41 protein-coding genes are annotated in these 53,557 nt (G+C 69.8%); 17 read left to right on the top strand and 24 right to left on the bottom strand.

The annotated features are described in order from the left end of the window. Positions 1–1,649, top strand: a 1,649-nt coding sequence (locus G5C60_RS18920) for a coiled-coil domain-containing protein (RefSeq protein ID WP_478503333.1), incomplete at its 5' end; no start/stop codon positions are given. Between the two features lie 9 nt (positions 1,650–1,658). On the opposite strand, the gene G5C60_RS18915 is transcribed toward G5C60_RS18920, so the two are convergent. The 11 genes from G5C60_RS18915 to G5C60_RS18865 all read right to left on the bottom strand — a co-directional run bounded on the left by G5C60_RS18915 (position 1,659) and on the right by G5C60_RS18865 (position 16,789). Continuing rightward, complete coding sequence (locus G5C60_RS18915) at positions 1,659–3,128, bottom strand: aldehyde dehydrogenase family protein (protein WP_165260751.1); 1,470 nt, start codon at positions 3,126–3,128, stop codon at positions 1,659–1,661. Between the two features lie 134 nt (positions 3,129–3,262). Next, entirely contained in the window at positions 3,263–4,219 is a 957-nt protein-coding gene (locus G5C60_RS18910) for an ABC transporter substrate-binding protein (protein ID WP_338145863.1), read from the bottom strand. Further along, entirely contained in the window at positions 4,216–6,243 is a 2,028-nt protein-coding gene (locus G5C60_RS18905; protein WP_165260749.1) for an ABC transporter permease, read from the bottom strand. Before G5C60_RS18905 ends, G5C60_RS18910 begins: the two co-directional genes overlap by 4 nt. Next, positions 6,243–7,352: a quaternary amine ABC transporter ATP-binding protein gene (locus G5C60_RS18900; protein ID WP_165260747.1), complete on the bottom strand. Its 1,110-nt coding sequence runs from the start codon at positions 7,350–7,352 to the stop codon at positions 6,243–6,245. The genes G5C60_RS18905 and G5C60_RS18900 overlap by 1 nt, the downstream gene beginning before the upstream one ends. After that, positions 7,352–8,899 (bottom strand): GMC family oxidoreductase, encoded by a 1,548-nt coding sequence (locus tag G5C60_RS18895; RefSeq protein ID WP_165260745.1) that lies wholly within the window; start codon positions 8,897–8,899, stop codon positions 7,352–7,354. Before G5C60_RS18895 ends, G5C60_RS18900 begins: the two co-directional genes overlap by 1 nt. A 137-nt stretch (positions 8,900–9,036) precedes the next feature. Next, positions 9,037–10,245, bottom strand: a complete 1,209-nt coding sequence (locus G5C60_RS18890) for an SRPBCC family protein (RefSeq protein ID WP_165260743.1) — start codon at positions 10,243–10,245, stop codon at positions 9,037–9,039. Between the two features lie 11 nt (positions 10,246–10,256). Beyond that, the gene (solA, locus tag G5C60_RS18885; protein WP_165260741.1) at positions 10,257–11,411 is read right to left on the bottom strand and encodes an N-methyl-L-tryptophan oxidase; all 1,155 of its coding nucleotides are present in this window, start codon (positions 11,409–11,411) and stop codon (positions 10,257–10,259) included. 37 nt (positions 11,412–11,448) lie between these two features. Continuing rightward, positions 11,449–13,896 (bottom strand): GcvT family protein, encoded by a 2,448-nt coding sequence (locus G5C60_RS18880; protein WP_165260739.1) that lies wholly within the window; start codon positions 13,894–13,896, stop codon positions 11,449–11,451. A gap of 140 nt (positions 13,897–14,036) precedes the next feature. Then, positions 14,037–14,663 (bottom strand): MBL fold metallo-hydrolase, encoded by a 627-nt coding sequence (locus tag G5C60_RS18875; RefSeq protein ID WP_165260737.1) that lies wholly within the window; start codon positions 14,661–14,663, stop codon positions 14,037–14,039. Beyond that, the gene (locus tag G5C60_RS18870) at positions 14,660–15,745 is read right to left on the bottom strand and encodes an S-(hydroxymethyl)mycothiol dehydrogenase (protein ID WP_165260735.1); all 1,086 of its coding nucleotides are present in this window, start codon (positions 15,743–15,745) and stop codon (positions 14,660–14,662) included. Before G5C60_RS18870 ends, G5C60_RS18875 begins: the two co-directional genes overlap by 4 nt. 225 nt (positions 15,746–15,970) lie before the next feature. Then, entirely contained in the window at positions 15,971–16,789 is an 819-nt protein-coding gene (locus G5C60_RS18865) for an IclR family transcriptional regulator (RefSeq protein ID WP_165260733.1), read from the bottom strand. A 215-nt stretch (positions 16,790–17,004) separates the two neighbouring features. Between G5C60_RS18865 and G5C60_RS18860 the strand changes: the two genes are divergently transcribed. From G5C60_RS18860 to G5C60_RS18850, 3 genes are all read left to right on the top strand, one after another. Beyond that, a complete protein-coding gene (locus tag G5C60_RS18860) occupies positions 17,005–17,325 on the top strand; it encodes a bifunctional 3-phenylpropionate/cinnamic acid dioxygenase ferredoxin subunit (protein ID WP_165260731.1) in 321 nt (106 codons plus the stop codon). Next, the gene (locus tag G5C60_RS18855) at positions 17,322–18,506 is read left to right on the top strand and encodes an NAD(P)/FAD-dependent oxidoreductase (RefSeq protein WP_206439696.1); all 1,185 of its coding nucleotides are present in this window, start codon (positions 17,322–17,324) and stop codon (positions 18,504–18,506) included. The genes G5C60_RS18860 and G5C60_RS18855 overlap by 4 nt, the downstream gene beginning before the upstream one ends. 123 nt (positions 18,507–18,629) lie before the next feature. Further along, on the top strand, positions 18,630–19,028 hold the full coding sequence (locus G5C60_RS18850; RefSeq protein ID WP_165260729.1) for a hypothetical protein: 399 nt from the start codon (positions 18,630–18,632) through the stop codon (positions 19,026–19,028). Positions 19,029–19,116: 88 nt separating this feature from the next. Here G5C60_RS18850 and G5C60_RS18845 read toward each other — a convergent pair whose 3' ends face one another. Continuing rightward, positions 19,117–19,644, bottom strand: a complete 528-nt coding sequence (locus G5C60_RS18845) for a hypothetical protein (protein WP_165260727.1) — start codon at positions 19,642–19,644, stop codon at positions 19,117–19,119. A gap of 430 nt (positions 19,645–20,074) precedes the next feature. Here G5C60_RS18845 and G5C60_RS18840 point away from each other — a divergent pair, with 430 nt between their 5' ends. The 3 genes from G5C60_RS18840 to G5C60_RS18830 are packed head-to-tail and all read left to right on the top strand — an operon-like array spanning position 20,075 to position 24,033. Next, positions 20,075–23,191: a sensor histidine kinase gene (locus G5C60_RS18840; protein ID WP_165260725.1), complete on the top strand. Its 3,117-nt coding sequence runs from the start codon at positions 20,075–20,077 to the stop codon at positions 23,189–23,191. Beyond that, on the top strand, positions 23,188–23,628 hold the full coding sequence (locus G5C60_RS18835) for a roadblock/LC7 domain-containing protein (RefSeq protein ID WP_165260723.1): 441 nt from the start codon (positions 23,188–23,190) through the stop codon (positions 23,626–23,628). The genes G5C60_RS18840 and G5C60_RS18835 overlap by 4 nt, the downstream gene beginning before the upstream one ends. 9 nt (positions 23,629–23,637) lie before the next feature. Then, on the top strand, positions 23,638–24,033 hold the full coding sequence (locus G5C60_RS18830) for a DUF742 domain-containing protein (protein WP_165260721.1): 396 nt from the start codon (positions 23,638–23,640) through the stop codon (positions 24,031–24,033). Positions 24,034–24,043: 10 nt separating this feature from the next. Here the strand turns inward: G5C60_RS18830 and G5C60_RS18825 are convergent, their stop codons facing one another. The 4 genes from G5C60_RS18825 to G5C60_RS18810 form a co-directional block, all read right to left on the bottom strand. Then, positions 24,044–24,529 carry a thioesterase family protein gene (locus G5C60_RS18825; RefSeq protein WP_241266905.1) on the bottom strand — a complete coding sequence of 162 codons (486 nt, stop codon included), beginning with the start codon at positions 24,527–24,529 and terminating at the stop codon, positions 24,044–24,046. 50 nt (positions 24,530–24,579) lie between these two features. Then, positions 24,580–25,563 (bottom strand): 3-hydroxyacyl-CoA dehydrogenase NAD-binding domain-containing protein, encoded by a 984-nt coding sequence (locus G5C60_RS18820; RefSeq protein ID WP_338145862.1) that lies wholly within the window; start codon positions 25,561–25,563, stop codon positions 24,580–24,582. A gap of 170 nt (positions 25,564–25,733) precedes the next feature. Continuing rightward, the gene (locus G5C60_RS18815; RefSeq protein WP_206439695.1) at positions 25,734–26,627 is read right to left on the bottom strand and encodes a beta-keto acid cleavage family enzyme; all 894 of its coding nucleotides are present in this window, start codon (positions 26,625–26,627) and stop codon (positions 25,734–25,736) included. A gap of 179 nt (positions 26,628–26,806) precedes the next feature. Continuing rightward, a complete protein-coding gene (locus G5C60_RS18810; RefSeq protein WP_241266904.1) occupies positions 26,807–27,661 on the bottom strand; it encodes an IclR family transcriptional regulator in 855 nt (284 codons plus the stop codon). 235 nt (positions 27,662–27,896) lie between these two features. Between G5C60_RS18810 and G5C60_RS18805 the strand changes: the two genes are divergently transcribed. The 6 genes from G5C60_RS18805 (at position 27,897) to G5C60_RS18780 (ending at position 37,144) form a co-directional block, all read left to right on the top strand. Continuing rightward, entirely contained in the window at positions 27,897–28,448 is a 552-nt protein-coding gene (locus G5C60_RS18805; RefSeq protein ID WP_165260717.1) for a thioesterase family protein, read from the top strand. A gap of 60 nt (positions 28,449–28,508) precedes the next feature. Continuing rightward, positions 28,509–29,669 carry an acyl-CoA dehydrogenase family protein gene (locus G5C60_RS18800; protein ID WP_165260715.1) on the top strand — a complete coding sequence of 387 codons (1,161 nt, stop codon included), beginning with the start codon at positions 28,509–28,511 and terminating at the stop codon, positions 29,667–29,669. 14 nt (positions 29,670–29,683) lie between these two features. Continuing rightward, complete coding sequence (locus tag G5C60_RS18795; RefSeq protein ID WP_165260713.1) at positions 29,684–31,978, top strand: acetate--CoA ligase family protein; 2,295 nt, start codon at positions 29,684–29,686, stop codon at positions 31,976–31,978. Beyond that, complete coding sequence (locus G5C60_RS18790) at positions 31,971–32,813, top strand: enoyl-CoA hydratase-related protein (RefSeq protein WP_165260711.1); 843 nt, start codon at positions 31,971–31,973, stop codon at positions 32,811–32,813. Before G5C60_RS18795 ends, G5C60_RS18790 begins: the two co-directional genes overlap by 8 nt. Positions 32,814–32,898: 85 nt before the next feature. After that, positions 32,899–36,558: a hydantoinase B/oxoprolinase family protein gene (locus tag G5C60_RS18785; protein ID WP_165260709.1), complete on the top strand. Its 3,660-nt coding sequence runs from the start codon at positions 32,899–32,901 to the stop codon at positions 36,556–36,558. Then, positions 36,539–37,144 carry a GTP-binding protein gene (locus G5C60_RS18780; protein WP_165260707.1) on the top strand — a complete coding sequence of 202 codons (606 nt, stop codon included), beginning with the start codon at positions 36,539–36,541 and terminating at the stop codon, positions 37,142–37,144. Before G5C60_RS18785 ends, G5C60_RS18780 begins: the two co-directional genes overlap by 20 nt. Before the next feature lie 136 nt (positions 37,145–37,280). Here G5C60_RS18780 and glpK read toward each other — a convergent pair whose 3' ends face one another. From glpK to G5C60_RS18755, 5 genes are all read right to left on the bottom strand, one after another. Continuing rightward, complete coding sequence (glpK, locus tag G5C60_RS18775; RefSeq protein ID WP_165260705.1) at positions 37,281–38,792, bottom strand: glycerol kinase GlpK; 1,512 nt, start codon at positions 38,790–38,792, stop codon at positions 37,281–37,283. Positions 38,793–38,814: 22 nt separating this feature from the next. Then, positions 38,815–39,540, bottom strand: a complete 726-nt coding sequence (locus G5C60_RS18770; protein WP_165260703.1) for an MIP/aquaporin family protein — start codon at positions 39,538–39,540, stop codon at positions 38,815–38,817. 391 nt (positions 39,541–39,931) lie between these two features. Beyond that, positions 39,932–41,584, bottom strand: a complete 1,653-nt coding sequence (locus tag G5C60_RS18765; RefSeq protein ID WP_165260701.1) for an EAL domain-containing protein — start codon at positions 41,582–41,584, stop codon at positions 39,932–39,934. A 125-nt stretch (positions 41,585–41,709) separates the two neighbouring features. Then, the gene (locus G5C60_RS18760; RefSeq protein WP_165260699.1) at positions 41,710–42,900 is read right to left on the bottom strand and encodes a lipid-transfer protein; all 1,191 of its coding nucleotides are present in this window, start codon (positions 42,898–42,900) and stop codon (positions 41,710–41,712) included. Beyond that, a complete protein-coding gene (locus tag G5C60_RS18755) occupies positions 42,897–43,322 on the bottom strand; it encodes a zinc ribbon domain-containing protein (protein ID WP_165260753.1) in 426 nt (141 codons plus the stop codon). Before G5C60_RS18755 ends, G5C60_RS18760 begins: the two co-directional genes overlap by 4 nt. A gap of 330 nt (positions 43,323–43,652) precedes the next feature. Between G5C60_RS18755 and G5C60_RS18750 the strand changes: the two genes are divergently transcribed. Beyond that, positions 43,653–44,462 carry a M15 family metallopeptidase gene (locus G5C60_RS18750; protein WP_165260697.1) on the top strand — a complete coding sequence of 270 codons (810 nt, stop codon included), beginning with the start codon at positions 43,653–43,655 and terminating at the stop codon, positions 44,460–44,462. A 47-nt stretch (positions 44,463–44,509) separates the two neighbouring features. Then, a complete protein-coding gene (locus G5C60_RS18745) occupies positions 44,510–45,046 on the top strand; it encodes an NUDIX domain-containing protein (RefSeq protein ID WP_165260695.1) in 537 nt (178 codons plus the stop codon). A 40-nt stretch (positions 45,047–45,086) separates the two neighbouring features. On the opposite strand, the gene G5C60_RS18740 is transcribed toward G5C60_RS18745, so the two are convergent. Then, positions 45,087–47,453 carry a glycoside hydrolase family 31 protein gene (locus G5C60_RS18740; protein WP_165260693.1) on the bottom strand — a complete coding sequence of 789 codons (2,367 nt, stop codon included), beginning with the start codon at positions 47,451–47,453 and terminating at the stop codon, positions 45,087–45,089. A 238-nt stretch (positions 47,454–47,691) separates the two neighbouring features. On the opposite strand from G5C60_RS18740, the gene G5C60_RS18735 reads away from it, so the two are divergent. Then, positions 47,692–49,668 carry an acetoacetate--CoA ligase gene (locus G5C60_RS18735; protein ID WP_165260691.1) on the top strand — a complete coding sequence of 659 codons (1,977 nt, stop codon included), beginning with the start codon at positions 47,692–47,694 and terminating at the stop codon, positions 49,666–49,668. A gap of 129 nt (positions 49,669–49,797) precedes the next feature. After that, positions 49,798–50,691: a hypothetical protein gene (locus G5C60_RS18730; RefSeq protein ID WP_165260689.1), complete on the top strand. Its 894-nt coding sequence runs from the start codon at positions 49,798–49,800 to the stop codon at positions 50,689–50,691. Positions 50,692–50,760: 69 nt separating this feature from the next. Here G5C60_RS18730 and ptsP read toward each other — a convergent pair whose 3' ends face one another. Together ptsP and G5C60_RS18720 are read right to left on the bottom strand one after the other, a co-directional pair. Continuing rightward, positions 50,761–52,431: a phosphoenolpyruvate--protein phosphotransferase gene (gene ptsP, locus G5C60_RS18725; RefSeq protein WP_165260687.1), complete on the bottom strand. Its 1,671-nt coding sequence runs from the start codon at positions 52,429–52,431 to the stop codon at positions 50,761–50,763. Between the two features lie 77 nt (positions 52,432–52,508). Continuing rightward, a complete protein-coding gene (locus G5C60_RS18720; RefSeq protein ID WP_165260685.1) occupies positions 52,509–52,958 on the bottom strand; it encodes a PTS sugar transporter subunit IIA in 450 nt (149 codons plus the stop codon). Between the last annotated feature and the right edge of the window lie 599 nt (positions 52,959–53,557).

The raw sequence follows: 53,557 nt of genomic DNA, 5'->3' as shown, positions 1-53,557 counted from the left end.
CGTCGGAACCGTCCGTGGACTCCAGAAGCTGCGCCGCGTCACAGCTCTACGAGAAGGTCGGCGTCGGTGCCGATCTGCGTGCCGAGCAGGCGCGGGCCGAGAGCGACGAGAGTGCCGCGCTCGCAGAGCTGGACCGGCTCAGCAACAAGGTGCGTACGCGCGCGGCGCAGCTTCTGGAGTCCACGGACGGTTCCGACGGGCCGTCCCGGCAGGCCGCGGCCGCCCGCGCCGAGGAACTCGTCCAGCTGCTGGAGACGCGTATGTCGACCGCGAGCGAGCAGCTCGGCCGGCTGCGTGGTGAGGCCGAGCGGCACGCGCCCGAGGACGGCGAGGCCCACACCGCACTGCCCGAGGAACTCGTCCCGCGCGACGCCGAACACGCACAGCGCCTGCTGCGCACCGCCACGGCCGAACTCACCTCCCGTACCGAGGCGTTGAGCCAGGCGCGCGAGGCCCACGCCGAGCTGCTCGACGCCCACCGCGCCGCCGAGGACGCGGTCGGCGGCTTCGACGAGACGGCCGCCCTCCTGAGGGACCTCCTGCGCGAGCACACGACGGACGAGGAGCAGGAGGAGCCCGAGCCCTACCCCGGCACCCTCGAAGAGGCCCGGCAGTCCGCCGCCGAGACCCGCCGCTCCCTGCGCGGCTGCGCCGCCGACCTCTCCGCCGCCGAGGCCGCCGTACGCGAGGCGAGCGACGTCCTCGTACGGCATGCCAACTCGACGCGCTACGAGCAGGTACGCACCCCGGCCCGGCAGCAGATCCGTGAGCTGCCCGCCTCCGCGCTGCCCGAGCACGCCCAGAAGTGGGCGGACGCGTTCGCGCCCCGGCTCAGGGTCCTCACCGACGAGTTGGAGCAGCTGGAGCGCAACCGCGACTCGATCGTGGACCGGCTGCGCGGGCTCGTGGAGTCGGCGCTCGCCACGCTACGGTCCGCCCAACGCCTTTCCCGTCTCCCCGAGGGACTCGGTGAGTGGTCCGGGCAGGAGTTCCTGCGCATCCGCTTCGAGGAGCCCGACCAGGCCACGCTCACCGAGCGGCTCGGCGAGGTCATCGACGAGGCGACCCGTGCGGCCGTCAAGAAGAACTCCGACCTGCGCCGCGACGGGATGTCGTTGCTCCTGCGCGGCGTCGGCGCGGCCCTCCAGCCGAAGGGCGTCGCCGTCGAGATCCTCAAGCCGGACGCGGTGCTGCGCGCCGAGCGCGTCCCCGTCGGGCAGATGGGCGACGTGTTCTCCGGCGGCCAACTGCTCACCGCGGCCATCGCGCTGTACTGCACGATGGCCGCGCTGCGCTCGAACGACCGGGGCCGCGACAAACACCGCCATGCGGGCACGCTGTTCCTCGACAACCCGATCGGGCGCGCCAACGCGACGTATCTGCTGGAGCTGCAGCGGGCGGTCTCGGACGCGCTGGGCGTGCAGCTCCTCTACACCACCGGCCTGTTCGACACGACCGCGCTCGCCGAGTTCCCGCTGGTCATCCGGCTCCGCAACGACGCCGACCTGCGCGCCGGCCTCAAGTACATCAGCGTGGAGGAACACCTCCGGCCGGGACTGCCGCAGCAGCCTCCGGCCGGGGAGGACGAGACGGTGCACAGTGAGATCACGGCGACTCGAATGTTCAAACGCCCCGCACCAGCGACCTGACCTCAGGGGTCAGGAGAACCACCCCTGAGGCGTCGGGTTGGTGTTGCGCCAGATGTGCTTGGGCTCCTGGTACTCCGCCAGGCCCGCCGGACCGAGTTCGCGGCCGAAGCCGGACTGCTTGAAGCCGCCCCACTCCGCCTGCGGAACGTACGGGTGGTAGTCGTTGATCCAGACGGTGCCGATGCGCAGCCGCGACACCACGCGCTGCGCCCGTGCCTCGTCGGAGGTCCACACGGCCCCGGCGAGACCGTAGATGGTGTCGTTCGCGAGACGGACCGCTTCGGCCTCGTCGGTGAACCGCTCCACCGTGAGCACCGGGCCGAACGACTCCTCCTGGACGACGGACATACCGGCGTGGCACTCGTCGAGGACGGTGGGAAGGTAGAAGTGGCCGTTCGCCAGGGCCGGGTCACCGGTGGGGCGGGCTCCGCCGCAGCGCAGCACCGCTCCTTCCGCGAGTCCGGCCGCGACATACGCCTCGACCTTGGCGAGATGCTGTGCGGAGATCAGCGGGCCGGTCCGGGCGTGCTCGTCGAACGGGCCGCCCAGGCGGATCAGTTGGGCACGGCGTACCACCTCGTCGACGAAGCGGTCGTGCAGCGAGTCCTCGACCAGCAGCCGGGCGCCCGCCGAGCAGACCTGCCCGGAGTGCAGGAAGACGGCGGTGAGGGCCATGTCGACGGCGGTCTCGAAGTCGGCGTCGGCGAAGACGATGTTCGGGTTCTTGCCGCCGAGTTCGAGGGCGACCTTCTTGACCGTGGCCGCGGCCGTGGCCATCAGACGGCGGCCGGTCTGCAGGCCGCCGGTGAAGGAGACCAGGTCGACGTCGGGGTGGTCGGCCAGCGGGGCGCCCGCCTCGGGGCCCGCGCCCAGAATCAGGTTGGCGGCGCCCGCCGGGAGCCCGGCCTCCGCGAGCAGCCGCATCAGATGGATCGCGGAGTGCGGGGTGAGCTCACTGGGTTTGAGGACGAAGGTGTTTCCGGCGGCCAAGGCCGGAGCTACCTTCCAGGCTGTCTGGAGAAGGGGATAGTTCCAGGGGGTGATCAGGGCGCAGACGCCCACCGGTTCGTACACCACCCGGCTGTCGGCGTCCGGGTTGCCGGTGTCGACGACCCGGCCGCTGTCCGCTGCCGCGAGACGGCCGAAGTAGCGGAAGCAGTTGGCGATGTCGTCCATGTCGTACTCGCTCTCGACCAGCCGCTTGCCGGTGTCGAGGGACTCGGCGCGAGCGAGCAGCGCCTTGTCGCGTACGAGGAGATCGGCGACGCGCAGCAGCAGGTCGCCGCGCTCGGCGGCCGGGGTGCCAGGCCACGGGCCCTCGTCGAAGGCGCGCCGGGCGGCGGCGATCGCCTCGGCGGTGTCCTTGCCTCCCGCCTCGTCGACGACCGCGACCAGACTGCCGTCGGCGGGACAGCGGATCTCACGGGTCCGCTCGTCGCGAGCGGCGGTCCAGGCACCGCCGATGAACAGGTCCGGCATCTCTCCTACTTCCCTCAGTGCGTGCTTCGAGGCGGGACGGGGCGGTGCGGCGCGCCCATCGGGCCTGCCCGGCGGCCGTGGCGCGGGAGGGACGTTCCCGCACCACGGCCGCCGTACGGTGTCGGCGTGGCCGGTTACTTCGGCAGCCAGCCGTCAACCTTGTCCTTGTTGGCCTCCACCCACTTCTTGGCGGCGTCCTCCGGGGACATCTGGTCCTTCGTGATCATCTTGGCGACCGCATTCTGGTCTTCGGTGGTCCACTTGAAGTTCTTCAGGAACTCCGCGGCGTCCCCGCCCTTCTCGGCGAAATCGGCGTTGAGGTACTTCTTCAGATCCGTGTCCGGGTAGGCGCACGCGACCTTCTTCGGGTCGTCCTGGCAGCCTTCCTTGTACGGCGGCAGCTTGACCTCGACCAGGTCGAGCTCGGCGTTCAGCCACTGCGGCTGCCACCAGTAGCTGATGAACGGCTTCTTGGTCTTGAAGTTCTTGCGGAACTCGGTGATCTGCGTGGATTCGGCGCCCAGCGAGTGCGTCGCGAAGTTCAGCTTCAGGTTCTTGATGATCGCCGCGTCGTACGAGGTGTACGACGGGTCACCCTGCAGCAGGGTGCCCTTGCCCGGCGTCTCCTGGCTCTCGAAGTCCTTGGCGTACTTGTTGAGGTTCTTGTAGTCCAGTACGTCGGGGTGCGCGTCGGCGAAGTACTTCGGCACGTACCAGCCGATGTGGCCCACGACGCCGAGGGAACCGCCGTCGACGACGGTCTTCTTCTCCTCGACGTACGTTTGGATCTTCTTGGGAGCGCCGCCCCAGTCCTCCAGGAGGGCCTCGACCTTGCCGCTGTTGAGAGCGTCGAACGCGACCGTCTCGGACATCTGCTTGGTGCTGACGTCCAGGTCCATTTCGGTCTGCATCACGTACTGGGCAACGACGACGTTGGCCTCGGCACCGACCCACGGCGGGACGACGAGGGTGATCTTGTCGTAGTCGCTGCTGCCGGTGTCCGCCGCACCGCAGGCGCTCAGGACGACCATGCCGAGGGTTGTGGCACCGGCGGCCAGGGCGGTATACGTCCGGTTGCTTCTGAATATCACTGGTTCTTCCTTCTGTTGTCATTGTCGGGCTGTGTCATGCGGTCGAGTACCAGCCCGAGCAGCACGATCGCCGCACCCGCCGAGAGGCCGGCGCCCAGCTCACTCTTCTGCAGGCCGAAGACCACGTCGAAGCCGAGCGCGCCACCGCCGATGAGGCCGCCGACGACGACCATCGCGAGGACCAGGACGACGCCCTGGTTCACGGCGAGCAGCAGCGCGGGCCGGGCGAGCGGCAGCTGCACCTGGCGCAGTTGCTGGCCGCCGCTGGCGCCCAGGGAGCGGGCAGCCTCGACCGCGGACGGGTCGACCTGCTTGATGCCCTGGGCGGTGATGCGGATGACCGCGGGCAGCGCGTACGCGACCGCGGCGATGATGGCGGCGGTGCGCGTCGCGCTGAACAGCGCCACCACCGGGATGAGGTAGATGAACTGCGGCATCGTCTGCAGCACGTCGAGCACAGGCCGGATCAGCTTCTCCGCGCTTGCCGAGCGGGCGGCGAGGATGCCGATCGCGATGCCCAGCAGCAGGGTGATGACGAGCGCGGCGAGCACCTGGGAGAGGGTGTCGAGCGACTTGTCCCACAGGCCGATGACGCCCACGGCCGACATCAGCAGGGTCGCGACGAGCGCCGTGCGCCAGTTGCCGACCAGCCAGGTCACGGCGGCCACGACCAGCAGGATGCCCCACCACGGCGTGCCCTGGAGGCCCTCGCGCATCGGGTTGAGCACCCACTTGGTGAAGCCGTCGGACCATGTGAGGGTGCCGCCGAGCACCGGGACGCCGGAGCCGAGGTGGTCGGTGAACCAGCCGACGGCGTCGTTGACCGGTGCGGAGATGTTCACCGTCCAGCCCTCCGGCCACTCCTTCTGCCCGAGTGCGGCGGTGGCCGCGGTGAGTACGACGGTGCCGAGCACGGCGTACCAGCCGCGGATCCTGCCGCCGCCGGCCCCGGTCTGCGACTCCTCGAGTCCCTCGCCGGCGGCCGCGGTCGTGCGGTCCAGCCAGATGGCGATGAGGACGATGGCGATGCCGGCGGGCAGCGCGTCGCCGACCCGCACCTTCGCCAGGCCGCTGAGCACCTCGTCGCCGAGTCCCTCGGCGCCGATCATCGAGGCGATGACGACCATCGACAGCGCCATCATGATCGTCTGGTTGAGGCCCAGCAGCATCTCCTTGCGGGCCAGCGGCAGCCGCGCGGTCAGCAGCTGCTGCAGCGGCGTGGCGCCGAGCGAGGCCGAGGCCTCCATCGCCGCCGGGTCGGCGCCGCGCAGGCCGAGGGAGGTGAGCCGGGCGATCGGCGGGGCCGCGTAGATGACGGTGGCGACGAGAACCGAGGGGATGCCGATGTCGAAGAGCAGCACGAACGGCAGCAGGTACGCGAACGCCGGCATGATCTGCATGGTGTCGAACACCGGCCGCAGGATGCGGTCGCAGACGTCGGAGAGGCCGGCGGCCAGGCCGAGCAGCACGCCGAGCACGGCGGAGCAGGCCACCGCCACGATCATCAGGGACATGGTCTCGGTGGCCGGCTCCCACACGTCAAGGAGGCCGCAGAAGGCGAAGGCGCCGAGCGCGATGCCACCGGTCTTCAGGCTCTTGCGCAGGGTGCCCGCGGCGAGGCCGGCGAGGAGCACGAAGAGCGTGATGGTCCCGGGCCAGCCGAGCAGATCGAGGAAGGACTGCACACCGTCCACGGCGGACTCGGCGCTGTTGCTGATGTGCAGCAGGAAGTAGAGGAACAGCCAGTGCGTGTCGCGGTTGTCGCTGATCCACGTATAGGTGTCGTCCAGGGGCGACTTGATGTCCACAGCGAGCTCGTCCGGCCAGCTGCCGCTGCCCCACAGGAGGGCGGCGAACGGCACCAGTACGACGGCGATCGCGGCCAGCCCCACGAGTCGTCTGCCGGCCGGCGGCATGACCGAAAGCCGCTGAAGCAGCGGCGAGCGGGTGGCGGTGCTCAGAATCCCGCCCGGTGGCGAGCCGGTCTTCTCCGGCGCCGGTTTCTCCGGGGTGAGTGTGCTCATCAGCGAGTCACCGCCGCCTGCTCGGAGTCGGCGGGCCTGCTGTCGACGCCCGCGACCACCGCCAGCAGCGCCTCGTGGTCGATGATGCCGAGCAGCTTGCCGTCGTCCATCACCCGCGCCGGCGCGCCGGCGCGGGCCACGGCCTCGATGGCCGCGGCGACCGTGCTCGCCGGGGTGACCTCGGGGCCGCCCTCCGCCTCGTCGCCGCGCGCCGGGCGCATGGCGCTGCGAGCCGTGATCACCTGCTCGCGGGGTACGTCACGGACGAAGTCCCGCACGTAGTCGTCGGCGGGTTCCGCGACGATCTCCTCCGGGGTGCCGAGCTGCACGATCTGGCCGTCACGCATCAGCGCGATGCGGTCGCCGAGGCGCAGTGCCTCGTTCAGGTCGTGGGTGATGAAGATCATCGTGCGGCCCTCTTCGCGGTGCAGGCGCATGACCTCCTCCTGCATGTCGCGGCGGATCAGCGGGTCGAGGGCGCTGAACGGCTCGTCGAACAGCAGGACCTCGGGGTCGACGGCGAGGGCGCGGGCGAGCCCGACGCGCTGCTGCTGACCGCCGGAGAGCTGGGCGGGGCGGCGGTGCTCCATGCCGTCCAGGCCGACCTTGGCAACGACCTTCATGGCCTGGGCGCGGCGCTCCAGTTTGCCGACGCCCTGGATCTCGAGGCCGTAGGCGACGTTGTCGAGCACCGAACGGTGCGGCAGCAGACCGAAGTTCTGGAAGACCATGGACGCCCGGTGCCTGCGCAGCTCACGCAGGCGCGCCTTGTCCATGGCGAGGACATCCTCGCCGTCGATCTCCAGCGCGCCGGAGGTGGGTTCGATCAGCCGGGTCAGACAGCGCACCAGGGTGGACTTGCCCGAGCCGGACAGGCCCATGACGACGAACACCTCGCCCTTGGTGACCTCGAAGGACACGTCGCGCACGGCAGTCGTGCAGCCGGTGCGGCGGCGCAGCTCGTCGGCCGGCAGATCCGCGAGGTCGCTGTTGGGTATGCGTTCGGCCTTGGGCCCGAAGACCTTCCACAAATTGCGTACGGAGAACACCGTGACGGCGGCGTCCTCCTCAGTTTTCTCGTTCGTCTCTTTCGTCATGGACGTGGACATCAGGCATCGCCTCCGGGGGTGGTGGTCCGGGTGAGCAGATCGGCACACTTCTCGCCGACCATGAAGACCCCGATCATCGGGTTGACGGCGGGGATGGTCGGGAAGACGGAGGCGTCGGCGATGCGCAGACCGCTCAGTCCGCGCACGGACAGCTCGGGACCGACCACGGCGAGCGGGTCGTCGACGGCTCCGATGCGGCAGGTTCCGGCGGGGTGGTAGACGGTGTGCGCCACCTTGCGGGCGTACTCGCCGAGTTCCTCGTCGCCGGTGAGCTCAGGCCCCGGGCACACTTCCCGCTTCAGCCAGGCGGCGAGCGGTTCGGTACGGGCGATCTCGCGGGCGATGCGGATGCCGTCCACCAGGGTGCGTCCGTCGTAGTCGTCCTCGTCGGTGAAGTACCGGAAGTCGAGGGCGGGTTTTACGGCCGGGTCGGCGCTGGTGAGGTAAAGGCGGCCGCGGCTCTTCGGCTTGGGGATGTTGGGCGTCATCGACACCCCGTACCGCGGCTTCTCGTAGCCGAGACGCTCGGGGTTGTCGGTGAACGGTATTTGGTAGAAGTGGAACATCAGGTCGGGGCCCTTGGCGGCCGGGTCCCGGCGCACGAACAGACCCGCGTCGGAGTCCATCGCGGAGTTGTCGGGTATGGGGCCGTGGGTCTCCCACACGATCACCGACTCCGGATGGTCGAGAAGGTTCTCGCCGACTCCGGGCAGATCGTGGACGACGGGGATTCCGAGTGTCTCGAGGTCCCTCTTGGGTCCGATGCCGGAGAGCATCAGCAGCCTCGGGGTGTCCACCGCGCCGGCACAGACGATGACTTCGCGGGACGCGGTGACGGTCGTCTCCGTACCGTCCTTCGCGCGCACGCGCACTCCCGTGGCCCGACCGCCGTCCATTTCGAGACGCAACGCCCACGTCTCCAGCATCAGACGGAGGTTGGGGCGGTCCAGGAAGGGGTGGAGATACGCGACCGATGCGGAGGACCGCTTGTTGTTCTCCGGGTGGTACGCGAGGTCGAAGAAGCCGACGCCTTCATGGAAGGGCTCCTTGTTGAAGCCCTCGACACGCGGTACGCCCACGGCCTCCCGCGCGGCCTCGACGAAGTCGCGCGCGATGGCGTTGCGGTCCTTCTCGTCGACCGGGACGATGTTGTTCAGCAGCCGGTCGTAGTACGGGTCCATGGAGACCGCGTCCCAGCCCTCGGCGCCCGCCTCGGCCCACTCGTCCCAGTCGGACGGCAGTGGCCTGAAACTGATCAGGGTGTTGTGGGACGAGCAGCCGCCGAGCACCCGGGCACGGCTGTGCCGGATGTGGGAATTGCCACGCGGCTGCGGCGTCGTCGGGTAGTCGTAGTCGAGCTCGCTGCCGAGCAGGCCAAGCCAGCGGCGCAGGGTCAGCACCTCCGGCCGGTCCACATCGGACGGGCCGCCCTCGATGACGGCGACACGGACCGCGGGGTCCTCGGTGAGCCGGGAGGCGACGACCGAACCCGCGGTACCTCCACCGACGATCACGAAGTCGTAGTCGTCTGTCTCCTGTTGGCGCAATTCGGTTCCTGTTCCTCGTCGTGCTTGCCGGGAGGGTACCCGGCCCGATGACGCCGCCGGGTGCTCGGCGACATGGGGTGGGGCACCTGCCCGTGACTTTTCAAGCCCTTCACGATCAGGACAGGTTATGGCGCAGCTCACATGAGCATGGGGTCTTCCGTGTTCTCTGGGCTCTCCTGGTTGTCCTCAGCCTTGAGTCGCTGTGTCAGCCAGTGGTGGAACGCGCTGATGTGGTGCTCAGTGGGCACCAGCACGCCACCGGAGCGGTAGGCCCGCGAGCTCATGGCAGGCTGAGTACGTTCGCAAGCGTCGAAGTCCTGAACGTTAACACGATGAAACAGTTCGACGGATTTGGATACATCTGTGCCGGACTCGACGACCTCGGGGGCGTACAGCCAGTCACATTCGACGACGGTGCGGTCCTCCGCCATCGGGAACATTCGGTGCATGATCACGTGATCGGGTACCAGATTGATGAAGACCTGTGGCCGAACCGTAATCGCGTAGTAGCGGCGGTCCTGGTCGTCGGCGATGCCGTCGAGCCGCGCGAAGCCCTCTGAGCCGTCGACCGTGAAGCCCTGGACCTCGTCACCGAACTCGGCTCCGTGGCCCACGAAGTACTGGGCGGCGTAGCCGTCGGCGAACTCGGGGAGCACCTCGGTGAGTTCGGGGTGGATCGTCGCGCAGTGGTAGCACTCCATGAAGTTCTCGACGATCAGCTTCCAGTTGGCCTTCACGTCGTAGGTGACGCGCTTGCCCAGGGCCAGGCCCTCGGTGCGATACCGCTCGATGGACGCGACGTCGCCGAGCCGCTCGATCGCGGCGCCGACGACCGTCTCCTCGAAGGAGGGGGGCTCGTCCGCCAGACACACCCAGGCGTAGCCGAGCCACTCGCGCAGGGCCACCTTGACCAGGCCGTACGTGGTGCGGTCGACGTCGGGCATCCGCGTCAGGTTGGGCGCGGCCACGAGCTTGCCGTCGAGGTCGTACGTCCAGGCGTGATACGGGCACTGAAGGTTGCGCCGCACCTCGCCCGACTCCTCGGTGCACAGCCGGGCACCCCGGTGCCGGCAGATGTTGAGGAAGGCGCGCAGCTCCCCGGTGCGGGAGCGGGTGATCAGGACGCTCTCGCGGCCGATCTGCACGGTGCGGAAGGCGCCGGGCTTCTCCAGGTCGGTGGACCGGACGGCGCAGAACCACATCGCCTCGAAGACGCGTTCCTGCTCCTGCCGGAAGATCTCCGGGGCGGTGTAGTAGTGGCCCGGCAGGGTGGCCACCAGGCTCGGCGAGATCGGGTCCGCGGAACGCTGGGCGGGGGCGGTGGGAGAAAGCGGTGTCGTCGTCACGTGGGTACTCCTCAGGCGGGCGCGGCGGCGAGGCGGCGGGGGTCGAACAGGCCGATCGGGTGGTCGGTCGTGCCCTTCAGGGCCAGATCGGCGAGGATCTCGCCGACGACCGGCACGAACTTGAAGCCGTGCCCGGAGAAACCGCAGGCAACGGTCACGGACTCCGGATGTGCGGGGTGGCGCGCGATGACGAAGTGCTCGTCAGGGGTGTTGGAGTACATGCAGGTGGCGGCCTTGAGGAAGGTGCCGGGCAGGTCGGGGATGCAGCGGGACATGTGATCCGCCATGGCCTGGATCTCGTCCTCGTGCACCGTCCGGTCGATGGTTTCCGGGGTGCACTCGACACCCTTGCGGAAGAAGGCGACCTTGGCGCCCAGCTCCGGGCCGTCGATGGAGGGGAAGCCGTAGACCTGGACTCCGGCCGCGTCCTCCCAGATGTAGATGGGGTGGTTCTCCGGCACGAAGGGCCGGACGCCGCCGGCCGGCTGGAACCAGTACATGACCTGCCGCTCGATGGTGAAAGGCACCCCGACATCGGTGAGCAGCTGCGGCGCCCACGCCCCCGGGCAGATCACCAACTGGTCGGCGGTATACGTGTTTTCGGCCGTGTGGACGCGTACGCCTTCCTTGTACGGCTCCCAGCGCGTCATCGGCTCCTCGAAGTGCATCTCGGCGCCCTGCCGGGTGGCGAGCTGAAGATGGGCCGCGACCATGTTCTCGGGGCGGACCAGGCCGGCCTTCGGCTCGTAGAGCGCAACCTCGTCGTCGTCCGGGTTGAGGGTCGGAAAGCGACGGCGTATTTCGCGGGCGTCCAGCATCTCGTGGGGCAGATCCCACTGAGTGGCCGAGCGCAGTGAGCCGGAGACGGTCAGCGAGTCGGGGCGGCCGACCATCACGCCGCCGCAGAGCGTCGCGATGTTCCGGCCGGTGGCCCGCTCGACCTCTTCGTACAGCTCGTACGCGCGCAGCAGCAGCGGTACGTATGCCGGGTCCTCGAAGTAGGACTGCCGGGTGATCCGCGAACCGCCGTGGCTTGAGCCGCGGTTGTGGACCGGGCCGAACTTCTCCAGGCCGAGCACGCGGGCGCCGCGCGCGGACAGATGGTGGGCGGCGGCGCTGCCCATACCGCCCAGGCCGATCACGATGACGTCGTACGTCGGGGCCATGGTGCCCTCCTCGGTCTCTGATTGCTCGATCGGGCTCTCAACGGCGGATGCGCGTCATCTTCGGGTCGAAGAGCGGCTCGTCGGCGACGGTCGCGGGGACCTTCTCGCCGAAGTACTCGATGTGCACGCCCGTGCCGGAGGGGAGTACCGGCAGCCAGGCGTACGCGACGCAGCGGCCGAGCGTGTATCCGTACGAGGCGCTGGTCACATAGCCCGCGGGGGAGCCGTCGACGTGGACGGGCTCCTTGCCGAGGACGACCGACGCGGGGTCGTCGAGGAGAAGGGGGGTGAGCCTGCGGGTCGGCTGTTCGCGGTCCTGGAGTGCCTCCTGGCCGAGGAAGTCCCCCTTGTCCATGCGGACCGCGAAGCCCACACCCGCCTCGTACGGATCGTGCTCATCCGTCATGTCGACGCCCCAGGCGCGGTAACCCTTCTCCAGACGAAGGGAGTTGAAGGCCGAGCGCCCGGCAGCGATCACGCCGTGCGCCTGACCCGCCTCCCACAGCGTGTCCCAGAGGCGGAGGCCCAGGTCGGCGGTCGTGTACAACTCCCAGCCCAGCTCACCGACATAGCTCAGCCGCATGGCGGTGACCGGGACATGCCCGATGTACGTCTCCTTCGCGCGGAAGTAGCCGAAGCCCTCGTGCGAGAAGTCGTCGCGGGTCAGCGGCTGGACGAGGTCGCGGGCGAGCGGACCCCAGACGCCGATGCAGCAGGTGCCGGACGTGATGTCCCGGATGTGTACGCCGTCAGGGGCGTGCCGGGTCAGCCAGTCGAGATCGGCGGGGGAGTTGGCGCCCACCTGGAAGCGGTCGGGGCCCAGGCGCGCGACCGTGAGGTCGGAACGGATGCCGCCGTCGTCGCCCAGGAGCAGGGTGTACGTGACCGCGCCGGGCTTCTTGCGGAGGTTGTTGCTGGTCATGCCGTGCAGGAAGTCGAGGGCTCCGGGGCCGGTCACTTCGAGGCGACGCAGCGGTGTCATGTCGTACAGGGCGACCTTCTCGCGCGTGGCCCTCGCCTCGGCCGCCGCGATGGGCGACCAGTAGCGGGCCGACCAGGCGTCGCGTTCGGGCAGGTCGAGGCCGTCGACGAGCGGGGCGTTCGCCTCGTACCAGTGCGGGCGCTCCCAGCCGCCGCCTTCCAGGAAGCGGGCGCCGAGGGCCTGTTGGCGAGCGTAGAAGGGGCTGACCCTCAAGGGGCGCGGCTGCTCCATCGGCTGAAGCGGGTGGAGGATGTCGTACACCTCGACGAACTGCTGCGAGCCGCGGTCCTTCACGTACGAGGGGGAGCGCTGGACGTCCTCGAAGCGGGTGAGGTCGCATTCGTGGAGGTCCAGGGACGGGCGACCGTCGACCATCCACTCGGCCACCGCCTTCGCGACGCCCGCGGAGTGCGTCACCCAGACGGCCTCGGCCAGCCAGAAGCCCCTCAGCGCGAGCGACTCGCCGAGGACCGGCATGCCGTCGGGAGTGAAGGAGAAGACGCCGTTGAAGCCTTCCTCGACCTCGGTCTCGCGCAGCGCCGGGATCAGCAGGCGGCAGTCGTCCCAGCTCGGGGCCCAGTCGTCCTCGGTGAAGGGGTACGAGGACGGCATCTCCATGGCGTTCGCGCGTGCCTCGTCGTACGGCAGGATCGCGAACGGGTCGACGGGGAGCGGCTTGTGGGCGTAACTGCCGATGCCGATGCGGTCGGTGTGCTCGCGGAAGTAGAGGTCGCGGTCCTGGAAGCGGAGGATGGGCTTCGAGGCCTCCTCGGTTGCTTCGCCGAGTTGGGGCAGGGGCTTGGTCTTCGCGTACTGGTGGGCGAGGGGCAGCAGCGGTACGTCGATTCCGGCCATGCGGCCGATGACCGGACCCCAGAAACCGGCGGCGGACACGACGTGGTCGGCGGGGAAGGTGCCCTGGTCGGTGACGACGGCCGTGACTCGGCCGTCGTCCTTCTCGATGCCGGTCACGGTGTGCCGGTCCAGGAAGCGGGCTCCGCGCTGCTGGGCCCTTTCCATCTGGGCGCGGGCCGCGAGCAGGGCGCGCGCCAGCCCGTCGTCGGGGGTGTGGAAGCCGCCGAGGACGGTCGATTCGTCGATGAGGGGCCAGAGTTCCTTGCAGCGGGCGGCGCTCACGATCTCGCCGCGGATGCCCCAGGCCGCGGCGTAACCGGCCTTGCGGTGCAGGTCGGCCAGGCGCTCGGGGGTGGTGGCGAGTTCCAGTCCGCCGACCGGGTTGAAGCAGGAGACGCCGTCCACCTCAAGGGAGTTGAACTTCTCGACGGTGTACCGGGCGAGCGCCGTGAGGGTCTTGGACGGGTTCGTCTGGAAGACCAGGCCTGGGGCGTGCGAGGTGGAGCCGCCGGGCGCGGGCAGCGGCCCCTGTTCGAGGACGGTGACGTCGGTCCAGCCGCGGGCGGTCAGCTCGTCGGCCAGGGAGCAGCCGACGATGCCGGCGCCCACGATGACCACGCGGGGGTTGGTTTTGGGCGTGCTGGACATGCCCCTCCTTGTCGTGGTGCCGTCGCGGTGGCGTCGTGGGGCGAGTGAATGCGCTGGTGGGACGGGGACGTTCGTTTGTGGGGCACGCTTAGGGGAAGCGCTTGAGGCGAGCGCTCAAGGCAATCGCTTGAAGCGGGCCGTTACGGGGCGGGGACGTTGGGGCGCTCGGAGGCGATGGTCGTGTCCTCGCCATGACCGGTGTGGACGACCGTGTCGCCGGACAGGGTGAGCAGCCGATTGCGGATCGAGGCCTCGATGGTGGGCCGGTCGGAGTAGGAGCGGCCGGTGGCGCCCGGACCACCGTGGAAGAGGGTGTCCCCGGTGAAGACCGCGTCGAGGAACGGGGCGTGGAGCGAGCAACTGCCCCATGTGTGGCCAGGGGTGTGGATCACTTGGAGCTCGATCCCGGCGACGCCCAGAGTCCGCCCGTCGCTGAGCTCGCCGTCCGGCTTGCGGGCGGGGTGCGTGAACGACCACAACTCGTTGTCGTCGGGATGGAGGAGCACGGGAGCGCCGGTCAGGACGGAAAGCTCGGCCGCCGCGTCGATGTGGTCGTCGTGCGCGTGGGTGCACACGATGGCGGTGACATGGCGTCCCGCGACGGCCTCGTGGATCGTACGGGCGTCATGGGCGGCGTCGACGATCAGTACCTCTTCGTCGTCGCCGACCAGCCATACGTTGTTGTCGACGTCGAAGGTCTGGCCGTCGAGGCTGAACGTGCCGGAGGTGACGACGCGTTCGACGCGGACCGTGCCCCGGGCGGTCACAGAACCACCACCGAGCGGAGCACCTCGCCGCGGTGCATCTTCGCGAACGCCTCCTCGACCTCCTCGAGGGCGATGGTCTCGCTGACGAACGCGTTGAGGTCCAGCTGGCCGTACAGGTACTGGTCGATGAGGAACGGGAAGTCGCGGCTCGGCAGACAGTCGCCGTACCAGGACGACTTGATGGCACCGCCGCGGGAGAACAGGTCGATGAGCGGAAGGTCGATCCTCATCTCGGGGTCGGGGACACCGACCTGGACCAGCGTGCCCGCGTGGTCGCGCATGTAGAAGGCCTGTTTGTACGTCTCCGGGCGGCCGACCGCGTCGATGGCGATGTCGACGCCGAAGCCGCCGGTGAGTGCGCGGACAGCCTCGACGGGGTCCGTGCCGCGGGAGTTGACGGTGTGGGTGGCGCCGAACTTCTCCGCCTGGTCGAGCTTCTTGGCGTCGATGTCGACGGCGATGACCTTCATGGCCCCGTTCAGGCACGCGCCTGCGATCGCGGCGTTGCCGACGCCGCCGCAGCCGATGACAGCGACCGTGTCACCGCGGCCGACGTTGCCGGTGTTCACGGCCGCGCCATAGCCGGCCATCACACCGCAGCCGATCAGGCCCGCGGCCTCGGGACGGGCCGCCGGGTTGATCTTCACCGCCTGTCCGGCCGCGACCAGGGTCTTCTCCGCGAAGGCGCCGATGCCGAGCGCGTTGCTGAGCGGGGTGCCGTCGAGGAGTGTCATCGGCTGGGTGGCATTGCGCGAGTCGAAGCAGTACCAGGGGCGGCCGCGGCGACAGGAACGGCACGTGCCGCAGGGCGCACGCCAGGCGAGCACCACATAGTCGCCCGGTGCGAGGTCGGTGACGCCGTCGCCGACGGCCTCGATCGTGCCGGCCGCCTCATGACCCAGGAGGAACGGGAAGTCGTCGTTGATGGCGCCCTCCCGATAGTGCAGATCCGTGTGGCAGACACCGCAGGCCTGTACGGAGACGAGCACCTCACCCGGCCCGGGATCGGGTACCACGATTGTCTGCACCTCGACGGGTGCGCCCTTTTTGACAGCGACTACGGCACGGACCTCGTGTGGCACGACCAAGCTCCTCTGCTGTTGCGCAATGCACGATGGGTTGCGCTATGGGAGACATAGTGAGAACGCCGTCGAGGAGTCGTCAAGGGGTGCGGGTTAACCCTGGGCAAATGAAATCGGCCACACGAAATCTGGCCGACACACAGGAGCGCGGGGTCAGGTTTCCCTGACCCCGCGCTCAGCTTCGTGTTCGCCTCGCGTCCGGCTCGCGCCCCGGTCCGCGTTCCGTCAGAAGCCGTATCCCATCCGGCGCGACAGGTCGGTCGCGGCCTCCTCCGTGCGCTTGGCGAGCTCCGGCAGGCGGTCCGCGTCGAGCCGGTACACCGGCCCGGAGACGCTGAGCGCGCCGATCACCTTGCCGTCGTGCGCGCGCACCGGAGCGGCCGCCGCGGCCAGGCCCAGCTCCAGTTCCTCGACCGCGATCGAGTACCCCTGCTCGACGACGGTCTCCAGCTCGGCGCGCAGCGCTACCGTGCCGGTGATGGTGCGCTCCGTGAACCGTGGCAGCGATCTGGCCAGCAGACCTTCGCGCAGCGTCGGCGGCAGGTGGGCCAGCAGCACCTTGCCGCTGGACGTGGCGTGCAGCGGCGTGCGCCGGCCCAGCCAGTTCTGCGCGGTCACGGACGCGGCGCCGCGGGCCTGCATGATGTTGACGGCCGAATCGTCGTCGTGGACCGCGATGTTGACGGTCTCACCCAGCTCGTCCGCGAGCTCACGGCAGACGGGCGCGCCCTCCTGGGAGATGTCCAGACGCACTGCCGCCGCCCCCGCCAGGCGGAGTACGCCCGCACCCAGGTAGTACTTCCCGCGGTCCTTGGCCTGGGCCACCAGGCCGCGGTTCTCCAGCACACCGAGGAGCCGGAAGGCGGTGGACTTGTGCACCTCCAGCTCGTCGGCGATCTCGGTGACGCCCGCCTCGCCGAGCCGGGCGAGGATCTCCAGCACGCTCACCGCGCGGTCCACCGACTGGACGGCGCTCCCGGCGCCCCTGCTCTGCTTCTCCGGTGTCTCCTCGGTACGGTCAGCCTGCTTTTGCGTGCGGGTCATAAGTCAACTCTCACCACCTTGCGGCCCTGATTGGACCGCATCTGCGGGAAGCTCTTGACGCGAAGGGCATCCCGCGCGGATTCTGTTGCGCATAGCGCTCCCTCGTGCGCCATACGAAACATCATGTTACCGAAGAGTCCGAGACCGGCGTAGGTCCCGGACCAGACCGGACCTGACAGTCCCGGACCGAGGGTCCTGGACCGAGAGGGGGGCCCGTGATTCCCGTCTGCCGCCTTGATGACCTCCCCGAGGGCGAGTCCGTCCGTATCGACACGGCGCCGCCCATCGCCGTGTTCAATGCCGACGGCGAGTTGTACGCCATCGATGACACCTGCACCCACCAGGACGCCTCCCTCTCCGAGGGCTGGCTGGAGGGCTGTCTGGTCGAATGCCCGCTCCACGCCGCCTCATTCGATCTCCGCACCGGCCAGCCGACGTGCCTCCCCGCGCGCCGCGCCGTCCGCACCCACAGCGTCACCGTCGACGACGGCGTCGTATACGTCCACCAGGCGGCCCAGGAGGGAACGGCGGCATGAGAACCGTGACCGTCGTCGGCGCCTCCCTCTCGGGCATGTACGCCGCCCGCGAGCTGCGCGCCCAGGGGTTCGACGGACGACTGGTGATCGTCGGGGACGAACCGCACAGCCCGTACGACCGCCCGCCCTTGTCCAAGGACTTTCTCACCGGCCGGGCCGACGAGGACCAACTCGCCCTCACCGACGCCGAGGAGACCACCGAACTCGACGCCGAGTGGCTCCTCGGCGCACGCGCTCGCGGACTCGACGCCCGTGGCCGCACCGTACTCCTGGAAGACGGCCGCACCGTCTCCACCGACGGCGTGGTCATCGCCACCGGCGCCTCGGCCCGCAGACTGCCCGGCTGCGAGCTCGCCGGGGTGCACACCCTGCGCACCCTCGACGACGCCCGCGCCCTGCGCGCCGAACTGACCGCCGGCCCCCGCCAGGTCGTCGTCATCGGCGGCGGCTTCATCGGTGCCGAAACCGCCTCCTCGTGTGCCGCACTCGGCCACGACGTCACGGTCGTCGAAGCCGCACCGCTGCCGCTCGTACCCCAACTCGGCCCGGAGATGGCCGCCGCGTGCGCCGCACTGCACCGCCGCGGCGGGGTGGGCATGGTCACCGGCACCGGCGTCGCCGGGCTGCGCGGCACCATCGAGGTCACCGGCGTGGAACTCGCCGACGGCCGCACACTCCCCGCCGACGTCGTGATCGTCGGCATCGGCGCCACCCCCACCACCGACTGGCTGGCGGGCTCGACGCTCGCGCTGCACGACGGCGTCCTGTGCGACGACGGCTGTGTGACGGGGCTGCCGCAGGTGGTCGCCGTCGGAGACGTGGCCCGCGTCGGCGGCACCCGCGCCGAACACTGGACGTCCGCGACGGAACAACCCCGGGTCGCCGTGGCCAATCTGCTCGCCGGACGCACTGTCGAGACCACCCGATCGCTGCCCTACTTTTGGTCGGACCAGTACGGCGCACGCATCCAGTTCGCAGGCCGGCGCCAGGACGGGGACACGGTCCGTATCGCCGAAGGGGAACTCACCGACGGCGCACCGGCCGAGGGCGGGTTCCTCGCCCTGTACGAACGGGATGGCCGGATGACTGCCGTCCTCTCCGTGGACCGCCCACGTCCCTTCATGCGAGCGCGACGCGAACTCCTCCGCGGGGTGGACCGGGCACGGCCGGCCGTGGTCTGACTCTCAATGAACCCTCCCGTTTACTGGCACACCGCCGGACACGGTGAAAAATTCGATGATGAACTCCCTTTCCTCTCATGTAGGTTCAGGCTCGACCGGTTGTGCGAAGAGAGGAACTCTGCCGTGCGCACGCCCTACCGTCGTCTGACGACTCTCCTCGGGACAGTCGCGGCCTCCGCGTCGGTGCTCGTCCTGGGTACTGCCCCGGCACAGGCCGCCGGCAGCGTCTACGAGGCCTACAACTCCATCACCTCGCCGAGCGCGAAGACCGAGTTCGCCCAGGACGGCGAGATCCTCACCGCCCTGGACATGAAGAGGGACGGCCACGGCACCGCCGCCCAGTGGCGCTACAACTCGAGCTCCGCCACCCACTCGTACTACAACGGCAGCGGCTACGCCGTCGCCAAAAACTGGGATCTGTCCTTCGCGGAGGGCACCACCCTGCAGATCCGCGCCTGCCTCCAGGAAGGGTCCAGCGGCACCCCGTACAGCTGCGGCGGCTGGGAGTACGCCAAGGCCTGACCGTTCACACGTCGGCGAGCGGGCCGGCCCTTGGGCCCGCCGCTTTCGAGTTCGCAGGTCAGTACCGTCCTCGACGACCTTGGCCGCCTCAAGAGTGCGACAACTGCCCCGTCCCGCCCCGTCGGCGTATGCGCTCCTGAGCCCGCCCCGCGATACGCGCCTTCCGTCGCGCCCTGCGCCGCTCGCGCCGCAGGGACCGGGCGGTGCTGCTCGGTGCCGACACCACGCCGTTGCGCTGGTTCCACACCTGGCGGGTCACCCAGACGTCGAGCGCGGCCCACGTCGCCGCAACGGTGCTCGCGACGCTGCTGAGGACCATGGGGAACGCCAGCCATGATCCGGCGAGCGTGCTCAGGAAGGCCACCATCGCCTGGACCAGCGTGACGGCGATGACGATGACGGCCCGCACCGCGGACGTACGCACCGGATCGGGCAGCCGTGGCCTGCGCGCGGGCTCCTCGACCCACAACGGCCGGTAGTACGCCCGCTCTTCCTCCCGTTGCTCCTCCTGCGCCGGAATGTCGCGATCCGGCGCCTCTGTCTGGGCATCCCGCTCCGCCACCGCCGTTGCCCCGACGCTCAGCTGCGGTGCCTCCCGCCGCTCTGCTGTGCCCATCAACTCGTCACTCCCCACCGCCCAGCAGCCCCTCGCTTCGGTGTCACGAGGCGTCAACGTCCCACGGCTGCCCGGCTTGCGCCGTTTTATGCCACCTGGGTGCGGCATGCGGCGCCTGAGCCGATTCCGTCCCCAACTCCCATACATACAGACGATCGACGTACCCCGAAGATTCCCAGCGAACGAAAAATTTCAGCCAACTGACCAAGTTCCCTGACGGGTTGGCGTTCGGCGTTCTGTGCCACATTCGGGGAGGCAATCTCCCCCAATGAACGGACAACTGGGGATGTCTTGTTCCTGTCGCGACGGTGAAGCGGATGGAGTCCGTCCGGACGGCCCTTCGAGTTACCTGCCTCGCGGTAGTAGGCTCACGCCGTTTGTTGACGCACATGTGTACCCCCGTCCGGAGGGGGTCGAGCTGGGGGAGGCCATGCGCTTTCGCGGGAAGTCCATCCGCCGGAAGATCGTGGCGCTGCTCATCGTGCCGCTGGTGTCGCTGACTGCGATCTGGGGCTTCGCCACGGTACTCACCGGGCGCGAGGCAGGTGAGCTGTTCGACGCTTCGTCCGTCGTGGAGAAGGTCACCTATCCCACCGAGGACACCGTCCGCGTGCTGCAGCAGGAACGCCGCCAGGCCCTCGCCTATCTCGCCGACCCCCGCGCCTCCGACGGGCTCGCCGCACTCCGTCGCAGCCGGGCGGCCACCGACGACGCCATCGCCGAGATCCGCAGAAACGCCGAGAATTCCGACGTACGCGACGCGGTGGGCGAGGGCACCGGCGGTCGACTGACGGCCATGCTGGATTCCTTGGACGGCATCGAGCCGCTGCGCCGCAGCGTTGAAGAGGGCACACTCACCCGGGCCACGGCCCTGGAGCAGTACAACAACCTGGTCGAACCTTGCTTCGACGTGCTCTCGAACCTTCATGTGGTCGACGACGTGGAGATGGACAAGCAGGCCCGGGCCCTCGTCAACATCGCCTTCGCGCGCGAACTGCTCTCCCGAGAGGACGCCCTGCTCGGCTCGGCGCTGGTCGTCGGGAGGCTCTCCCCCGGCGAGGTCCGCGACATCTCCGACCTCGTGGCCCAGCGCGACCTGATGTACGACAGCAACCTGCCGCTGCTCCCCTCCGCGGAGCGCGAGCGCTACCAGCGTTTCTGGAGGAACGCCGCCACCGCCCCGCTGCGGGTGGCCGAACAGGCAGCCATCTCCTCCGGGTCCGGCAAGCCCCGTGGCGTCACCGCGAAGAGCTGGGACACCGAGGCCGGCAACGTGCTCGACGAGCTCGGCAAGCTCAACGACGAGGCGGGCGACCGCTATCAGGACCGCGTCAGCCCGGTAGCCGTCGGCGTCATCACCAAGGCGGCCATCGCCGGCGTCCTCGGCCTGATCGCCCTGCTGGTCTCGCTCTTCCTGTCCGTACGCATCGGCCGCGGCCTCATCCGTGACCTGCGTGGACTGCGCCTGGAGGCCCACGAGGCGTCCGGAGTGCGGCTGCCCAGCGTGATGCGCCGGCTCTCCGCGGGCGAACAGGTCGACGTGGAGACCGAGGTGCCGCGCCTCGAGTACGACAAGAACGAGATCGGCGAGGTCGGCCAGGCCCTCAACACGCTCCAGCGCGCCGCGGTCGAGGCAGCCGTCAAGCAGGCCGAACTGCGCGACGGCGTCTCCGAGGTCTTCGTGAACCTCGCCCGCCGCAGCCAGGTCCTGCTGCACAAGCAGCTCACCCTGCTCGACACCATGGAGCGCAGGACCGAGGACACCGACGAACTCGCCGATCTGTTCCGTCTCGACCACCTGACCACCCGCATGCGCCGCCACGCCGAGGGCCTGGTGATCCTTTCCGGTGCGGCGCCCTCCCGGCAGTGGCGCAAGCCCATCCAGCTGATGGACGTCGTCCGGGCCGCCGTCGCCGAGGTCGAGGACTACGAACGCATCGAGGTACGCCGACTGCCGCGTATGGCCGTCACCGGCCCCGCGGTCGCCGACCTCACCCACCTCGTGGCCGAACTCCTGGAGAACGCCACGGTGTTCTCGCCCCCGCACACCGCCGTGCAGGTGCTCGGCGAACGCGTTGCGAACGGCTTCACGCTGGAGATCCACGACCGCGGCCTGGGTATGGCCCCGGAAGCACTCCTCGACGCCAACCTGCGGCTCGCCGAGACTCCGGAGTTCGAGCTGTCGGACACCGACCGGCTCGGCCTGTTCGTGGTCAGCCGCCTCGCACAGCGGCAGAACGTACGCGTCTCCCTGCAGCCGTCCCCGTACGGCGGGACCACCGCCGTCGTGTTCATCCCGGACGCGCTGCTCACGGACGACGTGCCCGACACCAACGGCGTGGGCTTCCGGCTCGACCGGGCGCTTCCTTCGAAGGAGGGCGACGAGAGCCGCAAGTCCGCGCTCTCCCAGATACCCGTCCAGCTCCCGGGCCTGCCTGCTTCCATCCTGGACGGGCCGGTCGAACTGGAGGCTCCGGTCGAGATGGGGGGCCTCGACGGCTTCCCGGGCGACCTCGACGACGAGGACGGCGAGCGCGGCGGCATCTTCCGCCCGCGCCGCTCCATCGCCGGTGTCCCGGTGGAGCAGCACCAGCAGGCACGCGAGGCCCCGGGCGAGCCGGCTCGCCCGAGCGACGGCGACCACCCCGGCGAACCCGTGCCGCTCCCGCGCCGCAGGGCCCCGAAACTCGTCAGCTCCCACGGCCGCCCCGTGACCCAGACGAAGCCACGGCGCGTGGAGCCGTCGGAACGCGTGGGCGCCGAGGAGCCGATGGAAGCGGCGGAAGCGGCTGACGAGGCGCTCGAACGCCCGGGCGCGCTGGAAGAGCTGCCGAAGCGCTCGCGGGCCGCCAAGCGACTGCCGTCGCGTCGGGCGGCGGCGGACCCGCTGCCGGCCCGCCGTGACGAAGACGGTGAGGGGCCCGACACGGGCGCCGCCCCGGCGGACGGAGGCACCGAGCTTGGCAGGGCCACGGATCGTGGTGCCGAACTCGGCAGGGCCACGGATCATGGTGCCGAACTCGGCAAGATCCCGGACCGTGACGCCGATCCAACCGGCAGCACAGAACTGGCCGGCCGTGGCCCCGATTCGGCAGGCCGTCGCCCCGAGCCGGCCAACCGTGGCCCTGAGTTCGGCGCGGCGTCCACGCGCAGCCCCGAACGTACCGAAGCCTCTGCCCGAGGCGGTGAGCCCGGCGAAGCCCCACCGCTCCCCAAGCGCGCGTCACGTCGCGGTGGCGCGTCGGGCGGCAGCCGCCCCGGCACCCAGGCCCAGGCCGCCGGAGGCGGCGGCACGGGCCCGCTGCCCCGACGCGTACGGCAGGCCAATCTGGCCCCGCAGTTGAGGGACGGACCCGACCGGCGCACCGAGCGCGACGCGGCCCGCGCCGGGCAAGGCGCGGAGTTCACCGAGCGCGACGCCGACCAGGTGCGCAACCGCATGGCTTCGCTCCAGCGTGGCTGGCAGCGCGGCCGTGAGGAGAACGCCGCGGGCGACGAGGCCCAGGACGGCACAGCACAAGGAACGACTAAGGGGGACGGTCGATGACCGCACCGAAGGACGCCGGCCACATCAGGACCAACAGGGTGTCCGGCGAACTCAACTGGCTCCTCGACGACCTGGTGGAGCGCGTCGCCAGCATCCGCAAGGCGCTCGTGCTCTCCAGCGACGGTCTGCCCACGGGGGTCTCCCAGGACCTGACCAGAGAGGACAGCGAACACCTCGCCGCCGTCGCCTCCGGCTTCCACAGCCTCGCCAAAGGCGTCGGCCGCCACTTCGAGGCGGGCAGCGTCCGGCAGACGATCGTCGAGCTCGACGACGCGTTCCTGTTCGTCACGGCCGCGGGCGACGGCAGCTGCCTCGCCGTCCTCTCGGACTCCGACTCGGATGTCGGGCAGGTCGCGTACGAGATGACGTTGCTGGTCAAGAGGGTCGGCGTACATCTGGCCTCGGCTCCGCGCACCGATCTGCCCGCAGGCGGGTAGTGGGATGGCATGAGCGGAGACGGTCAGGGGATGTCCCACTGGTTCGACGACGAGGCCGGACCGGTGGTCCGTCCGTATGCCATGACACGCGGCCGCACCACCAGTGCGGGCCAGCACCGCCTCGACCTGATCGCGGTGGTCGTGACGGAACCGCACGCCGACGACCCGGAAGCGGGCCAGACGCTGTCCCCGGAGCACGAGGACATCGTCGAACTCTGTCGCGACGCCCCGCAGTCGGTCGCCGAACTCGCTGCCGAACTCGACCTCCCCATTGGAGTGGTACGTGTCCTGATAGGAGATCTCGTGGACGACGAAATGGTCCATGTGACCCGTCCGGTACCCCCCGCCGAACTGCCGGACGAGAGTATTCTGCGCGACGTGATCAGCGGGCTTCGGGCCCTGTGACCAGCGGCGCCTACGAGATTCGGGCGACGGACCGTCCGGCCCAGCCGGGCGCCGCTTCCACCAGCCCGGCGAGCCGGTCCCGGATGCCGTCGGGGAACGGGACGGCGCGGCCCGCCTCTTGATCCACGTGGAGCGCGAGCAGTTCCGTTGTGGCGACCGGGGTGGAGTCGGGGGCCGGATCGGCTCCCGGCGCGTCGGTCACGTACATCTCATGGGCGACATGCGCCTTCTTGGCGGCTGTCCCCAGGAGTCGGGTGCGAACTGCCAGATGGGCGCCCTCGGGCACGTCCCGCAGATAGCGGATGTGCGATTCCACCGTGTAGAGAGAGCAGCCGCTGTGCGCGCGGTACGCGGCGTCCAGCCCCGTCGCCTCCATCATCGCGTCCGTCGCGTGGCCGAAGATCAGGACGTAGAACGCCTCACTCAGGTGCCCGTTGTAGTCGATCCACTCGGGCCGCACGGTCTCGTGGAAGAGGGCGAGGCCCATCGGATTCATCGGTTGCATCGGATTCATCGGCGGCGTCGGCTGCATTGGCGGCATCGGGTTCATCGGGTGCCCGGCCCGGGCAGCCGGCCGGTGGCGCGCAGGATCTGGATGACGCCCTGATCGCGTTCCGCGACGAGATCGGCGATCGTACGGCCGTCCGAGGCGTCCTCGCAGCCCGCAACCACGGCGTCGTAGAGCGCCCGGTCCAGCTCGGGGGCCTCCAGACGGGTCCACGGGGACTTCAGGGACGGACCGAAGTGGTCCAGCATGTGGGCCATACCACCCTCTCCGCCCGCCAGGGCGAAGGTGAGCATCGGGCCCATGAACGCCCAGCGCAGACCGGGCCCTTCGGTGATGGAGAGGTCGATCTCGCGCACCGTCGCCTCGCCGTTGGCGACCATGTGCAGGGCCTCCCGCCACAGCGCTTCCTGGAGGCGGTTGGCGATGAAGCCGGGAACCTCCCGTTCCATGGTGATGACGGACTTGCCCGCCTCCTCGTAGAAGCGGGAGGCCCATGCCACGGCTGCCCGGTCCGTGTGCTCGCCGCCGACGACCTCGACGAGCGGGATGAGGTACGGCGGATTGAAGGGGTGGCCGACGACCAGCCGGCCAGGAGTGACGGCCTCGGTCTGCATGTCGGTCATCGGGTAGCCGGAGGTGGAGGAGGCGATGACGACCCCGGCAGGTGTCGCCATGTCGAGCTTCGTCAGTAGCTCCCGCTTGAGATCGAGCTTCTCCGGGGCGCTCTCCTGCACGAACTGGGCCTCGGACACCGCCTCTTCGAGCGTCGCGGTGACGGTGAGGCGGTCCGGGGAGGCGCCCGGTGCGAGGCCCAGCTGTACCAGTGCGGGCCAGGCTGCGTCGACGAGCCGACGCAGCCGCGGCTCGGCATCGGGCGCCGGGTCCCAGGCGGTGACGTCGTAGCCGCGGGCCAGGAAGTGGGCGGCCCAGCCGCCGCCGATGACTCCGGCGCCGATGCAGGCCACCCTGCGGACGTCCTCGGGGGCGGTCCGTGCCTCGGAGATGTCTGAAGTCTCAGTCACTTAGGGCTCCTGAACGTGGGTGACTGCTGTGCGAGTGATTGCTGTGAGCTGATTGCGGTGAATTGATCGCCGTGAAGTGACTGCTGCGGTGCCGCGCTGCCGTGGTGCTGGGCTGTTGTGGTGCTGCGCTGCCGTGGGCGACTGCGCCGTGGTGCTGTGCGGCCCACGGGTCAGCCGCGGGGTTTGAGGCCGAGCTTGAGGCGCGCGTCGTCCGGCGTCGCGACCCGCGCTCCCATTGCCTCGACGATCGTCACCGCGCGCTCCACCAGCTGCGCGTTGGTCGCCTTGACACCCTTGCCCAGATAGAGGTTGTCCTCCAGGCCGACCCGTACATGCCCGCCGAGCAGGACCGACTGCGCCACCCACGGCATCTGCATCCGCCCCAGGGCGAAGCTGGCCCACTGGGCGCCGTCCGGCAGCATGTTGACCATCGACTGAAGTACGCCCGGATCGGCGGGCGCGCCCCACGGGATGCCCATGCAGAGCTGGAACACGCTCGGATCGTCCAGCAGCCCCTCGACGAGCAACTGCTTGGCGAACCAGAGATGCCCGGTGTCGAAGATCTCCAACTCGGGCCGCACTCCCAGCTCCTGGATGCGCTTCGCCCCCGTACGGAGCATGTCGGGAGTGGAGACGTAGAGGTTGGAGCCGTCGCCGAAGTTGAGGGATCCGCAGTCCAGGGTGCAGATGTCGGGCAGCAGGTCCTCGACGTGCGGCAGCCGGTCGAGCCCGCCGACGAGGTCCGTGCCCGGCAGGTGACGCAGCGGCTCCTCCGGGTCGATGACCAGATCACCACCCATGCCCGCGGTCAGATTGATGACGACGTCGGTACCGGTCTCCTTGACGCGCTCGACGACCTCCCGGTACAGCCGCGGGTCACGGGAGGGCGCGCCGGTCTCCGGATCCCGTACATGGATGTGCACCACAGCCGCCCCGGCGTCGGCGGCCTCCACGGCGGAGCGGGCGATCTGTTCCGGGGTCACGGGCACGTGCGGGCTCTTGCGCACGGTGTCGCCCGCACCGGTGAGGGCGCAGGTGATGATGACGTCCTGGTTCATGGACATGCCGATTCCTCCTCTGGGCTGGCGAGCATCAGCGAGAGCCAGTGATCGCATGATGAAGCCTCATTGCATATAGCGAACACGAGCATATAGCGAACATGAGCCCTGAAGTTTCGTACGTCAAGGGCGCCTGGTCGCAGACGGGGCCCGCTCGCGTCGCCGCACGGCCTCCGAAGCGCGGCTCAGATGGCCCGTGCCGCTCGGGCGACGTCGTCCGCCGCCGCCCGCGCCAGCACGCCCAGCGCCGGGAAACGGGACGCGGGCACCCGGTCCCGCGGCCCCCAGATGCTGACGACGGCGAACGGCCGATCGTGATTGCCGAGGACGGGCGCGGAGACCCCGTACAGGTTTCGCTCCATCTCGCCCGCGCAGACGCTGTAACCGCGCTCCCTCGTCTCGGCCAGCTCCGTGCGCAGCCGCGCCCGGTCGGAGATGGTCGTGTCGGTGTACGTCGACAGCGGCTCGGCCAGCAGCGACTCCGCCTCCTCCGGAGGCAGCCAGGCCAGCAGGGCCTTCCCCGTCGAGGTGGCGTGCAGGGGAGCCTGCCGTCCGAGCCACTTGGCGCTGAGAACCACCGGGGGAGTCACCTCGTCGATGTACGTCAGGCCGAGCTGCTGCACCACCGCGAGGTTGGCCGTCTCCCCCGTCTGCTCACTGACCTGCCGCAGAATGCCGTGGGCGCGGCGGATGAGGCCGTCGAAACCGGCGGCCGAAGCCATCCGGGCGACCGCGAAACCAATGGTGTAACGGCTGGTCAACGGGTTCCGCTCGACGAGTCCGTACTGCTCCATGGTGGACAGCAGTCGCCACGCCGTGGCGCGGTTGAGCCCGCAGCGGCCGGCGAGATTCGTGGCAGTCTCTCCGTCCGGCGCGCTGTCGGCCGTCGCTTCGAGCAGAGAGATGGCCCGCTCCAAGGACTGCACTCTGCCCGACGCCCCACCCTTCTCGTCGGTGATTTCCACGGCGTTCTCCATAGCGTTCTCCACGGCGTCCTCATCAGTGGCGGCATCCGCGCGATGCGGCTTGCGGTTGCGCATTTTCCTTGGGCTCCTGAGGGTCGGCCTTGACCGGCTTGAGCGCGAATCCCTATGGTCTCATTATCTGTGCAGCCATCGCGCTATGTGAACGCATCCGCGATCTGAAGTCGAGGCCAGCCATGCCTGACAGCCATGTACCCGCCTCCCACGAACCGCTCATCCACCACCGTGCCGAGTACCGCCTGTGCTGCCTGGCTCTGCCCCGGTCGGCCGTCGCGGAGGAGGCGAGCCGCGTATGAACCACGGCATCGTCACGCCGTACGAGGGCCACGGGCACCCTGGCTGGGACCCGGCCACCCCCGTTCCCGCCCCGCTCACCCCGCACCGGACCACCGTCGTCCGCGACTGGGTGGACTACAACGGCCACCTCAGCGAGTCCTGCTTCCTGCTGGTCTTCGGCGACAGCTCGGACGCTTTCTTCCGCTACGTCGGTGTGGACGAGCGGTACCGGGCGGAGGGCCGCTCCCTCTACACCGTGGAAACCCACCTCCACCATCTCGGCGAGGCGAGCGAAGGTGATCCGCTGCGGCTCACGCTTCAGCTTCTCGACGCTGACGAGAAACGCCTGCACCTCTTCCACGCGATGCACCACGACACCACGGGAGAACTGCTCGCCACTGCCGAGCAGATGCTGCTGCACGTGGACACCACGGCAGGGCGCGTGACCCCGTTCCCGCCCGAGCTCGGGCGGCGTCTGCGAGCCGTGCGGGCGGCACACGCCCACCTTCCCGTGCCGGATCCGGTCGGGCATGTCATGGGGATCCCGCGCAAGCCGCCCACCTCCTGAGCCACTCGCCCTCCGCGAACCGCCGCCCACCCACCGTCGGCTGAAAGATGGAGACGCCCCATGGACTTCGGACTCACGCCCGAGCAGGACCTCGTCGTCGACACCGTCCGCGCCTTCGCGGAGACCGAGTTGTACCCGTACGAGGACGAGGTCGAGCGCCTCGACGCGGTGCCCCCCGAACTCGCCGCACAGATCAGGAAGAAGGCCATCGACGCCGGACTGTACGCCGCCAACATGCCCGAGGAACTGGGCGGCGGCGGCCTCGACCCGATCACGCTGACCCTCGCAGAGCGCGAACTGGGGCGCGCCTCCTACGCGTTGCAGATGCTGGTCGCCCGCCCCAGCAACATCCTCCAGGGCTGTACCGGCGATCAGATCCACACGTATCTGCTGCCCACGATCCGGGGTGAACGGCACGACTGCCTCGCCATGACGGAGCCGGGCGCCGGTTCGGACGTGCGCTCGATGCGGACGCGCGCCGAGCGCAAGGGCGGCGACTACGTCATCAACGGAACCAAGCACTTCATCAGTCACGCCGACACCGCCGACTTCGTCATCCTCTTCGCCGTCACCGGTACGGAAACGACTCCGCGCGGGCCGCGGGGCCTCATCAGCGCGTTCCTCGTCGACAAGGCGACCCCGGGGCTCGAGGTGCGCCAAGGCTCGGGGAGCGTGTCGCACCGCGGGTACCACCAGTGCGAGCTGTCCTTCACGGACTGCCGCATCCCTGCCGGGCAGTTGCTCGGCGAGGAAGGCAGGGGCCTGGAGCTGATGACCGAGTGGCTGGGGGCGAGCCGGCTCACCGTGGCCGCGACCAGCGTCGGCCGCGGGCGACGCGTTCTGGAAGCCGCCGTGCGCTGGGCCGCTGAACGTGAGCAGTTCGGACAACCGATAGGCCGCTTCCAGGGGACCGGCTTCAAACTCGCCGACATGGCCACCGACCTGGAGGCCTCGGAACTCCTCACGCTGCTGGCCGCCTGGAAACTGAGCCGGGGACGGATGACGGACCAGGACGCCGCCATGGCCAAACTCCACGCGTCCGAAGCGCTCGGCCGTATCACCGACCATGCGGTCCAGATCTTCGGCGGTATGGGGCTCATGGACGAGATGCCCATCGAACGCCACTGGCGCGACGCTCGGGTGGAGCGCATCTGGGACGGCACCAGCGAGATCCAACGGCACATCATCTCCCGGTCACTGCTGCGCCCGCACGGGGCCTGAGGGAGGAACAGCTGATGACGTCGACCCTTCCCGGAGCCGGAGCCGGAGCCGGAGCCGGAGCTGGGACTGAGGCCGGGGCTGGGGCAGAAGCCCTCTCCGCCCGCGCCCGCAACCTGCACCGACTGCTCAAGCCGCGCCACATCGCCGTGTTCGGCGGGCGGCGGGCCGCGGAAGTCGTCCGCCAGTGCCGGCGCATCGGATTCGACGGCGAGATCTGGCCGGTGCACCCCACCCGCCGCACGGTCGAGGGGCTGCCCTGTTACCCCGAGGCGGACGCCCTGCCCGAACCGCCGGACGCGAGCTTCGTGGCGGTATCGCGCGAACCGACCATCGAGATCGTCTCCGCGCTCGCCCGCCGCGGCGCGGGCGGCGTGGTCTGCTACGCGTCCGGCTTCGCCGAGGCCGGCGGGTCCGGGATCGAGCTCCAGCACCGGCTGGTGGAGGCGGCGGGCGACCTGGCGGTCATCGGCCCCAACTGCTACGGCGTCCTCAACTACCTGGACGGCGCGGCGCTCTGGCCCGACGAGCACGGCGGTGTACGGACCGGTCGCGGCGCCGCGATCATCACCCAGAGCGGCAACATCGGCCTCAACCTGACCATGCAGCGGCGCTCGCTGCCCCTGGCGTACCTGATCACCATGGGCAATGGCGCAGGTCTGCGGCTCCACGAGGTGGTCGACGGCCTGCTCGACGACCCGCGAGTGAGCGCGATCGGGTTGCATATCGAGGGCCTGGAGGACGTGGTGGGCTTCTCGCGGGTCGCCCTGAAAGCCCTGGAACGGCGCATACCGCTGGTCGCGCTGAAAGCCGGAAGTTCGGAACTCGGGGCACGGACGGCGCTGAGCCACACCAGTTCGCTGGCCGGCTCGGACGCGCTGTACGAGACCCTGTTCCGTCGCATGGGCGTGGCCAGGGTCCGCGATCTGCCGGGGCTGCTCGAAACGCTGAAGTTCTTCGCCGTGCACGGCGCGCTGCCGGGGGCTCGGATCGCCTCGGCGAGCTGCTCGGGCGGTGAGGCCTCCCTGGTGGCCGACCTGGCCCAGCCACGCGGAGTGGAACTGCCCCGGTTCCCCGCGCGGGTGACGGATCGCCTGGGTGCGGTACTCGGCGACCGGGTCGCCCTCGCCAACCCGCTCGACTACCACACGTACATCTGGGGAGAGCGGGCCGCGCTGACCGAGTGCTTCGACGCCGTGCTGGGGGCCGGCTTCGACGCGTACCTGCTGGTGCTCGATCTGCCACGGGCGGCGCCCGCCCGGCCGCGCGCGGATCCCGCTGATCGCGTGGATCCGTTGCCTGATCGCGCGGATCCGTCGCCCGGGCAGAGCCCGACGCCCTGGGAGACGGCCGTGGAGGCGCTGGTCTCCGCGCACCGCCGGACCCCCGCGACCGCCTGTCTGGTCGGCACGCTTCCCGAAGGGCTGCCGGAGGAGGCGGGCGCGCGGCTGCTGGCCGAGGGCATCGCCCCCATGCAGGGACTCACCGAATGCCTGGACGCCGTCGCGGCCGCCGCCGCCATCGGCGCCGCACAGGCCGGGGTCCACGCCATCCGGCCGCTTACGGCCCCACCGGTTCTGACCCTGGGCGACGGCGGCGGGGCACGCATGCTCGACGAGTGGGAGGGCAAGCGCGCTCTGGCCGCCAGGGGAGTCCGGGTACCCGAGGGCGGGGCGGTCACCGGAACCGACGAGGCGGTTCGGCGTGCCCGGGAACTCGGGTTTCCCGTAGTTCTCAAGGCCGTCTCGGCGTCCCTGGCACACAAGACGGAGGCCGGCGCCGTACGGCTGGATCTGACGAGCCCCGATGAGGTCCGGCTGGCCGCGACGGAGATGCGTCGACGCGGGCTGCCGGATCGCTTGCTGGTCGAACGCATGCTCCGCGACCCGGTCGCCGAACTGATCGTCGGCGTCCACCGGGACCCGCAGTTCGGCCAGGCGCTGACCCTGGGCGCAGGCGGGACCGCGGTGGAACTCCTCCGAGACACGGCCATCCTGCTGCTTCCGGCCTCCCGGCAGGAGATCCGCACCGCACTCGGCTCGCTGCGGACCTGGCCGCTCCTCGACGGCTACCGCGGCCGCCCGAAGGGCGACATCGAAGCGGTCCTGGACGCGGTGACCGGCATCGCCGAGTACGCCCGCGACCACGCCGCCGAACTTACGGAACTGGAGGTCAACCCGCTGCTGGTGATGCCTGAGGGGTCCGGTGCGTACGCAGTCGACGTACTCGTCCGGCTGACGGACTCCGAGCCCACGGCGGATGAGCCGGAGCACACGAGTGACGAGCCTGAAAAGGACCACACCCATGGCTGACCACGACGTTCCCAGCACCCCGAAGGACCGCGCACCCACCGCCACCGCATCCCCGGAGGTCCGCGTATCCACCCCCACCCCCGGCGTCCTCGTCATCACCCTCGACCGCCCCAAGGCGAACGCCGTGGACGTCGCCACCAGTCGGCGACTCCACGCGGCATTCGAACGACTGCACACCGACCCCGAGCTGCGCGTCGGCGTGATCACCGGAGCGGGCGAGCGCTTCTTCTCCGCCGGCTGGGACCTGAAGGCCGCCGCGGCCGGCGAACCCGTCGACGCCGACCACGGCCCGGGCGGTTTCGCCGGGCTGACCGAGTTCTTCAGCCTGGACAAGCCGGTCATCGCCGCCGTCAACGGCCTCGCCCTCGGTGGAGGCTTCGAACTCGCCCTGGCCGCCGACCTGATCGTGGCCGCCGAACACGCCGAGTTCGCCCTGACCGAGGCGACACTCGGCCTCGTGCCCGACTCGGGCGGCGTGCTGCGGCTGCCCCGGCGCCTGCCGCGGGCCATCGCCACCGAACTCCTGCTCACCGGCCGACGCATGCCCGCCCCGGAAGCGGCCCGCTGGGGACTCGTCAACGAGGTGGTGCCCGGAGACCGGCTGCAGAACGCCGCCCTGGACCTGGCCGACCGGATCCGTCGCAGTGCACCCCTGGCCGTCGCCGCCGTCAAGGAGATCACCCGGCGGACGGAAGGACAGGGCATCGAGGACGCCTTCGACACGCTCCGCGGTCCCGGCATGCCGCACTACCGGGCCGTACTCGCCTCGCAGGACGCCCTGGAGGGACCCAGGGCCTTCGCCGAGCGGCGACCTCCGCTCTGGACCGGACGCTGAGGCGCCCGACCCCGTTATGATCTGACCCGTCGTCGATCGGCACCTCCGGCGGGAGTCGGAGCAGCGCGACATCGGGGAGACAAGCGTGACGGGCTGGCAGTTCTGGGTCGATCGCGGCGGCACCTTCACGGATGTCGTCGCGCAACGGCCCGACGGCCTGCTGCTCACCCGCAAGCTCCTCTCGGACAACCCCGCCAGGTACGCCGACGCCGCCGTGGCGGGCATCCGCGAACTTCTCACCGAAGCCGGTGAGGCCGTACCCGGACAGGGCGGCAGCCTGCCGGTGGAATCCGTCCGCATGGGCACCACCGTCGCCACCAACGCCCTCCTGGAGCGCAAGGGCGAGCGCACCCTCCTCGTCGTCACCCGCGGCTTCCGCGACGCGCTGCGCATCGCCTACCAGAACCGCCCGCGGATCTTCGCCCGCGCGATCGAACTGCCCGAGCTGCTCTACGAACGGGTCGTCGAGGTCGACGAGCGCATCGCCGCCGACGGCACCGTCCTGCGCACCCCCGACCTGGACGCACTCGCCGGGCCGCTCCAGGAGGCGTACGACGCCGGAATCCGCGCCGTCGCCGTCGTCTGCATGCACAGCCACCTTCACCCCGCCCACGAGCACGCCGTCGGCGAGCTGGCCGCCCGGACCGGCTTCCCGCAGATCTCGCTCTCCAGCGAGGTCAGCCCGCTGATGAAGCTCGTCCCGCGTGGCGACACGGCCGTCGTCGACGCCTACCTGTCGCCTGTGCTGCGCCGCTATGTCCAGCACGTCGCCGACGAACTCCAGGGCGTGCGGCTGATGTTCATGCAGTCCAACGGGGGCCTCGCCGAGGCCGGACAGTTCCGCGGCAAGGACGCCATCCTGTCCGGGCCCGCGGGCGGCATCGTCGGCATGGCGCGGATGTCGCAGCTCGCGGGCTTCGACCGCGTCATCGGCTTCGACATGGGCGGCACCTCCACGGATGTCTCGCACTTCGCGGGCGAGTACGAACGTGTCTTCACCACCCAGATCGCCGGCGTACGGCTGCGCGCGCCCATGCTGGACATCCACACCGTCGCGGCGGGCGGCGGCTCGGTGCTCCACTTCGATGGCTCCCGCTACCGCGTGGGGCCGGACTCGGCGGGCGCGGATCCGGGGCCCGCCTGCTACCGGAACGGCGGCCCGCTCACCGTCACCGACGCCAACGTGGCCCTCGGCCGCATCCAGCCCGCCCACTTCCCACGGGTGTTCGGCCCCGACGGCGACCAGCCGCTCGACGACGCCCTCGTCCGCGACCGGTTCGCCGCCCTCGCGCGCGAGATCCGCGAGAGGACCGGCGACGACCGGACGCCCGAGCAGGTCGCCGAGGGATACCTCCAGATCGCGGTCGCCAACATCGCCAACGCCGTCAAGCGCATCTCCGTGCAGAAGGGCCACGACGTCACCCGCTACGCGCTCACCACGTTCGGCGGCGCGGGCGGGCAGCACGCATGCATGGTCGCCGACTCGCTCGGCATCCGAACCGTCCTCGTGCCGCCCATGGCCGGTGTGCTCTCCGCGCTCGGCATCGGACTCGCCGACACGACGGCCATGCGTGAGCAGTCCGTCGAGGCGCCCCTGGAGGCATCCTCGATGCCCGGTGTCCTGAAGACCGCGGACGACCTGGAGGGCGCGGCCCGCGCCGAACTCCTCGCGGAGGATGTCCTCGAGGACCGCATCCAGGTCACCCGCCGGGCCCAGTTGCGCTATGACGGCACGGACACGGCACTCGTCGTCGAGCTCACCGAGCCCGGCACCATGATCCGCACCTTCGAAGACCGCCATCGCGCCACCTACTCCTTCACCCTCGACCGTCCGGTCGTCGTCGAAGCCCTCTCCGTGGAAGCCACCGGTCTCACCGAGCCTCCCGATCTCTCCGCCCTCGCCACCCCTCACTCCGCCGCCGGCCCCTCGGAGACGGTCAGCCTCCACACGGGCGGCGCCTGGCGCGACGTACCCCTGCACCGCCGCGAGGAACTGCCTCCCGGTGAAACCGTCACCGGCCCCGCGATCATCACCGAGGCCAGCGCGACGACCGTCGTCGACGACGGCTGGCAGGCGGCCATGACCGACGACGGGCATCTGATCATGGAACGCGTGGCGGTCACAGAGAGTTCCGATCTCGGTACGGAAGCCGACCCCGTTCTCCTTGAGGTCTTCAACAACCTCTTCATGTCCATCGCCGAGCAGATGGGCGCCCGCCTGGAGTCCACCGCCCAGTCGGTGAACATCAAGGAGCGCCTCGACTTCTCCTGCGCGCTCTTCGACCCGGAAGGCAACCTGGTCGCCAACGCCCCCCATATCCCTGTGCACTTGGGGTCGATGGGCACCAGCGTCAAGGAGGTCATCCGCCGCCGAGGCTCCGGGATGCGCCCCGGGGACGCGTACGCCATCAATGATCCGTACCACGGTGGCACCCACCTCCCGGACGTCACCGTGATCACCCCGGTCTTCGACACGGAGGGTGACCGGATCCTCTTCTACGTCGCCTCGCGCGGCCACCACGCCGAGATCGGCGGCATCGCGCCCGGTTCCATGCCCGCGAACAGCCGCGCCATCGAGGAGGAGGGCATCCTGTTCGACAACTGGCTGCTCGTGGAGGGCGGCCGACTCCGCGAGGCGGAGACACTACGGCTCCTCACCGAGGCGCCCTATCCCTCGCGCAACCCGAAGACCAACCTCGCCGACCTGCGTGCCCAGATCGCCGCCAACCAGAAGGGCGTCGACGAAGTCGCCCGCATGATCGAGAACTTCGGTCTCGACGTCGTCCAGGCCTACATGAAGCACGTCCAGGACAATGCCGAGGAAGCCGTACGCCGCGTCATCGACGCCCTGGAAGACGGCGCGTTCACGTACGAGACCGACTCCGGGGCGGTCATCCGGGTGCGCATCTCCGCAGACCGCGAAGAACGGTCCGCGGTCATCGACTTCACCGGTACGTCGCCGCAGCTCGGCACCAACTTCAACGCACCCTTCTCGGTGGTCAATGCCGCCGTCCTGTACGTCTTCCGTACCCTGGTCGCCGACGACATTCCGCTCAACGACGGCTGTCTGCGCCCCCTCGACATCATCGTGCCGTCCGGCTCGATGCTCGCCCCCGAACCCCCGGCCGCCGTCGTCGCCGGCAACGTCGAGACCTCCCAGGCCATCACGGGCGCCCTCTACGGAGCCCTCGGAGTGCAAGCTGAGGGCTCCGGCACCATGAACAACGTCACCTTCGGAAACGAACGCCACCAGTACTACGAGACCGTGGCCTCCGGATCCGGTGCGGGTGACGGCTTCCACGGAGCCTCCGTCGTCCAGACCCACATGACCAACTCGCGGCTCACGGATCCCGAGGTCCTCGAGTGGCGACTGCCCGTCCAGCTCGACGAGTTCGCCGTACGGCGCGGCAGTGGCGGGGCCGGACGGTGGCGCGGCGGGGACGGCGCCGTACGCCGCATCCGGTTCCACGAGCCCATGACCGTCTCCACGCTCTCCCAGCACCGCAGAGTCCCGCCCTACGGCATGGCGGGCGGCGAGCCCGGGGCACTGGGCGCCAACCGTGTGGAGCGCGCCGACGGCACGGTCACCGAACTCGGCGGAAGCGACGCGGCGGACGTCGGCCCCGGCGACGTACTGGTCATCGAAACCCCCGGCGGCGGCGGATACGGTCCACCACCGCACGACCCAGCACCGCACGACACCACTGAAGCAGGAGAAGAGATCGATGATCTTCGGGCGTTCTGAACGCGGCAAGCCCCCGGTCGAGCCCGTCACGCTCAAGATCCTCGTGGCGGGCGGCTTCGGGGTGGGGAAGACGACGCTGGTCGGCGCGGTCAGCGAGATCAAGCCGCTGCGGACCGAGGAAGTGCTCACCGAGGCGGGCCGCCCGGTCGACGACACCAGCGGCGTGGAGGGCAAGCACACCACCACGGTCGCCATGGACTTCGGCCGCATCACGCTCCGCGAGGACCTGGTCCTGTACCTCTTCGGGACGCCCGGTCAGGACCGCTTCTGGTTCCTGTGGGACGAGCTCTCCACCGGTGCCCTGGGTGCCGTCGTGCTCGCCGACACCCGCCGCCTGGAGGACTGCTTCGCCGCGGTCGACTACTTCGAGCGGCGCTCCATACCCTTCGTCGTGGGCGTCAACTGCTTCGAGGGCTCCGCCCGTTACCCCGCCGAAGACGTCCGCCAGGCCCTCGACCTCGACCCCGAAGTGCCCGTCGTGCTGTGCGACGCGCGGGACCGGGAGTCGGTCAAGGAGGTCCTCATCGGCGTGGTCCAGCACGCGATGGCGTACGCGGCCGACCGCCGCCAGACCGTCACCACCTGAAGCGCTCGCCCGCCACGCGCACGGCCCGTACCCCCGCCGACCGGGGTACGGGCCGTGGTCCTGAGGTACTACACGCGTGACGCACGCGCGCGTGGACCGCGAGAAACGCGAAACCGCAAAACCGTGAAAACGCAGCCTAGCCTTCGCCGTCCTCGTGCCAGCCGAAGCTCTTCTCCACCGCCTTGTGCCAGTTGTGGTACTCACGGTCGCGTACCGACGACTCCATGGACGGTGTCCACTCGACGTCCTTCTGCCAGTGCGCCTTCAGCTCGTCGAGGTCGTTCCACACCCCGGTCGCCAGCCCGGCCGCATACGCGGCACCCAGGCAGGTCGTCTCGGAGACCTTCGGGCGGATCACCGGCACGTCGAGGACGTCCGCCTGGTGCTGCATCAGGAGGTTGTTCTTCGTCATGCCGCCGTCCACCTTCAGGGTCGTGATCTGCACCCCGGAGTCCTGGAACATGGCGTCGACGACCTCACGGGTCTGCCAGCTCGTCGCTTCGAGCACCGCGCGCGCGAGGTGCCCCTTCGTGACGTACCGCGTGAGTCCGGTGATGACACCGCGCGCGTCGGAACGCCAGTAGGGCGCGAACAGGCCGGAGAACGCGGGCACGATGTACGCGCCGCCGTTGTCCTCGACGCTCGCCGCCAGGGTCTCGATCTCGTCCGACGTACGGATGATGCCGAGCTGGTCGCGGAACCACTGCACCAGGGCGCCGGTGATCGCGATCGACCCCTCCAGGCAGTACACCGGCGCCTCGGAGCCGATCTTGTAGCCCATGGTGGTGAGCAGCCCGCTCTTCGAGGGCACGGGCCGGTTCCCGGTGTTGAGCAGCAGGAAGCTGCCCGTGCCGTACGTGTTCTTGGCCGTGCCCACGTCATAGCAGGCCTGCCCGAAGACCGCCGCCTGCTGGTCGCCGAGCGCCGACGCGACGGGCACCCCGCCGAGCTGGCCCACAGCGGTCCCGTACACCTCGGCCGAGGACTTGATCTCCGGGAGGACCGCTTCGGGAACGTTCATCGCGGAGAGGATCGAGGCGTCCCACTGAAGGGTCTCGAGGTTCATCAGCATGGTGCGCCCGGCGTTGGTCACGTCGGTGACGTGGTGGCCGCCGTCCGTGCCGCCGGTGAGGTTCCAGATCAGCCAGGAGTCGATCGTGCCGAAGGCGATCTCGCCCCGCTCGGCCCGTGCCCGCAGCCCCGGCACGTTGTCCAGCAGCCAGGCCGCCTTCGGCCCGGAGAAGTAGCTGGCCAGCGGCAGCCCGGTCTGCTCGCGGAAACGGTCCTGGCCGTCCGAGCCGCCCAGCTCGTTGCAGAGCGCGGAGGTACGGGTGTCCTGCCAGACGATCGCGTTGTGCACGGGCTTGCCCGTGGCGCGGTCCCACAGGAGCGTCGTCTCCCGCTGGTTGGTGATCCCCAGCGCGCTGAGCTGGTCGGCGCGGAGACCGGCCTTCGCGACCGCGCCCGCGACCACGGCCTGCACCTTCGACCAGATCTCGGTGGCGTCGTGCTCCACCCAGCCCGGCTTGGGGAAGATCTGGCGGTGCTCACGCTGGTCGACGGCGACGATCGCGCCGTCCTGGTTGAAGATGATGCAGCGACTTGAAGTGGTGCCCTGGTCGATTGCGGCGACGAACTTGTCTGTCATGACGTCCCCTTCGTCGGATTCTTCAGAAGGCTGCGTTGAAGATGAGCCCCGAGAGCGCCCCGCCGATCAGTGGTCCCACCACCGGGATCCACGCGTAACTCCAGTCCGAGGTGCCCTTGTTGGGGATCGGGAGCAGGGCGTGGGTGATGCGCGGACCCAGGTCGCGGGCCGGGTTGATGGCGTATCCCGTAGGACCGCCGAGCGACAGACCGATGCCGACCACCAGGAAGGAGACGATCAGGATCGCGGTGCCGGACTCGCCGAGACCCTTGGTGAGGCCGAAGGCCAGGATCGGCAGGACCAGACCGACGGTCGCGATGATCTCGGTGATGAGGTTCGCCACCGGATTGCGGATCGCGGGTGCGGTGGAGAAGATCCCGAGCGTCGGCTGCGCCTTGTCCTCTTCGGCGTTGGCCTGGAACTGCGCGAAGTAGACCAACCAGCACAGGACCGCGCCGAGGACGGCGCCGACCATCTGTCCGGCGACGTAGATGGGGACCTTGTCCCAGTCCCCGGTGTCGATGGCGATGCCGAGCGTCACCGCCGGGTTGAGGTGCCCGCCGGACAGCGGCGCCGCGGTGTACGCCCCGGCCATCACGCCGAAGCCCCAGCCGAACGCGATGACGACCCAGCCGGCGTCCTTCGCCTTGGAGTAGTTCAGTACTACGGCGGCGACCACTCCGGCGCCGAAGAGGATCAGGATCGCTGTGCCGATGACCTCACCGACGAAGATGTCTCCATTGCTCATGGCGGCTCCTAGGCCCAAGCCCGGGGCGGTCCGCCCCGGTCCACCGTGCAGGGTGCGTTTCCCATGGCTACTTCAGCCGAAGGCAGGGAGAGTCCCGCGCCCCGCCCGGCGTCCGTGACGAGCGTGCCGTGGCAGCCGAATCGCCCGTGGGGGATGACCCGTTGGCGCAGGCGAGAGCCCGCGCGGCGCGATGCCTGAATACGCCGGAATGCGGCGACGCCGACTGACATCCGGAAGTGTTCACCGGAGGTCAAGGACCGTCAAGGTCGCGGGCGACAACGGTTCAGGTCCACAAAGGGGCCTGAACCAGGACGGCCGGAACCGCCACCGGTGTACGACGGTGCCGTGCGCGTCAGCTCCCAAGCCCTGCGGAGGCAGTACCGCAGAGCCCTCAGCCTAGCTGGGGCCCACCCGCCCCGCATCCGGCCTGCGCGGGCGCCGCCCCCGAGCCGCGGCGGATCTCGTGGCCGGGCAGGCCCGCGTGGCCCAGCACCCAGCTCGCGCCCCGCAGGGACTTCGCGGCCTGCTTGAGCGGGGCCAGACACGCCGCTGCCTGCCGGTGGTCGGTCACGCTCCCCGGGGCGCACAGCACCGTGGCCAGGGACAGCGTGACGGCGAGTCCACCGGCCGACCACGGCGTGTCGAGAACCGACGTGGCCAACGGATCGAGCCCGTCCGGATCAGCCAGGACCAGGAAGTCGTCACCGCCGATGTGCCCCACGCGCGTGGCCCCGGACGCGGCCGTCTGCAGCGCCCGCCCCACCGCGCGGATCAGCTCGTCGCCCGCGGCGAACCCCGCACCGTCGTTGACCTGCTTGAAGCCGTCGACGTCAAGCCAGCTCAGCGCGAAGATCCGCCCGTCCGCGATCCGCCGGTCCACCTCGCCGGTAATCGCGTCCGAACCGGGCAGCCGCGTGAGCGGATTCAGCGCGGCCGCCTCCTCGACGCGGCTCTCGGCCAGCGCCCGTACGAGATCGGCCAGGCGTACGACGCCCACACACCGCCCGAGCCGGTCGACGACCGCGACGTCGTCGGACGTACGGTCGCGATCCCCGTCCGCCACCACGTCGAGGACCTCCCACGCGGTGGCGTCGACACCGACCGTACGCGGCGGATCGCCGAGCTTGGCGGCCGGCCGGTCGGCGTACAGCGCGTGCCCGTAGCGGCCCGACAGCGACAGCAGGAACCGGGACCGGTGCACCGACCGCACCGGGACCCCCGCGGCGTCCACGAGCAGCACCCCGGACACCTCCGGCGACCCGGTCAGCAGCGCCCGCACCTGCCCCGCGGACGCGGAGGCGGGCAGCAGCGCGGCAGGCCGTACGAACTGCCGTACCGACGGCCCGTACGGAGGCGTTGTCCCGGTCGCCGGGGACAGAGCCGGAACGTATACGTCCGCCGCCGGACGGCGTGCCGGGGGTCCGAACAGCTCGCCCTGCGCCAGTTGCGCACCCGCCGACAGAGCCGCAGCACACTGCAGCTCGGTCTCGACGCCCTCGACGGACAGCAGCGCGCCGAGATGCTCGCACAGCGTCCGCATCGCCCGCACCACCGCCGGCCGCGTCAGCAGGGACGCGTCGAGCTTGACGAGGTCGGGAGCGAGATCCGCGAGCACCCGAAGGGGTACGTCGCCGTCACCGATGCCGTCCGCGCAGATCCGGAAGCCCTCGCCCCGCAACGCGGAGACCGTCTCGATGAGTGCCTGGTGCGGCACATGGGTGAACGGCGGGCCGACGTCGACCGTCACCTCCCACGGCATGCGCCCCACCTCGCGCACGGCCTCCCGCAGCGCGGCGAGCCCTCCGAGGTCGGCGAGGGTGCCCGCGAACACATTGACGTGGAGCGGCAGCAGCGTCTCCTGACGGGCCGCCGCCCGGATCGCCAACGCGGCCAGCCGACCGTCGAGTTCGGGGTCGCGGCGGGCCTGCGCGAGGACGTCACCCGCCTCCGGACGGGCGAGTATCTCCAGCGCCGCGACCCCTCCGGTCGTCAGATTGACGACCGGCTGGAAGGCGAAGCGGAGAGTATCCGTCCAGGAGCGCACGGAAGCATGATGACGCCTCCAGCGAGCGCCCAAGCGCAGTTCACGCGCTGTTCACGCAGGATTCCTGGCCGATCACACAGCGTACGGAAGGCTCTTCAGGCCCCATTGCGCAGGACACCCTGCGGTCATCGGACCGCTATCACGGACGATCCGTGCCCGAACAGCCCCTGGTTCGCGGTGATGCCCACTCGCGCGCCCGCGACCTGCCGTTCGCCCGCCACACCTCGCAACTGCCAGGTGAGCTCGCAGACTTGGGCGATGGCCTGCGCCGGAACGGCCTCTCCGAAGGAGGCGAGTCCGCCGCTGACGTTCACGGGTATTCGCCCGCCCGGCGCCGTCGCACCCTCTCGGAGGAGCTTGGCCGCCTCGCCCTCGCCGCACAGCCCCAGGTCCTCGTACCACTGCAACTCCAGGGCAGTGGACAGGTCATAGACCTCGGCGAGCGAGAGGTCCTCCGGGCCGATGCCCGCCTCCTCGTACGCCGCGCGCGCGATCGACGCGCGGAACGTCTCGGCCGCCGGCTCCACCGCGACCGCGGAGTCCGTCGCGATGTCCGGCAGATCGAGGACCGTTCTGGGATAGCGCGGTGTCACCGTGGACACCGCGCGGATCCGCACCGGATCCGCGGCCCCATGACACCGCGCGAACTCCATGCTGGACAGCACGAGTGCAGCCGCGCCGTCCGAGGTCGCGCAGATGTCGAGCAGCCGCAGCGGATCGGCGACCACCGCCGAGGCGGCGACCTCCTCGGCGGTGACCCGCTTGCGGTAGCGCGCGTACGGATTCAGCGCCCCCAGGGCGGCGTTCTTCACCTTGACCTGGGCGAAGTCCTCCAGCGTGTCCCCGTGTACGGCCATCCGCCGCCGCGCGTACAGCCCGAAGTACGCCGGATTCGTCGCTCCCAGGACCCGGAACCGCAGCCAGTCAGGGTCGTCGGGCCTGTCCCCGCCGGCGGGCCGGAAGAACCCCTTCGGAGCCGCGTCCGCGCCCACCACGAGGACCACGTCCGCGAGTCCGGAAAGGATCTGCGCCCGGGCCGCGCTGACGGCCTGGGCCCCGGACGCGCACGCCGCGTAGACACTCGCCACGCGGGCGCCCTGCCAGCCCAGCGCCTTCGCGAACGTCGCCCCGGCCACGTACCCCGGATAGCCGCCACGGACCGTGTCCGCGCCGACGATCGAGCCGACGTCCCGCCAGTCGACCCCCGCGTCGGCCAGCGCCGCGCGCGCCGCCACCGTCCCGTACTCGACGAAACCGCGACCCCACTTGCCCCAGGGGTGCATGCCCGCGCCGAGCACCGCCACCTCACCCGTCATGCCGTCACCCCCGTCGGCCGCCAGTGCCACGTCGTCCAGGTCGTCTCCGCGTCCTCGTTCAGCACGCCCGGGACGACCTCCACCTCCATGCCCACCGTCAGATCGGCGACGGTGATTCCGGGAACCGTCTGCCCGAGCACCACGATCCGCTCGGATTCCAGCTCCACAGCGATCAACGTGTATGGCTGCCATTCGAGTTCCGGGTCGGACACATACGGTGACGGCGGCCGGTACCGGCTGTCGGTGTACGACCAGATGCGGCCGCGCCGGGACAGCGGGACCTCGGCCAGCTCGCCGCCCGGGCACCCCGGATTACGGCAGAAGGCGTCCTCGCGGGGGAAGAACACCGACGAGCAGGCCGAGCAGCGCGTGCCCAGAAGCCGGAAGTCGTCCCCTTCGCCGGTGAACCAGCCGGTGACCACGGGTGTGCGGGTACGCGACAAGGTCCCTCCAGAACAACAAGATCTGACGGTACGTCAGAAGTGTGCCATGGGCCGTGCCGATTGGGCAGGGTGCCGATTGACAGGGCGGTGCTTCGGCTGATCAAGCGGCGCGTCAGTCGATCGGGCGGTGCGTCAGTTGAATGGTCAGTGAGTTACGAGAACCGCTCGGGCCCTTCTTGGCGTCGGAGTATCGGTAGGGACGGCCGGGGCCTACGGGGGTGGTTCCGGCCGTCTCTCGCCACCGGATCGGGCGCGGACTGTATCCGATCGCTTCCCCCACGGAACCCGCGGCTGATAAACGCAAGGAGCATGACCCGACTCTCCACCGCGGTACGCGGACTCGTCACCGCGCTCGCCGCCCTGCTGGCCGTCACCGCCGCCTCCGCCACCGCCCGGGCGACTCCGGAGCAGAAGGCCCCCGAGGACTTCGTGGCGCTGAGATCCGTGGACCGGACGATCCTCCAGGAGATCCGGTACTTCACCCCGCACAACTTCGTGGGCGAGCGCATCGACGGCTACCGGCAATCCCTCTGCATCCTCACCAAGCCCGCGGCAGAGGCCCTTCACAAGGCCCAGACGAGGCTGCTGCGCCAGGGCTACTCCCTGAAGGTGTACGACTGCTACCGGCCGCAGCGAGCCGTGGACCACTTCGTCCGCTGGGCCGAGAACCTGGACGACGAGACCATGAAGGGCGAGTTCTACCCGCAGGTCGACAAGACCCGCCTGTTCGAGGACGGTTACATCGCCGAGAAATCCGGCCACAGCCGCGGATCCACCATGGACCTCACGCTCGTGCGGCTCCCGGCGAAACCGACCCGGCCGTACGTCCCCGGGGAGCCGCTCGTGCCGTGCTACGCACCCCAGGCCGAACGGTTTCCCGACAACTCCGTGGACATGGGCACCGGCTTCGACTGCTTCGACACCCTGTCGCACACCCTCGACCCGCGCATCCAGGGGCAACAGCGCGCCAACCGGCTGCTGCTGAAGGACACCCTCGAAGACCTCGGTTTCGTGAACCTGCCCGAGGAATGGTGGCACTTCACGTACAAACCGGAGCTCTACCCGGACACCTACTTCGACTTCCCGGTGTCCAAGAAGTCCCTCGTCCCGTCCTACTGAGGTAGCCCGTCAAGACGCTCCTGTGATGATCGGATACAGTCCGCGGCGTGTCCCCATCCCAGAACCCGTCCGCCAACTCCGTGCCGGACTCGCACTGTTCGAGCTGTGGAGCGCCCTACGGAGAGGGTGTCTACGGCTGGCCCCGCACCTGTGCTTCCTGTGGCGCCGTGGCCTACCGCAATCCACTGCCGGTCGCGGTGGCCCTTCAGCCCGCGTACGACACGAAGGGCACGGCCCTGGTCGTCATCACCCGAACCATCGCCCCCGCGCGCGGGGGCATCGCTCTGCCCGGAGGGTTCATCGACCACCGGGAGGACTGGCGGCACGCCGTCGTCCGCGAGCTCAAGGAGGAGACGGGCATCGACGCGGCAAGCCGCGACGTACGGCTGGCCGACGCGATGAGCTCTCCCGACGGCCACCTCCTGCTCTTCGGTCTGCTTCCGGAACGCCCGGCCGCCGAACTGCCACCGCCCTCCGCGACGGACGAGACCGAGGGCTGGCACCTGCTCCGCACAGCGACCGAACTCGCCTTCCCGCTGCACACCGTGGCGGCGCGCGCGTTCTTCGAGGGCCGGTACCTCTGACGGATCGTCCAGGGAGGCCGAGAGGCACCTCAAGGGTGCGTCACAGCGTCCTCAGCCCTCGGACCCGTACAGGGCACGACGGCTCACTCGGGCCGTTCTCCCCGTCCCGCTCGACGACCACCCGCTGTCCTTCCCAGCGCGTCACATACCGTTCGATCTCCGGCTCCTCCCAGCTGTCGCCCGTGTCCCGCACCACGAGCCCGCCTCCGGTACGTCCACCGGCGGGAGCCCACACCTCCAGCTCCAGGCTGCCGTCGTCGCCGCGTACGGGCACGACGGCACCCGCGCGCGCCAGCACCGGTATCCGGGACATGGGAGCGTCGAGCAGCACCTGAGCGGGCCCCTCGTAGGCCTCCTCGGTCACCGTGTCGTACCAGCGCCCCCGCGGCAGTTGCACCGCACGCCGGTCGGTGCCCGGGTCCAGCACCGGCGCCACCAGGAGACAGTCGCCGAGCAGAAAGGTGTCCTCGCAGTCGCGCAGCGCCCGGTCCTCCGGCACGCCCCACCACACCGGCCGCACATACGGCGCCCCCGTACGGCGCGCCAGATGCGCCAGCGTCACGAAGTACGGCAGCAGCCGCCGCCGCTCGACGAGCGCCACGCGCGCGTGCTCCAGGACATCGTCGCCGAACTCCCAGGGCTCCCTGCGCCCGGCCCGCAGGCTCGCGTGCGTACGGAACAGCGGCAGATACGCGCCCAGTTGGAACCACCGCAGATACAGCTCGGGTGACGGACTGCCGTCGAACCCGCCGACATCGGGGCCCGAATACGGCACCCCGCACAATCCGAGCCCCACCACCAGCGACAGCGATGCCCGCAGCCCCGGCCAGTCCGTGGCCACGTCCCCGGACCAGGTCCCTCCGTAGCGCTGCATTCCGGCCCACCCCGAGCGCGAGAAGATGAACGGCCGCCCCCTGGGCGTCAGTTCACGCAGACCTTCATAGCCGGCCCGTGCCATGCCGAGCGCGTACACGTTGTGCGCCTCGCGATGGTCGCCACCGCGTCCCTCCAGGTCATGCCGCGCGGAACGGGGCAGCGTGTTCTCCCCGAAGGCCGTGAACGACACCGGTTCGTTCATGTCGTGCCAGAAGCCCGCGAAACCCTGCGCCAGCCGCTCCTCGTAGAACTCGCCCCACCACTGGCGCACACGCGCGCGCGTGAAGTCCGGATACACCGCCTCGCCCGGCCAGACGACACCGCGCACCAGCTTGCCCGCCGAGTCCCGCACGAAGGCATCCACCTCGGACCCGCTGTCGTACACCGCGTTGCCCGCCTCGGCCTTGACCGCCGGATCCACGATCGACACCAGCCGGATCCCGTCCCGGCGCAACTCCTCGGCGACCACCGGCAGCTTCGGGAAACGCTCCCTGTCGACCGTGAACACCTGGTGCGCGTCGAAGTGGTCGATGTCGAGATGGACCGCGTCCAACGGCAGCCCGCGGTCCTGATAGCCGGCGACGATCCGCCGCACCTCCTGCTCGCTGCCGAAGCCCCACCGCGCGTGATGATGCCCCAGCGCCCACGCGGGCGGCAGCGCGGCCGCCCCGGTGAGCGACGCCCAGGCGTGCAGCACGCGCGCGGGAGTACCCACCATCACCCAGCAGCGCAGCGGCCCGCCGTCCATCCGCAGCTCGCTCGTCCCGGCCCGGTCGTGCCCGGACCCCGCGCCCTCCTCGCCCTCGCGCAAGGTCACGCTGCCGTCCCATGTGCTGTCGTGGAACACGAGATGCGTGGCCGCGTCGGCCACCACCATCTGCACCGGCATGGTGATGTACAGCGGATCGTCACCCGGACCGAAGGCGAGGCCGGGATCGGTGTTCCACAACCGGTAGGTGCCGTCGCGCAGCCGCGGCCCCGACGCGCGCCCTCCCAGCCCGAAGAACCGTGCGTCCGCGGCCACTTCGGACCGCTGCATCCAGCGCGCCCGACCCCCGCCGACCGGCTCCCACCATCGGGGCGGCAGATCGCGACGCAGGGTGACTCCGCCCGGCGTACGCACCTCCACGGCGCCGTTCCGCGAGATGACGACCGTCACGCGCTCGGCCACGACCCGCCAGGCGCCGTCCTTGTCCGGCTCCAGAACGGCTCGGGGGTCCGGCCTGGGGGAGCGGTCCGCGAGCGCGTACGACGGCTCGGGTCCGGCACCGTCCCAGCCCCAGAAGACGGCTCCGTTCACGGCGACGGTGATGCGCAGCTCCGACCGGGTAAACCGGACGAGTCCGCCGCCGGGCCCCGGCTCCACGTCCAGCACGGGCCCGGGCACCCGCGCGCGCTCGGCGCCACGCGGCGGAAGCCCGGCCGCGTCGGCACGCCTCCTGCGCCACGCGGCCCGCACGGTACGCCACCCCTGGGCCGCCCCTGTCGAACCGACCGCCTTCACCGAGCGCACCAGGTCACGACCGTCCATGCTGCTCAGCCTGCCATTGCCCTGCCCACATGTGTGAGTCGTTCAACTGCCGTTCACCTGCGACGGGGCCACATCTTCACGACCCGGACCATGTGGGGCGCACGACCCGGACCATCCTTGGCGCACCCTGGTGCGGAAGTCGATCACGTGGCATCGTCCGTATCAGCCGCGTGACGCGCGCACACCCCAGCCTGTGCGCGACCCACGCACACGACGCGCACAGTCCGGGAGCCGCCCCATGTCCTCCGTGAATCCCTCACCGCTCTGGCAGCCCGACCGGGAACGCATCGCCCGGGCGCAGATCACGAAGTTCCAGGCCTGGGCGGCCGAGCACCACGGAGCCCCGTCCGAAGGCGGCTACGCGGCCCTCCACCGCTGGTCCGTGGACGAGCTGGACACGTTCTGGAAGGCCGTCACCGAGTGGTTCGACGTACGGTTTTCGACCCCCTACGCGCGCGTGCTCGGCGACCGCTCGATGCCGGGCGCCGAGTGGTTCCCCGGGGCCACCCTCAACTACGCCGAGCACGCCCTGCGCGCGGCCGAGACCCGCGCCGACGCACCGGCCCTCCTGTACGTCGACGAAACCCACGAACCGCGCCCGGTCAGCTGGTCCGAACTGCGCCGTCAGGTCGCCTCCCTGGCCGCCGAGCTCCGCACCCTCGGCGTACGCCCCGGAGACCGCGTCAGCGGCTACCTCCCGAACGTTCCGCAGGCCGTCGTCGCCCTCCTCGCCACGGCTGCCGTGGGCGGCGTCTGGACGTCCTGCGCGCCCGACTTCGGCGCCCGCAGCGTCCTCGACCGCTTCCAGCAGGTCGAACCGGTCGTGATGTTCACCGTCGACGGCTACCACTACGGCGGCAAGGAACACGACCGCCGCGACACCGTCGCCGAACTGCGCCGCGAACTGCCCACGCTGCGCGCCGTGGTCCATGTCCCTTTGCTCGGCACCGACGCCCCCGAAGGGGCTCTGGAGTGGTCCGCGCTCACCTCCGCCGACGTGGAGCCCGTCTTCGAAGCGGTCCCTTTCGACCACCCTCTGTGGGTTCTCTACTCCTCCGGCACGACCGGCCTACCGAAGGCCATCGTCCAGTCCCAGGGCGGCATCCTCGTCGAACACCTCAAGCAACTCGCCCTGCACTGCGACCTGGGCCCCGAGGACCGCTTCTTCTGGTACACCTCCACCGGCTGGATGATGTGGAACTTCCTCGTCTCCGGCCTCCTGACGGGCACAACGATCGTCCTGTACGACGGCAGCCCCGGCTATCCGGACACGGCCGCCCAGTGGCGCATCGCCGACCGCACGGGAACCACGCTGTACGGCACCTCGGCCGCGTACGTCATGGCCTGCCGCAAGGCGGACGTGCGCCCCTCCCGCGACTTCGACCTCTCCCGTGTGCAGTGCGTCGCCACCACCGGCTCGCCCCTGCCGCCCGACGGGTTCCGCTGGCTGCACGACGAGTTCGCAGAGAGCGGGGCCGACTTGTGGATCGCCTCGGTCAGCGGCGGCACCGACGTGTGCTCCTGCTTCGCAGGAGCCGTACCCACACTCCCGGTGTACATCGGCGAACTCCAGGCCCCGTGCCTGGGCACCGATCTCCAGTCCTGGGACCCCAGCGGCAAACCCCTGACCGACGAAGTCGGCGAGCTGGTCGTCACCAATCCGATGCCGTCCATGCCCATCCGCTTCTGGAACGACCCCGACGGCCGGCGCTACCACGACAGTTACTTCGACGTGTACCCAGGCGTCTGGCGCCACGGAGACTGGATCACCGTCACCTCACGCGGCTCGGTGATCATCCACGGCCGCTCGGACTCCACGCTCAACCGCCAGGGCGTACGCATGGGTTCGGCCGACATCTACGAAGCCGTCGAACGGCTCCCCGAGATCCGCGAATCCCTCGTCATCGGCATCGAACAGCCCGACGGCGGCTACTGGATGCCGCTGTTCGTACACCTCGCCCCGGGCGCCGTACTCGACGACGCCCTCCTCGGACGCATCAAACAGACCATCCGCGAACAACTCTCGCCACGCCACGTACCCGACGAGGTCATCGAGGTGCCCGGCATTCCGCACACCCTCACGGGCAAACGCATCGAGGTCCCGGTCAAGCGCCTTCTCCAAGGCGCTCCCCTCGAGAAGGCCGTCAACCTCGGCTCCGTGGACAGCGTCGAACTGCTGCGCTTCTACGAGGACCTGGCCCACAAGCGCGCCTGATGATCCCCCACACGCGATGACCTGCGCTTTCCAGCGGAGCCGCGTGCGGGAACCCCTCACCCCGACGGGCATTGTCAGTGCAGCCGATTACCGTGAGTGAGCATTGATCGACTGCACTCAGGGGGAAAAATGGCGCACACCCAGCACCCGACCATGCGACGCGTCCTGCGCCGCGAAATCGCCGGCACCATCGGCCTGCTGACCGACGAGCACGACTTCATGACGATGCGTCGCTACCGCACCTTCACGTTCGACGACCACGCAGGCTATCTCCAGCAGGTGGAAGCACTGCTCAGGACACTCGCATCCCAGGGCGGCCACACCACGGTGGCACTCTTCGACCCCGAGGAGTACGCGGAGTTCTGCGCCGACACCGGCCTGGAACCCGACGCCCCGTCCAGCCGCACCCGCTTCACAGCCGAGCTCGCCTCGACGGGCCCCACCCTCCCGTACGAAGGACAGCCCCTCGTCGACCTCGTCCCGAACCTCGTCGACGAGGCCGTCCGACAAGCCACTTGGGAGTACGCGACCACGCTCCTGTCCCGCATCGGCAACTGCGTGTCGTGCGGCGAGGACATCGGCCGTGCGGCCTTCATCCGAGCCTCTGACCTGCTCGTCCGCATCGTCGACAACACAGGCCCCGGCGAGCGTCACCTCGTGTGCAGCGTCTCGACCGCACCGGAACCACTCGTCGCCGTCCTCCATGCCGACGACGACCTCCACGGCACACCCCAACTCGACGAGACCCAGGCTCTCGAATTCACCACGGTCCTGGCCGTCGGCATCGCCACCCAGAGCGCCGGAGGCCTCGTCATGCGCACCAGCGCACCCGACACGACCGACCGCGTCTTCGGCTGGCGCCTGCGCGGAGAAGGCCTGGAACCACTGACCGCAGGAGAAGTCTTCGACGCCTACTGCACCGACATCGAATCCGGCGACCTCGTCTCCCCGGAGTCGGGCGTCGACTACTGCGTACCACCAGACCTGGGGGACGACGGCCACACGACGGCACACACGCACTGAAAACGAGAGGGGCGCCCACCCGCAGGCGGAGCGCCCCTCGATCACCGCTGGTCAACGGCGTGGGCCGACTTACTCGCCGGACAGCACCGCCTGAGCCGCCTTGCGCGCCTCCTCGGCGCTGTCCGAGGCGCGCGCCGCCGCCGCGGCACGCTCGCACTGCGCCAGCGTGTACTTGGCCAGCGTCGCCCGGACGTACGGAATCGACGCCGCACCCATAGAAAGGGAGGTGACGCCCAGACCGGTCAGCACACACGCGAGCAGCGGGTCCGACGCCGCCTCGCCGCAGACACCGCAGCTCTTGCCCTCGGCCTTCGCCGCCTCGGCGGACAGCGCGACCAGGTCGAGCAGCGCGGGCTGCCACGGGTCCTGGAGACGGGACACAGCGCCCACCTGACGGTCGGCGGCGAAGGTGTACTGCGCGAGATCGTTGGTCCCCAGCGAGAGGAATTCGACCTCCTGCAGGATCGACCGCGCCCGCAGAGCGGCCGACGGAATCTCGACCATGGCACCGAACTTCGCCTGCAGACCGGCCTCACGGCACGCGTCCGCGAACGCCCTGGCGTCGATACGGTCGGCGACCATCGGCGCCATCACCTCGAGGTAGACCGGCAGCCCCTCGGAAGCCTTCGCGAGCGCCGTCAGCTGCGTACGCAGCACCTCCGGGTGGTCGAGCAGCGTCCGCAGACCCCGCACGCCCAGTGCCGGGTTCGGCTCGTCGGCCGGCGTCAGGAAGTCGAGCGGCTTGTCGGCACCCGCATCGAGCACACGCACCACGACACGACCCTCAGGGAAGGCCTCAAGGACCTTGCGATACGCCTCGACCTGCTTCTCCTCCGACGGCGCATTCTTGCTGTCGTCAAGGAAGAGGAACTCGGTACGGAACAGACCCACACCCTCGGCGCCGGCCTCCACCGCCGCCGGCACATCCGCCGGGCCCCCGACATTGGCCAGCAGCGGGACCTTGTGCCCGTCGGAAGTGGCGCCGGGCCCGGTCGACGCGGCCAGCACAGCCTTGCGCTCAGCGGCCGCGGCCTCCATGGCGGCCTTCTTGTCGGCACTCGGGTTCACGAAGATCTCACCGGTACTGCCGTCCACCGCGATCATCGTGCCCTCGGCGAGCTCACTCGCACCCGGCAGCGCGACCACAGCCGGAACGCCGAGCGCCCGCGCCAGAATCGCGCTGTGGCTGGTCGGCCCGCCCTCCTCGGTGACGAAACCGAGAACCAGTGCTGGATCCAGCAGCGCAGTGTCGGCAGGCGCAAGGTCACGAGCGATGAGGACGTACGGCTCGTCACTGTCCGGGACGCCCGGCATCGGAACACCGAGCAGGCGCGCGACGATACGATTCCGCACGTCGTCGAGGTCCGCGACACGACCGGCGAGGTACTCACCAGCACCCGCCAGCAGGGCGCGATACGCGGCGAACGCGTCGTACACCGCGCGCTCAGCCGTGCTCCCGACAGCGATACGCCGCTCGACGTCGGCCATGAGCTCCGGGTCCTGAGCCATCATGGCCTGGGCCTCGAGCACCGCCTGGGCTTCACCGCCCGCCAGATTGCCGCGCGCCATCAGATCGGCCGCCACAGCTTCCACGGCCTTGCGGGCGCGCCCCTGTTCGCGCTCCGCATCCTCCGCCGGAATCTGCTTGGCAGGCGGCTCGAGAACCGCTGTCCCCATGTGCCGAACCTCGCCGATCGCCACACCGTGGCTCACGCCGACGCCTCGCAGCGTTGTTTCCATGTCACCTGTCTCCGATAGAGCGGCGGGTCCCGCCACCGCGGTGGTCGTCCTGCCTGTCATTCATGACGGCACTGAAGTCAGTGCCAGCTGAAGAGAGCGTCGCCAGCCTTCACGTCGCCGTCAACGTTGAGGTCGGAGAGGGACTCGGCGGTGGCCTCGAGAGCCACGATGGGGCACACCGGGGACTTACCGGCCGCTTCGACGGCAACAGGGTTCCAGCGGACCATGGCCTGACCGCGCTGTACGGTGTCGCCCTTGTTGATCAGTAGCTCGAAGCCCTCGCCATTCAGCTGAACAGTGTCGATACCGAGGTGCGTGAGTACGCCGTGCCCCTGCTCATCGACTACGACGAAGGCGTGCGGATGAAGCGAGACAACAACGCCGTCGATGGGGGCGACGGCCTCAGAGGGCTCACGTACGGGGTCGATCGCCGTGCCAGGCCCCACCATGGCTCCAGAGAAGACCGGATCGGGTACGGCCGCGAGGCCGATGGCACGTCCTGCAAGAGGGGACGTCACGATGGTCATGGGAAGCCTCCCGGGGGCGGAGATTCATATGGGCCGTCACTGCCTGTACCGGACGGCGAGCTGTTCAGCAGCGTAAGTCATGAGAAGTGCCGGTTCCGCACGAGAGATCCCGGTTGGCGACCGTAGAGCCCAGCACAAACGATTTGCGCCCGCTCCACCCCTCCATGTAGGGTTGTACACCTGCTTGAGGCGGAGTGACGCAACCATGCGCCCCCACCTGGCAGCACTCAACTTGTCAGATCCTATCTCGGGTTGCCGTTCTGCATGCCTGCAGGACCACGGTCAGAGAGATGGGAAAACCCTGATAGAGTTTGGAAACACCGAAGGGAAGCCCGGAGGAAAGCCTGCGAGGGTGAGTACGAAGGAAGCGTCCGTTCCTTGAGAACTCAACAGCGTGCCAAAAATCAACGCCAGATATGTTGATACCCCGTCCATCGGAAGCTTTTCCGGTGGCGAGGTTCCTTTGAAAAACAACACAGCGAGGACGCTGTGAACCTTTCCGATTATTCCTCGGAGGGGTTCCGCTCTCGTGATGTGTGATCCCGATTACGGGAATACATTCACGGAGAGTTTGATCCTGGCTCAGGACGAACGCTGGC

The organism is Streptomyces scabichelini, from assembly GCF_011045015.1.
GTDB classification, from domain to species: Bacteria; Actinomycetota; Actinomycetes; order Streptomycetales; family Streptomycetaceae; genus Streptomyces; species Streptomyces scabichelini.
Note: the sequence above shows the minus strand (reverse complement) of the source record. Positions and strands in the feature narration are given on the sequence as shown.

Bases quoted from the DNA above. Each gene is read 5' to 3' on its own strand.
- G5C60_RS18915 (WP_165260751.1), bottom strand. From the start codon at position 3,128: ATGCCGGACCTGTTCATCGGCGGTGCCTGGACCGCCGCTCGCGACGAG.
- G5C60_RS18905 (WP_165260749.1), bottom strand. From the start codon at position 6,243: ATGAGCACACTCACCCCGGAGAAACCGGCGCCGGAGAAGACCGGCTCG.
- G5C60_RS18900 (WP_165260747.1), bottom strand. From the start codon at position 7,352: ATGTCCACGTCCATGACGAAAGAGACGAACGAGAAAACTGAGGAGGAC.
- solA (WP_165260741.1), bottom strand. From the start codon at position 11,411: ATGGCCCCGACGTACGACGTCATCGTGATCGGCCTGGGCGGTATGGGC.
- G5C60_RS18880 (WP_165260739.1), bottom strand. From the start codon at position 13,896: ATGTCCAGCACGCCCAAAACCAACCCCCGCGTGGTCATCGTGGGCGCC.
- G5C60_RS18865 (WP_165260733.1), bottom strand. From the start codon at position 16,789: ATGACCCGCACGCAAAAGCAGGCTGACCGTACCGAGGAGACACCGGAG.
- G5C60_RS18855 (WP_206439696.1), top strand. From the start codon at position 17,322: ATGAGAACCGTGACCGTCGTCGGCGCCTCCCTCTCGGGCATGTACGCC.
- G5C60_RS18845 (WP_165260727.1), bottom strand. From the start codon at position 19,644: ATGGGCACAGCAGAGCGGCGGGAGGCACCGCAGCTGAGCGTCGGGGCA.
- G5C60_RS18840 (WP_165260725.1), top strand. From the start codon at position 20,075: ATGCGCTTTCGCGGGAAGTCCATCCGCCGGAAGATCGTGGCGCTGCTC.
- G5C60_RS18835 (WP_165260723.1), top strand. From the start codon at position 23,188: ATGACCGCACCGAAGGACGCCGGCCACATCAGGACCAACAGGGTGTCC.
- G5C60_RS18830 (WP_165260721.1), top strand. From the start codon at position 23,638: ATGAGCGGAGACGGTCAGGGGATGTCCCACTGGTTCGACGACGAGGCC.
- G5C60_RS18825 (WP_241266905.1), bottom strand. From the start codon at position 24,529: ATGAATCCGATGGGCCTCGCCCTCTTCCACGAGACCGTGCGGCCCGAG.
- G5C60_RS18815 (WP_206439695.1), bottom strand. From the start codon at position 26,627: ATGTCCATGAACCAGGACGTCATCATCACCTGCGCCCTCACCGGTGCG.
- G5C60_RS18810 (WP_241266904.1), bottom strand. From the start codon at position 27,661: ATGCGCAACCGCAAGCCGCATCGCGCGGATGCCGCCACTGATGAGGAC.
- G5C60_RS18805 (WP_165260717.1), top strand. From the start codon at position 27,897: ATGAACCACGGCATCGTCACGCCGTACGAGGGCCACGGGCACCCTGGC.
- G5C60_RS18800 (WP_165260715.1), top strand. From the start codon at position 28,509: ATGGACTTCGGACTCACGCCCGAGCAGGACCTCGTCGTCGACACCGTC.
- G5C60_RS18795 (WP_165260713.1), top strand. From the start codon at position 29,684: ATGACGTCGACCCTTCCCGGAGCCGGAGCCGGAGCCGGAGCCGGAGCT.
- G5C60_RS18790 (WP_165260711.1), top strand. From the start codon at position 31,971: ATGGCTGACCACGACGTTCCCAGCACCCCGAAGGACCGCGCACCCACC.
- G5C60_RS18780 (WP_165260707.1), top strand. From the start codon at position 36,539: ATGATCTTCGGGCGTTCTGAACGCGGCAAGCCCCCGGTCGAGCCCGTC.
- glpK (WP_165260705.1), bottom strand. From the start codon at position 38,792: ATGACAGACAAGTTCGTCGCCGCAATCGACCAGGGCACCACTTCAAGT.
- G5C60_RS18770 (WP_165260703.1), bottom strand. From the start codon at position 39,540: ATGAGCAATGGAGACATCTTCGTCGGTGAGGTCATCGGCACAGCGATC.
- G5C60_RS18760 (WP_165260699.1), bottom strand. From the start codon at position 42,900: ATGACGGGTGAGGTGGCGGTGCTCGGCGCGGGCATGCACCCCTGGGGC.
- G5C60_RS18750 (WP_165260697.1), top strand. From the start codon at position 43,653: ATGACCCGACTCTCCACCGCGGTACGCGGACTCGTCACCGCGCTCGCC.
- G5C60_RS18740 (WP_165260693.1), bottom strand. From the start codon at position 47,453: ATGGACGGTCGTGACCTGGTGCGCTCGGTGAAGGCGGTCGGTTCGACA.
- G5C60_RS18735 (WP_165260691.1), top strand. From the start codon at position 47,692: ATGTCCTCCGTGAATCCCTCACCGCTCTGGCAGCCCGACCGGGAACGC.
- G5C60_RS18730 (WP_165260689.1), top strand. From the start codon at position 49,798: ATGGCGCACACCCAGCACCCGACCATGCGACGCGTCCTGCGCCGCGAA.
- ptsP (WP_165260687.1), bottom strand. From the start codon at position 52,431: ATGGAAACAACGCTGCGAGGCGTCGGCGTGAGCCACGGTGTGGCGATC.
- G5C60_RS18720 (WP_165260685.1), bottom strand. From the start codon at position 52,958: ATGACCATCGTGACGTCCCCTCTTGCAGGACGTGCCATCGGCCTCGCG.